This window comes from Streptomyces bugieae, from assembly GCF_036352915.1.
Lineage (GTDB): Bacteria > Actinomycetota > Actinomycetes > Streptomycetales > Streptomycetaceae > Streptomyces > Streptomyces endophytica.
Window position 1 is genome coordinate 1 of sequence record NZ_JAZBJP010000023.1, and the last position, 56,440, is coordinate 56,440.

Sequence of the window (56,440 nt, forward strand, 5' to 3'; positions counted from 1 at the left end):
CGCCGCACGTACAGCCGGGTTCGAATGCCTGCTCCCCCACCGGCCGAGTCGCCGTCCCTGACCCGGCCGGGTGCCCGCTCCCCCGCCCGGCCCAGCCCCCGTCCCCCGACCGGCCCAGTCCCCCACCCCCCACCCGGCCGAGTTGCCACCCACTCCCCCGCCCGAAACCATGGGGGCGTGAGCGATGTACCCGGGGCCGTCGGGCCTCGTATGGGGACGGACGTCGTCGAGGCGGAGGGGCGGCTGCGGCGGATGCCGGCCGGGCCGGGGGCGCCGCCCGGGGCGTACCTGCGGTTTCCGCATCTGCACGGGGATCTGCTCTGCTTCGCCGCCGAGGACGATTTGTGGGTGGCCCCGATCGCGGCGGAGGGGGAGGAACCGGGGCGGGCCTGGCGGCTGACCGTGGACCGGACGCGGGTCGGGCATCCGCGGTTCTCGCCGGACGGGCGGGAGATCGCGTTCACGTCGTGGCGGAGCCTCGACCCGGAGGTGCATCTCGCGCCGGTGGAGGGCGGTCCGGCGCGGCGGCTGACGTACTGGGGCAGTACCGATGCGCGGGTGTGCGGGTGGACGCCGCCGGATCATGAGGGACAGGCGCACGTCCTCGCGGTGTCCTCGCACGGGCAGCCGTTCTCGTACTACTCGTGGGCCTACAGCGTGCCCACCGACGGCAGTCCGGGCGGGAAGCTGCCCTGGGGGCCGGTGTCCGACATCGCGGTCGCCGACGTCGAGGGGGAGCGCCGCACGCTGCTGCTCACCGGCAAGCCGCCGCACGAGCCCGCCTCCTGGAAGCGCTACCGGGGCGGGGCGATGGGCCGGATGTGGCTGCACGGCACCCGGCTGCTGCCGGATCTGTACGGGCATCTGGACTCGGTGATGTTCGTGGGCGGGCGGATCGCGTTCCTGTCGGATCACGAGGGCGTCAGCAATGTGTACTCGTGCCTGGGGGACGGGACGGATCTGCGGCGGCACAGTGATCACGCCGATTTCTACGCCCGGCACGCCTCGACCGACGGCGAGCGGATCGTCTACCAGTGCGCCGGCGACCTCTGGCTGATCGACGACCTGGGCCCGGACGCCGTACCGCGGAAGCTGGCGGTGCGGCTGGGCGGGCCGCGGGCCGGCCGGCGCGGCTACCAGGTCCCGGCCGCCTCGCACGTCACCTCGCTCGCGGTGGACGCCACCGGGCGGGCCAGCGCGGTCGGGGTCCGCGGCAGCCTGTACTGGCTCACCCACCGCGACGGCCCGGCCCGGACGATCCACGACACCCCGGGCGTCCGGGTCCGGCTGCCCGAGATGCTCGGCTCCAGCGGCCGGATCGCCTACGTCACCGACGCCGAGGGCCCGGACGCCATCGAGATCACCAATCTGCCGCGGGCCAGTGCCCCGGGGCGGCCGCGCCGGCTGGCCGCCGGTGAGCTGGGCCGGGTCCACGAGATGGCCTCGTCGCCGGACGGTGAGCGGCTGGCGGTGGCCTCCCACGACGGCCGGCTGCTGCTGGTGGACGTGACCCGGCCGGACGAGGAGAGCACCGAGGAGGACCGCTCGGCGGAGGAGGTGGCCGCCGGTCCGGGCGGGGTCACCGAGCTGATCCGGTCCACCAACGGCCCGGTCCGCGACCTGGCCTTCTCCCCCGACTCGCGCTGGCTGACCTGGTCGCACCCCGGCATCGGCCGCTCACTGCGGATGATCAAGATGGCGCGGCTCTCCGACCGGCTCGTCGTGGACGTCACCAACGGCCGTTTCGAGGACGAGCAGCCGGTGTTCACCCGCGACGGCCGCTATCTGGCGTTCCTGTCCTGGCGCGGCTTCGACCCGGTCTACGACGTGCACACCGGCGACCTGTCGTTCCCGCTGGGCTGCCGCCCGCACCTGGTGCCGCTGTCGTCGGCGACGCCGTCGCCGTTCGCGCTGTCGCCGGAGGGGCGGCCCGCGGCGGGCGGACTGGACCCGGACGAGAACCCTCCGCCGGCCGGCGAGGGGCCGGTACTGGTGGAGGTCGAGGGGCTGGAGAACCGCGTCACGCCGTTCCCGGTCGCGGCGTCCAAGTACTCCTCCCTGGAGCCGGTCAGCGGCGGCGGGCTGGTCTGGCTGCGCTGGCCGATCTCCGGCGCGCTGGGCGAGACCTTCGCCAGCCCCGACAACACCTCCGGCAAGCCCACCCTGGAGCACTTCGACCTGACCAAGGCCCGGCGCACCGAACTGACCAGCGCGATCGACGAGTTCGCGCTCAGCGGCGACGGCTCCCGGCTGGTCGTCAACGACGACGGCGAGCTGCGCGCGGTCCCGGCGACCGAGCCGGCGGACAGCGATTCGATGGTCTATCTGGACCTGCGGCGCATCCTGCACGACGTCGATCCGGGTGCGGAGTGGCGGCAGGCGTACGAGGAGGCGGGCCGGATCATCCGGGCGTACTTCTGGGAGCCGCGGATGTGCGGCATCGACTGGGACGCGGTGCTCGCGCAGTACCGGCCGCTGGTCGAACGGGTCGCCTCCCCCGACGAGTTCGCCGATCTGCTGCGCGAGGTGCTGGGCGAGCTGGGCACCTCGCACGCGTACGTCACCGGCGCCCGGCGCAACGAGGGACCGCCGCACTACCAGCGCGCGATCGGCCTGCTCGGCGCCAACTTCGTGTGCCGGGACGGCCGGTGGGTGGTGCAGCGGATCCTGCCCGGTGAGTCCTCCGACCCCAAGGCGCGCTCGCCGCTGGCCGGTACGGGCATCCGGGAGGGCTCCGCGCTCACCCACGTCGACGGGCGGCCGGTGGACCCGGTCACCGGCCCGTACCCGCTGCTGGCCGCGGCCGGCGGCACCACCGTCGAGCTGACCTTCGCCCCCGCGGAGGGCAACGGGCACGCCCGCCGGGTCGCCGTGGTGCCGCTGGTCGACGAACGGCCGCTGCGCTACCAGGACTGGGTCGCCAAGCGCCGTGCGGTGGTGCGGGAGCTGAGCGGCGGCCGGTGCGGCTACCTCCACATCCCCGACATGGGCGGCTCCGGCTGGGCGCAGTTCAACCGGGACGTGCGGATGGAGATGTCGATGCCCGCGCTGATCGTGGACGTACGGGGCAACGCCGGCGGCAACATCTCGGAGCTGGTGATCGAGAAGCTGACCCGCACCATCATGGGCTGGGACCTGACCCGGGACGCCGAGCCGGTGTCGTACACCAGCAACGCCCCGCGCGGCCCGGTCGTGGCGGTCGCCGACGAGATGACCTCGTCCGACGGCGACATGATCACCGCGGCCTTCAAGCTGCAGGGCATCGGCCCGGTGGTGGGCATGCGCACCTGGGGCGGGGTGGTCGGGATGACCGGCCGGCACCGGCTCGGTGACGGCACCACGATCACCGTCCCGATGAACGCGGCGTGGTTCCGGCTCTACGGCTGGGGCGTGGAGAACCACGGCGTCGAGGTGGACATCGAGGCGCTGCGCTCGCCGCTGCACTGGGCCGAGGGACGGCATCCGACGCTGGGCGTGGCGGTGCGCACCGCGCTGGAGCTGCTGGAACGGCATCCGGCAGCGACGCCCCCGGACCTCTCGGACGTGCCGGACCGGCGGCGGCCGGCCCTGCCGCCGCGCGGCGCGGGCGACGACGCCGAGGAGGCGGCGGGGGCCTGAACCGGCAGCGCGGGGCCGGCGCCGTGCTGTGCGCCGTCAGCCCGGACCGATCACGAAGGTCTGGTCGTCCGCGCCGGTGCGGCACGGGGCGCTGACGGCCGTGGCGCCCGCCGCCCGGCCGCTGAGGCCGACGCACCGGTCGCCGTCGGTCAACCGCAGCCGGTACGCCCGCCGTCCGCCGTCGGTCCGCGCGTCGACCGGCTCGATCCGGAACCGCTGCGCGGGCCCGCCCGCCGTGCAGTCGTTCTGCGGCTCCAGCAGCCCGGCCAGGCCCGGTGCCCGCAGCAGGACCAGGCAGCCGGTGCCCTCGTCCGGGTGTGACCACTGGACGAGGTGGCGGCCGTCCCCGGCCGCCGTCAGCCGGGTGTGCGGGGGCACCGCCTGCGCGCAGGGCCGCACCACCGCGACCGTGTGGTACGCGTGCGCCCGCAGCACCCGCCCGTCCGTCAGGCACAGCCCGGGCGCCCGCAGCGGACGGATCCGCACCTCGCCGGCCGGCGGGGTGGCGGCCGACGCCCCGGGCTCCGCGCCGCCGTCCCCGGCCAGCAGCGGGACGCCGACGGCGAGCACTACGGTGCCCAGCAGCGCGGCACCGGTCAGCAGCCGTCGCCGGGGGGCGGGCCGGCGGGCGGCATCGGACGGTGGGCCCGGGGCGGGAGCGGCGCCGGAAGCGGGGGCGGGCTCCGGAGCCGGCGCGGGCGGGGCCGCCGTGCCCTCCTCGATGCGCCGCCGGGCCGCGAGCCATTCCCCGACCTCGTCCTCGGGGCGGCCGCACGCCCGCAGGAACGCGGCGAGCACCTCGGCCCGCGGCAGGGACTTCCGGTTGAGCACGTCCGCCAGGGTGCTGCGGGCGAGCACCCCGCCGCGTTCCGCCGCCCGCCGCTCCAGCTGACGGTAGGTCAGCCCGCTGTCTTCCTTGAGGTGTTGCATCAGTGCGACGAGTGCGGCGGGGTCGTGGGCCGCCGCGGGCCCCGCGCCGCCGGTTCCCCCCGTGCGTGTCATGCCGGTCATTGAACCGCCGCCCCGGCCACGGCCACAACACTGCCTCCGGCCGGTCCCGGACAGCGCCCGTCGCCCGTCCGGACAAGCCCGGCACCACCCGTCCGACCTGCCCGGACAGCGAGCGGCCTGTCCGGGACGGCCGTGGGGCCTTGCCGGACACCGGCCGGACCAGCAAGGTCGTGTCCTGCCCCGGCCGGGCACACCGCACCAGCCACCAACCACCGCACACCCAACGGGAGATGTCCGATGCGCATCCGTCACCGGATCGTTCCGCTCGCCGCCGCACTGGCCCTCACCGGGGGCCTCGCGGCCACCGGGGCCGCCCCCGCGCTGGCCGCCCACCCGGCGCCCGGGAAGGCCGCCGCGGCGGCCGCGGCCGGCGGTACGTACCTGTACTTCAACAAGAACTGGAGCAACCCCGCCGACTCCAGGCTCTACCTGATGAAGAGCGTCCCGAACGCCAAGGACAAGGTGCTCGCCAAGTACCGTGCGGGCTCCGGCAACGGCGGCCGCAACGGGACGAACGAGTGCGCCAGCATGCAGGGCTGGCTGCCCACCGGCAACTACCGGGTGCTGAACCACACCAAGCGCCACAACGGCGGCCGCAGCGGCATCAACGGCTACGCGATCCAGGTGCAGGACAAGGTGTGCAAGAACCACCGGACCAAGCGCACCGAGCTGTTCGTGCACAGCGAGATGAACGTCAACGGCACCCAGGGCGCCCGGCAGCCCGGCCGGGACAACCCCTACCGCTGGGACGGGGTCCGCGACTACTACTCGCTGGGCTGCATCAAGCTGACCCCGGCACACATCAAGAACCTCTTCGCCAAGGCAGCGCACTACGGCTGGCCGACGAAGCTCAAGGTCGTCAACTGACCCTGTAGGGAACCACGGGGGCCACGGGGGCAACGGGGGCACGGGGGCCACGGGGGAACAACGGGGGAAGGCAGTTGGGGCGCACCCGGTCGACCGGGTGCGCCCCGCACGCATGGCGCGTACGCCGCCACGCGTGACCTTCAGGACTGCGGATCAGCTCTGGAAGCGGTCCCGCTCGTCGTGCAGCTCGTCCATCGGGTCGGGGGCGGGGCGACGGCCCTGCTGGCCGCGCTCCTGCTGACCGCGTTCACGACCCTGCTGGCCACGCTGCCGGGCCCGGTCCTGGGCCTGCCGGCCACGCTCGTCCGCCTCGTCGCGAGCGCTGCCCATGGCCTTCTGGGCCTGGTCCTTGAGCTCGTTGGCCTTGTCCTGGAACTGGTCCTTGATGCCCATGCTGTTCACTCCTAGTGGGGCGTAGGGGGAGGGCCCCGGACCAGAGTGACACGCCCGGACATTGCTCGCATTTCGATCACGTTCGACTACCCAGTGTCACAAACACCAGGAAGTGAGCGGGTCCGTCAGCGGTCCGCGCGGGCCTTCTCGTCCGCCTCGCCGCCGGCACCGACCAGGCCGACCCGCATGCCGTCCAGCCGGTCCCCGAACCGCCGCATCTCCCGCTGGCCCACCGACCCGATGACCGACGGCAGGTACCCGCGCAGCGACTGCATCCCGCGCAGCCACCACTGCCCGTAGACGTGCGCGGAGCGGCGTTCGACGCCCGCCACGATCCGGTCCACCGCGGGTCCCAGCGGATAGGTCTTGTTCGACGGCCAGGGCAGCCGGGAGCGCAGTTCGCGCATGATGTCGTCCTGGTCCGCACCGCGCACCATGTCGGTGTCGGTCCAGCTCAGATAGCCGACGCCGACCCGTACGCCCCGATGGCCGACCTCGGCGCGCAGGCTGTGCGCGAACGCCTCGACGCCGGACTTCGAGGCGCAGTACGCGGTCATCATCGGCGCCGGGGTGATCGCGGCGAGCGAGGCGATCTGCAGGAAGTAGCCGCGGGACTCCATCAGCACGGGCAGGAAGGCCCGGCCGGTGACCGCACCGCCTATGAGGTTGACCTCGATGACCCGCCGCCAGGAGACCGGGTCGGAGTCGACGAACGGGCCGCCGGTCGCCACCCCGGCGTTGGCGACGACCACGTCGACCTTCCCGAAGCGTTCCTTGACCCCGTCCGCGACCCGGGCCATCGCCTCGTGGTCGGTGACGTCGGCGTGCCAGTGGTGCGCCGGGCCGTGCAGCCCGGCGGCCACCTTCGCCAGCTCGTCCGGTTCCAGGCCGACCAGCGCCAGCGTCGCACCGCGCGCCGACAGCTTGCGGGCCAGCAGCGCACCGACCCCGCGGGCCGCGCCGGTCACCACGACGACCTGCCCGTCCAGGCTCCTGCTCCCGCTCATGCGGACCTCTCCTTCTTCTGCGCGGCCTCCGGGGTGGCCTGCTGCGCGCTCTTCGGCGCGGTCTTGGGGGCGGTGTCCTGGGCGGTGTCCTGGGCGGTCTTCTGGGCGGTCTTCTGGGCGGGGACGGCGGCACCGGCGGTCGCCGCCGCGGACCGGTCGCCGTCGGGCCGGAGGTGGTCCCGGACGAGTTCCCGCAGCAGGCCGGCGACCGCGCCGGGGTCCTCGATGGGCGTCATGTGGCCCTTCCCCGGCAGCTCGGTCAGCCCCCGGAAGTCCGGGAGCACGGAGGCCAGCCGGCGGGACTGCACCGGCGGGGTCAGACGGTCGGCGGCCCCCGCCAGCACCACCGTCGGCACCTCCAACCGGCTGACGCCGCCGGTCAGTTCGAGGACGGAGAGCACCTTGCCCCAGCGGGCCCGTACGGCCGGCGGGCAGGCGTGCACGATGCGGGCGCACGCCTCGATCTGCTCGGGGGTGGCCTCGGGGCTCATGGTCGCGTACTTCAGCGCGCGCCGGGTGAGCGGCGAGACCGGGCCGAGCGGGGCCCGGGAGCCCAGCAGCAGCCGGTGCGCGAGACGCCGGGCACCCTCGCTGCGGAACGGGAACACCTGGGAGGCGGCGGGCAGTCGGGCGCAGCCCGTACTGCACAGCATGGCGGCGGCGGCCCGGGCGCGCAGTTCCGGACGCTCGGCGGCGGCCATGATCGTCATGCCGCCCATGGAGTGGCCGCCGACCACGGCGCGTTCGTCCGGGCCGAGGGTCGCCTCCAGTACGGCCACCAGGTCGTCGGCGAGCGCCGTCGTGCCGTAGCCCGCCGGGCCGGTGGCCGGGCTGCGGCCGTGGCCCCGCTGGTCGTAGAGAACGACCTTGTGGTCGGCGGCCAGATCGCGGACGACCGGGGCCCAGAAGGCGGTGGAGCAGGTCCAGCCGTGGGCCAGCACCACGGCTGGGGCGTCCTCGGGGCCGTGGGTCTCGGCGTGGATCCGGGCGCCGTCGGCCGATATGACCTCGGTGGTCGTGCGCGGGACCGGCGGCGCGTAGGGGCCGCTGGTGACGTGTCCGGGCCGGCGGCTCATGCGGCCACCTCCGCCCGGGCGTCGGCGGAGGCGCCCACGGGCGCGGCCGCGGTACCGGTCTTCGGGCGCAGCACCTCGTACTCGGCGAGGTCGACCTGGCGGGTCAGCCGCTTGAACTCGCCGGTGGTCCCGGGCCAGGCGGTGGTGTTCCGCCCGTTCGCGTCGAGGTACCAGCTGTCGCAGCCGCCGGTGTTCCACACGGTGCGCTTCATCCTCTCCTGGATCATGCGGTTCCACTCCTCCACCGCCTCCGGGCGGGCGCTCAGCGCGGTCTTCTCGCCGAGCAGGTCCAGCTGCCGGAGGTAGTCGGCCAGGTAATTCAGCTGGGCCTCGATCATCAGGATCATCGAGCTGTTCCCGAGTCCGGTGTTGGGCCCGATGAGGGTGAGGAAATTCGGGAATCCGGCCGCGCTGGCGCCGCGCAGCGAGGCCATTCCGTCCTTCCATTCCTCGGCGAGCGTGGTGCCCTTGGCGCCGGTCACCCGCTGGGCGATGGGCATGTCCGTCACATGGAATCCGGTCCCGAAGACGATGGCGTCGGCCTCGACTTCGCTTCCGTCGGCGCCGATGAGGGTGTTTCCGCGCACCTCCTTCAGGCCGGAGGTCACCAGGTCCACATTCGGCCGGGCGAGCGCCGGGTAGTACGTGTTGGAGAGCAGGATCCGCTTGCAGCCGATGCGGTAGTCGGGCGTCAGCGCGGCCCGCAGCGCCGGGTCCTTGACCGCCTTCTTCATGTGGTTCCGGGCCAGGAACTCGATCAGGCCCAGCTCGTCGGGGCGCTTGGTGAACGCGCTGACCTGCAACTCCCGGATGCCCCAGAGCAGTTGGCGGCGGGCGGCCCGGGTCGCCGGGACCTTGGTGTGCAGCCATTTCTCGACGGCGCTGATCCGGCGGTCGGCGCGCGGCAGCACCCACGGCGGGGTGCGCTGGAACAGCGTGAGCCGCTCCACCTCCGGCTGGATGGCGGGCACGATCTGGATCGCCGAGGCGCCGGTGCCGATCATGGCGACGCGCTTGCCGCGCAGCTCGTAGTCGTGGTCCCAGCGCGCGGAGTGGAAGACCTTCCCCGGGAAGGAGTCCAGCCCCGGAATGTCCGGGACCTTCGGGTCGGACAGCGGGCCGGTGGCCGACACCACCACATCGGCGGTGAGCTCCCCGTTCGCGGTCTCGATCTCCCAGTGCAGCGCGTCGCCGTTCCACCGCAGGTGCCGTACCTCGGAGTTGAACCTGAGGTGCGGCCGCAATCCGAAGATGTCGGTCACCCGCTCCAGATACGCCCGGATATGGGGCTGTCCGGAGAAATTCCGCGGCCAGTCCGGATTGGGCGCGAAGGAGAACGAGTACAGATGCGAGGGCACGTCGCACGCGCACCCCGGATAGCTGTTGTCCCGCCAGGTCCCGCCCACCGAGTCGGCCCGCTCCAGGACCACGAAGTCGGTGATCCCCTGGCGGCGCAGCCGTACCGCCGCCCCCAGACCACCGAATCCCGATCCGATCACCGCCACCCGCACATGCTGCTCTTCGCGCCCGGCCATCCGCCGCCTCCCGAGTCCGACGCTCTTCCTGCCCGCCCACGGCCCACGAATACCGCGACCACGGGGCGTTCCGCACACCGCCCGTCAATCGCGCCAGCAATCACTGGCACGATCGGACACAAGGGGGAGCGTAGGGCAGCCACGTACCGAGCGGTAGGGGGCGGGCGGCAGGAAGTTACCGGCAGTTGCACCCCGGACCGCTGTCCCACCCCCGGCATAGGCTGACCCCGTGGCAGCGAACGAGAAGCCGAAGGACGAGCGCGCGGAGGCCGGGGACGACCACCGCCCCGCGCGCGAATTCCGCATGACCGAGCTGGCCGAGGAGGCCGGCATCACGGTCCGCACGCTGCGCTTCTACCGCGAACGCAAGCTCATCCCGCCGCCCCGCCGCGAGGGCCGGATCGCCTGGTACAACGAGCACCACCTCGCCCGCCTGCGCACCATCGGCGCCCTCCTGGAGCGCGGCCACACCCTCGGCGGGATCGCCGAGCTCCTCGCCGCCTTCGAGTCCGGCCGCGACGTCGGCGAACTCCTCGGCCTGCAGAGCCCGTTGCTGCCCCCGTGGTCCGAGGAGACCCCGGTCCGCCTCAGCCCGGAGCAGCTCGCCGACCACTTCAGCGAGGACATCACCGCGGAGAACCTCTCCGCCTCCCTCGACATCGGCTATCTGGCCGTCGACGGCGACGAGTTCGTGCACATCAGCCGCCGCCTCCTGGACGCCTCCACCGAGCTCGTCAACAAGGGCATACCGCTGGCCGCCGTCCTGGAGGCCGGCCGCAGGGTGCGCGCCCACGCCGACGCCCTCGCCGACGTCTTCACCACCCTCATCCGCACCCACGTCCTGTCCGACATCCTCGAACGGGCCACGGCGACGAACCCGCCCACCGCGCAGGAGGTCGAGCGGATAGCCCGCACCATCGAGGCCCTCCGCCCGCTCTCCAAGGGCGTCGTGGAGGCCGAACTCTCCATGGCGATGGACCGCCGCGTCCAGGCCGAACTGGAACAGTGGCTGAAGGAGCAGGGGCAGACCCCGGAGTGAGGTGCTGACACACCGTCACCGAGCCGCGCCGGGACGTCCGGTGTCCGGCCCTGTCCCGGAGGACAATTGCCGGTGGATCGCCCGCGTGGTTGGGTGCGGCGTCAGGTATGACACGACCGCACATCAAGGGGGACATTCACGTGCGCATCCGTACGGGGGCCGCTTCCGCTGCCCTGGCCGGCCTGCTGGCCGTCGCCGCCACCGCCCCGGCCCAGGCCGACGACCGCGAACCGACGCAGCCGCCGAGCAGCACCTACAGCAACGGCCACGGGCCGGGCGTGGCGGCCGGGGGCGGCGTCGGGGCCTTCGTGACCGAGGGCGACCGGGTGCACTTCTCGCACACGGTGCGCGGCGCCATCAACGCGCACGGCTGGTGGAAGCGGCTGAACGGCCCGGCGAAGAAGGCCAAGGTCACGGTGTGGCTCCAGGTCAAGAACAACGGCCACTGGTACACCCTCAACAAGGGCGTCAAGACCGTCTACTCCGGCGGCGGCAGCGGCAAGCGGGCGTCGGCCGCCTGGAAGTGCACGAACCTGGTCGCGAAGTACTCGTTCCGCAGCGTCATCGACGTGGACATCATCGGGTACCCCGACGACGCCCACAAGAAGATCACCGACACGCAGACGCTGTTCTGCGGCACCTGAGCAAGGCCTGACGGCGGCGCCGGAAGGTAGCCTTCCGGCGCCGTCCGTCTTTCCGGGAGTGCGGAGTGCCTGTGTTTCCCCCCACCGTGATCATCGGCCTGCACGGCGTCCTCCGGCGCGCACCGTGGTTCGACCGCGTCGTCGAGGACTTCACCGAAGCGGAAGCCGCCGAGGAGAACGCCGGCGAGCACACCGCCGAGGACACCTCCCCCGAGGAGGACTCCCTCGAGGAGGAGGTGCTCTCCCTCGCGCTCGACCGGGCCGGTGCCTACGGCTGGCAGACCGTGAGCCGCTGGCTGACCGAGAACGGACGGGTCACCGCCCGGCACGAGCCCACCGCATGGGCGCACGAGGAGGTGGGCGGCGACTGGACGCCGGACGGCCGGGTGCGCCAACTGGCCTGGCTGCAGGCCGGGGCACTCACCGACCCGCCGCGGCTCGGTCTGCCCGTCCGGCCGATCGCCCTGGTGCTGGCCGAGACGCTGGCCCGGGTGGGCACCATGACGTTCACCGGTCTGCACGCCCTGCTGCCACTGCCGGCGGCCCGGCGCAACACCGCCTTCCACCAGACCGAGTTGGCGCCGTGGTTCGCCCTGGCGGATCCGGACGCCCGGCACGAGGTCGTGCTGACGGTCTCCTGCCACCCCGGGAAGGACGCGGTGACCGGGGACGATGCCGCGGCCGTCCGCGAGGCGGTGCGGGAGATGGCGGACGGTGCGGTGGAGGTCCTGCCGCCCGGGGCGCGCTCCGCGACGTCCGTCACGTCCCCGGTCGGCCCGCCCGGGCTGGACCTCGATCTGGGTCGCGGGGTGCACACCGAGGGCATGCACGAGGCGTTCCGGTTCGGCTGCACCACCCGGGAGTGGTCGCCGGACCTCGCGGTCTGGCTGGTGGAGATGGTCGCCGACGGGCTGCGCGCGGCGGGGCGGGTGGCACCGGTGGTGGTGACGGCCTCGCTGGTCCTCCCGCCGGCCTGAACCGAGAGACGCGGCTGTTTCCGGGGCTCTCGGGGTGCCCCGTCTGGCGTCTTGTGTTCTATTCCGTCCACCAGGAGCCCTTCAGCCTTCCGCCGGCGGGGCGAGTGGCACACAAGGCGCACGGGAAAGGGCAGGGCGGAATCTCTTCTCCATCGGGTACTTTCACGACGGCTGGAGTGTTGCCCCATATCGGGGATAAGCCACCGGCACGCTCTTCCCACTGCTGAACGGGCTCCTCGTTACTCACTCTGACTCCGATCCCGATAAATGCACCCCTGAGGGGCCGACCCCCGCGTTTGCGAAAGTCGGCCCCGGACCAGCTCATCCGGAACCCGCCCCTACCGGCCTGGCGCCGCCGCCATCTCGGGAGGACGGGAGTCTCAGGAGGCCGGCTTACTTGTCTCCGCCGCTGGGCTGCGGGGCCGGATCGCGGGGCGCCTCCGGGGGCATCGGGCCACCGTCGTGCTTTCCGCCGTCTGCCTCCATATCGGCAGGGTGACGGAACGGGACGCCGTGCCAGCCTTCGGCATCAGGGGTGCGCGTCTCGAACGTCTCCACCGCTACAGCGCTCATCTCTCAACCTCCACTTCCGATGCGGCGCATTGCTTGCAGCCGGGAACTCGAAGCCCTTCGAGCAGCCAGCCGTCAAGGGCAGTTCCACGGCCTGTTGGCTGTACCGAATGGGACTTGTCATGGCATCGCCGCGGTTTGCCCTGGCGCGTTGTCTCGCTTCAGTCAACGGCTAAGTGCCGACCGGGCTCAACGAACTTCTATGGACTTGCATGAATTCACCCAAGGGCGGCGATTGCTGACGTGATCAGCTTCCTGGCGGAGGCTCCATAGACGGCGATACCTGCCAGCTCGCTGAAGGTCTTCGCGTACTCGGCGACCTCGCGTGGCTGCGTCACGGTGAGGCCGGCGGACACAAGCTCTGCGGATACCTGTTTGTCGTCGTACATGGAGAAGGCTTCGGCAGGCCACGCGTTGCCTCGCACAACGCCCATGGGGATCACACCAAGGCTCAGAGCGGGGGCGGTGGTCACCCCGATGAGGTGGCCGAGTTGGTCCGCCATCGTGGCGTGCGTGCCGATGATGGAACGAAGTACCCATTCCTCAATCAGGAAGGCGAAGCGACGCCCTCCCCTGTGCAGAATGCGTTGACGGTTCATGCGTGCGGCAACGGCCTCTTCGACGTCGTCAGGCGTCTGCCTCATCGCAACGACCGTGTTGAGGATGGCTCGGGTGTAGTCCTCGGTCTGGAGCAGGCCGGGAACGACTTGGGACTGATAGAAGCGGAACCAGACGGTTCGCTCGAATAGTGGCAGTACAGACTCCTGGACGCGTTTCAGGCCGGCGCTCTCCAGGCGGCGCCACTCGACGTACATGCCATCGATGCCACGAGCTGTGGCAATGAGGTCCGCGGCTTGTTCCTCGGCGTGGCAGATGCGGGTCCAGACTCGGATGTCCTCATCGGAAGGGGGGGTCCTGCCGTTCTCAAGCCGTGAACTCTTCGATTCATGCCACCCCGCCGCCGCTGCCAGGGCACGAGCAGTCAGACCGGAGTCTTTACGGATCTCTCGGAGGCGCTTCCCGAGCGCTTCCCTGGCCTCCTGGACGCTGGAGGGAGGCGACGACGAGGACACAGATGTTCAGCCTTGGGCGAGCGATGGTTCAGACCGGCCTGTACTCCTCATGAGGCACCGCGCGTCGCCAAACCGACTCGAAGGCAGCGGAGCACAGACGCACCACTGACGGCTCGGCCGTTCGCTCCTCATCGCCCTCGGGGGATAGTTCTCCTTCGCCGGTGAAGTGCAGGAACACGACGAGGCTGTCATCGAAGAGCCAGAAGTCGTTGCCGGGGAGAGCCAGATCCGAAGCCCTGCGGCGCGGGAGCCACCGAACCTGTTCTCCGGCCGCAATGTTGGCCGGCGTGAGGCAGTGCTCGAAGCGAAGGTAGTCGCTCATCGGCTCCGAGAAGACCCGGGCGCGACGAACCTCCACCCCGCGGTCGGTGATCTCCTGCATCAGTGCAAGCCAAGGGCGCGACTCCGGGTCCCACTCGGACAGGAGGCTGCCGGGATCGTGCTGCCAGGAGATGAAGCTCGGGTCAGACCGCATGTAGCCGTCCCGCATCTCCAGATGCACGGCGGAGTGCTTGGCCTGTCGGAACAGTTCTTCAAACGTCGGTTCCTCGACCACCGCTCACCTCCGGGAAGAACTGCATCATGCGCTTGGGGATCTCGACAACCGTCTCGTGGGACGGGAGGTCGAGCTGGGACAGCCGCTCGTCGTCCAGGACCTTCCACCCTTGTACTACGTAGTTGTCGGTCTGGTCGTCGTAGTACACGGTCGGCGACTTGCCCTCGGGCGACTCGGGGTCCTTGCCGAGCATGTGCAGAGCCATGGTGACCTCCCTCGTTCGCGGTGGACGTGTACGAGCTTGCACTCAACTCCTCATATAACGCAGCGAACTTGCACGAACTTGCACGGGTTCCCGTGATGGGGCCATCCGCAGTTCCGCACCAGAACCGCGGACGTCCTCCGCGCTCCCCTCTTCGTCCCGCCGCCCTTGGTATGGCGGGACTGGGGCCGGGGGGAATTGTGTGGGCCCTCCGTGAGGAGCACGCCCGGCCACAGGTAGCCGGGGGTTGGTGGAGCAGGAATGCGATCACTGCGCTGATCACCGGGGCCGGCCGGCTCCCCTGGTGTTCTCTGTGACCTCCGCCGACTGGTGCTCGACCCGGTCCAGTCGGCCGGGGAGGTCGAGGCGCTCCGTGTCGTGGACCACGACTGTCACACCGTGATCGTCGCAGCGGAACGTCCCGCCGCATATCCGTGCGATCTCGTGCCACCCGAAGGGGCATCGCATGTGCTGCTCAGGCATGGTGACCACGCCCGTGGTTTCTGATCCGTTGGCCTGCGACGACGGCAGCAGCGAACTTCCGGCGCTTCCGGGCCTCGTAGCGCTCCTCGTCCAGCGCGCTGCACTCGGCACAGCCGGGAACGGGGTCGGGGCTGAGATCGGCGTACGGCTCACCGAGTGACACAGGGCGTTCGTGGTACCGATTGCCGCTCATCGCCGCGCCGTCTTCACGATGTGGGTGAGCCGGGCGGTCTGGCTGACAGTGGTGGTCATGGCACCCTCCTTGACCCTCTGTAGTGGTTCCACTACCGGGGCGACTCAGCGTGGCCTACAGTCGGACTGTCCTCAACTTGCTCCTTTTGAGCGGAGAGTTGGTCGCCTGGATGGTGAACCGCAAGGAATTGGACCCCAACGCATCGCCCGGCGCGCGCTTCGGGCAGCGTTTACGCAGGTTGCGGGACGAACGCGGCTGGACACAGGACGAGCTCGCGGAACGAATGGGATGCTCCGGAACGCATATTTCCGCTGTTGAAACTGGTCGTCGCCCCCCGACTCCTCGTTTCACTGCAAGCGCTGACAGGGTGTTCGGCACTGGCGACCAGTTAGAGCGTCAGGGGCGGGCCGTACGGAACAGCGCGATACTTGAGGGGTTCCCGGAGTTCGTTGCGCAGGAGGTACGCGCGGCGGAGATCAGGCTCTTTGAGTTGGGCATCATTCCTGGGCTGCTCCAGACCCCGGACTACGCTGCCGCCATCACGACCGGCGCCGTCCGCCGAGGGGCCATCACGGAGCAACAGGCAGAGGAGCGGTTGTCTCTGCTCGCGGAGCGGCAGGCATCCCTGGAGCGCACGCCTGCACCGATGGTCTACGCGGTTCTGGACGAGAGCTGCATACGGCGGTCGGTAGGCAGCCCCGGTGTCATGACGGCACAGTTGGACCGACTTGCCGCGTTCGCCGAGCTGCCCTCCACGGTCCTCCAAGTGGCCCCATTCGATCTCGGCGAACGCCGAGCGTTCGATTTGCCGGTAACACTGTTGACCCTCGCCGATCGATCCCACGTCGCCTACGCGGAGTCCGCACAGCAAGGGCGGCTGGAGCGCGAATTGAGGTTCGTGCAGCCTCTGCTGACGGCCTACCATCAGCTACAGGCCGAAGCACTGTCGCAGGCGGCATCCGTGGCCATGATCGAACAGCTTCGAAAGGGTTCCCAGTGACGACCGAATCCCCTCGCTGGTTCAAGTCCTCCTACAGCAGCAACGGCGGCCAGTGTGTCGAGGTCGCCACCAACCTCGTGTCCTCTCAGGGCGTCGTCCCCGTCCGTGACAGCAAGGCGCCGCAGCACCCGGCCCTCTCCCTCCCCATCGCGTCCTTCTCCGCCTTCATCGCGGCCCTCAAGAACGACGCGTTCTGAGGCCGGAGCGGCCGTGAGCGCAGCAGAACGGCCCTCTTCGCACGATGGCGAAGAGGGCCGTTTGCGTTGGCCAGGGAACGGAGAAGGAGACGGGGAACGAGGAAGAGAGACGGCCGCCGGGGGCAGACCGTCCCCCGGCCCTGCCCCGGCTACTGCTCGTAGACCACCGTCACCGGCGCGTGGTCGCTCCACCGCTGGTCGTACGCCGCCGCCCGCTCCACGTACGCCTTCACCGCGCGCTCGGCCAGCCCCGGCGTGGCCAGGTGGTAGTCGATGCGCCAGCCGGCGTCGTTGTCGAAGGCGCGGCCGCGGTAGGACCACCAGGAGTAGGGGCCCTCGGTGTCGGGGTGGAGGGCGCGGACGACGTCGACGTAGCCGCCGGCCCCGGTGAGGACATCGGTGAGCCAGGCCCGTTCCTCGGGGAGGAAGCCGGACTTCTTCTGGTTGGCCTTCCAGTTCTTGAGGTCGGCCTCCTGGTGGGCGATGTTCCAGTCACCGCAGACCACGACCTCACGCCCGTCGGCCGCGGCGCGCTCGCGCAGCTCGACGAGGTAGGGCAGGAACTCCGCCATGAAGCGTTCCTTCTCGTCCTGCCGCTCGGTGCCGACCTCGCCGGAGGGCAGGTAGAGGCTGGCGACGGTCACGCCGGGCAGGTCCGCCTCGACGTACCGGCCGCTGGTGTCGAACTCGGACGAGCCGAAGCCGATCCGGACCCGGTCCGGCTCGCGGCGGGTGTACAGGGAGACGCCGGCGCGGCCCTTGGCGGCGGCCGGGGCGTGCACGGTGAACCAGCCGGCCGGCTCGCGGACCTCGTCCGGCAGCTGGGCGGTCTCGGCCCGTACCTCCTGCAGGCAGAGCACATCGGCCGAGGTCTCCGCCAGCCACGGGACGAAGCCCTTCTTGGCCGCGGCGCGCAGCCCGTTCACATTCACAGAGGTCACGGTAAGCATCCGGGCACGATACCCAGACCCGGGCGTTGATCGTCTTCCGGCCGTACGGCAGGGGCCGGCCGCCCCTCGTCGGGTGCGGTGCCCCGGCCCGTACCCTTCCTGGGTATGGAGACCCGCCCCGTCCGGACCGGCCCCGTCGAGATACGCCCGGTCCGCTACGACCACCCCGACGCCGTGACGCTCGACACCCTGGTGCAGCAGGAGTACGTCCTCCGCTACGGCGACGGGGACATGACGCCGCTGGACCCGGAGATGTTCGTGCCGCCGCGCGGGACGTTCCTGGTCGCGTACGAGGGTGACCGCGCGCTGGCCACCGGCGGCTGGCGGGTGCAGGAGGACGCCGCCGAGGGGTACGCCGTCGGGGACGCCGAGATCAAGCGGATGTTCGTGCTGCCACAGGCGCGCGGGCGGGGCCTGGCGCGGCGGATCCTGGCCGCCCTGGAGGCCGACGCCCGGGCCGCGGGGCGCTCGCGGATGGTGCTGGAGACCGGCATCAAGCAGCCCGAGGCGCTGGCGCTGTACGCCTCCGCCGGCTATCGGGCGGTGGAGAAGTTCGGGCTGTACCGCACGTACGAGGACAGCCGCTGCCTGGCGAAGACGCTGGGGGACGCGGCGGCCGGCTGAGCCGCCGGGGAGGTGCCCGCCCCTTTGGTGCCGCGGCCCCGGCGGCACCGGACGCTGTTTGACAGTGATCGCGGCCGCTCCCCATACTCATTCCACTAATCAACTAGCTAAAGGGGGGATCCGTGAGCGACGACCCGAGCCCCTGGGCCATCGAGGCCGCAGGACTGGGGAAGAAGTACCGCCGCGGCTGGGCGCTGCGGGACTGCTCCTTCCGGCTTCCCGCCGGCCGTATCTGCGCCCTCGTCGGGCCGAACGGCGCCGGCAAGAGCACCTTCCTCGGCACCGCGACCCGCCTGGTGACGCCGACCACCGGAACGCTGCGGCTGTTCGGCGTCCCGGTGACCGACCCTGCCGTCATGGCGCGGACGGCGTTCCTCGCCCAGGACAAGCCGCTCTACCCCCGCTTCACGGTCGCCGAGATGCTGCGGCTGGGCCGTGAGCTGAACCCGCGCTGGGACCAGGCGCTGGCCGAGCGGGTCGTACGGTCCGGCAACGTGCCGCTCACCGCCCGGATCGGCACCCTCTCCGGCGGCCAGCGCACCCGCGTCGCCTTCGCCCTGGCCTTCGGCAAGCGGCCCGACCTGCTGCTGCTCGACGAGCCGATGGCCGACCTCGACCCGCTGGCCCGGCACGAACTGTCCGGCCTGCTGATGGCCGAGGCCGCCGAGCACGGCACGACCGTGCTGATGTCCTCCCACCTGGTCTCCGAGATGGAGGAGATGTGTGACTACCTCCTGCTGCTCGCGGAGGGCCGGCTGCGGATGGCCGGGCCCACCGACGCGCTGGTGCCCGCGCACATGCTGGTGACCGGGGTGGCCTCCGGCGACGACGGGGTCCCCGAAGAGCTGCGGCAGCAGCACACCGTGGTCGAATCGCGGGTGACCGGGCGGCAGTTCAGCGCCCTGATCCGGCCCGGCGGCCCGCTCTCGGACAGCTGGGAGGCACTGGTGCCGAGCATGGAAGAAGTACTGCTGGCCTATCTGCGGTCACCCGGCGCGCCGGACCTGATCGCCGGCGAAGCGCGGCTCGACGCCTCCGGGGAGGTGGCGGCATGACGACCACCACCGCCCCCGCCCCCGCCACGGCCGCCCCGGGCCGCGGCCCGCTGCGCGGACTGCCCTGGGTGGTCTGGCGCCGGCACCGCACCTTCCTGCGCGCCGCCCTGCTGCTCACCCTCGTCGGCTGCGCGGTCTTCCTCTACCAGCGCATGGGCGTCATGGACTTCCTGCACGGGAAGGGCGCCCCGCCGGAGGGCAACGAGAAGCTGCTCACCGAGTTCCGGAGCCGCTTCGGCTCGACCTTCGAGAGCGACATGGAGTACCTGCGGTACGTGCCGTTGGTCGTCGGGGTCTTCCTCGGCGCACCGCTGATCGCGCGCGAGCAGGAACACGGCACCCTCAAGCTGGTCACCACCCAGTCGGTCAGCCGCAGCCGCTGGCTCGCCGCCACGCTCGGCCTGCCGCTGGCCGTCGCGGTGGGCTGCTCCGCCCTGCTGTCGGCGGTCTTCACCTGGGTGTGGACACCGGTCCACGGCATGGACGTCAACGGGGACTGGCTGACCGGCGGCGCCTTCGAGTCCACCGGCCCGGTGCCGGCCGCCCGGGCCCTCTTCCTGGCCGCCTGCGGTATCGCCCTGGGCATGCTGATCAAGCGGGTGGTACCGGCCATGGCCGCCACCGCCTTCGTCGCCCTGGCCACCTCCCTCGTGTGGGAACGGTTCCGCGGCCGGCTCGGCACCGTCCGCAGCATCACCTACCCCTACAACGGCAACGGGCCGGACCTGCCGTTCGACGCCGCCCGGTTCGACGACTGGGTCGCCACCGCCGACGGCAGGCTCTACGGCTTCGGCACCTGCGTCAGCACCGACAGCGGAGCCGACCACGCCTGCCGGGCCAAGCTGGGCATCGTCAACCGCGTGATCCAGTACTTCGACTACGAGCAGATGGCCGGGATGCAGTGGCTCGGCGCGGCCGTCCTGGTGGCGCTGGCCGCCGTGGTGCTGGCGTTCGTCGTCTGGCGCACCCGGAGGCGGCCGCTCTGAACGGCACGGCCCGGCGCGGCGCCACGGGCGGCGCTTTGACACCCCGCACGGGCGGCCCGATGATCAATCGGTCGGGCCGCACGGCCCCGGCGCCGCCCGGGAGGGGCGCGGGGGCGGCCCCGGCGGCACGGGGGAAAGCAGCAGAGAGGTGGTGAGCGCCGTGGAATTCCGCATCGACCGCCGCAGTGGCGTCGCCACCTACCTCCAGATCGTCCAGCAGGTCCAGCAGGCGCTGCGGCTGGGCATCCTCGTCGAGGGCGACCGGCTGCCGACCGCGGCGCAGGTCGCCGCGACGACCAAGGTCAACCCCAACACGACCCTGAAGGCCTACCGCGAGCTGGAGCGCGAGGGCCTGGTCGAACCGCGCCCCGGCCTCGGCACGTTCGTCAGCCGCACGCTCGCCCGCCCCTCCTCCGCCGCGGACGCCCTGCTGCGCGAGGAGCTGCGCGCCTGGATGGAGCGGGCCCGCGCGGAGGGGCTGGCCCGGGAGGACGTCCAGGCGCTGATGAACTCCCTGCTGGAGGAGCGGTATCCGAAGGGCTGAGCCGGGGCGGTCCACCGCGGTGGACCGGCCCGGCCGGGGCGGCCCCCGGCAGCCGGCCGCCCGCTTGACCCTCACGTCACGTCAGGGCGCACCCTGAAGCGGTACGGCCCCACGGGACGAAAGGCGCTGCGATGAGCTACTCGGTCGGTCAGGTCTCCGGCTTCGCCGGGATCACGGTGCGCACCCTGCACCATTACGACAAGACCGGTCTGCTCTGCCCCAGCGACCGCAGCCCCGCCGGCTACCGCCAGTACAGCGACGCCGACCTCGCCCGGCTCCAGCAGATCCTCTTCTACCGGCAGCTCGGCTTCCCGCTGGAGGAGATCGCCGCCATCCTGGCGGACCCCCAGGCCAACGCCCTCGACCACCTCCGCGCCCGGCACCGGCTCCTCAACGAGCAGATCGGCAAGCTGCGGCGGCTGGTCGAGGTCGCCGAGCGGGCCATGGAGGTGCAGCAGACCGGGGTCGAACTGACGCCGCAGCAGCGGTTCGAGGTCTTCGGCGAGGTGGCCTTCGACCTCACCTACGCCACCCAGGCCCATCTGAAGTGGCAGCACAGCGAGGGCCACCAGCGCTCGATGGCGCGGGCCGCCGCGCACTCCAAGGACGACTGGGCCACGCTCATGGCCGAGGCCGCCGACTGGCGCCGCCGGCTGCTGGCCGCCTTCGACGCCGAGGAGCCCGCGGACGGCGAGCGCGCCATGGACCTCGCGGAGGAACAGCGGCAGCACATCAGTCGCTGGTTCACCCCCTGCCCCACCGATATGCACGGCCGGATCGCCGATGACTTCGCCGCCGATCCCCGCGCGTTCGCGCTGATCGTCCCGCCCACGGAACAGCGCCCCGGTCTCGCCCCGTACCTGCGCACCGCCGTCCACGCCAACGCCGTACGCCACCCGGACGGCGACGGCGCCTGAGGCCCGCCGCGCGCTGAGCGCCGCACTCGTACCCGGTACCTCTCGCCCCCCGAACCTCCGAAGGCTGCCCACCCATGCCCAAAATCCTGCTCACCGCCGCCGGATCGTACGGCGACGTCGCCCCCTACACCGGCGTCGGCGCCCGGCTCCGCGCGGCCGGCCACGACGTCACGCTCGCCACCCACGACGCCTACGAGCCCCTCGTCCGCGCCGCCGGCCTGGAGTTCCGCCGGCTGCCCGCCGATCCGCGCGGCCGGCGCCCGGCCGACGGCACCGCAGCGCCGGAGGGCGCCCCGCCCGGCCGCCGTGCGCTGATGCGCCGGGCCGCCGCCTTCGTCGAGGAACTGGGCGGGGGCATGGCCGACGCCGCGGACGACGGCACCGAGCTCCTGCTGCTCTCCGCCACCACCGCACCGCTCGGCCACCACCTCGCCGAGGCGCACGGCATCCCGTCGCTGGGCCTGTTCCTCGTCCCGCAGGCCCCCACCGGTGACTTCGCCCCCGTCGTCAGCGGCGGCCGCTCCCTGGGCCGCCGGGGCAACCGCGCCCTGGGCCGCCTCTCCCTCCGCGTCATCGACCGCCTCTACGCCGGCGCCACCCGCACCCTGCGCGCCCGCCTCGGCCTGCCGCCCGCCACGCCCGCCACCGTCCGGCGCCGCGCCGAAGCGGCCGGCTGGCCGGTCCTGCACGGCTTCAGCGAGACCCTGCTCCCCCGCCCCGCCGACTGGCGCGCCGGCCTCGACGTGGTCGGCAACTGGTGGCCCTGGCACGCCCCGGACGCCCAACTCCCGCCCGCCGTGAGGGACTTCCTGGCGGCCGGCCCGCCCCCGGTCTTCATCGGCTTCGGCAGCATGGCGGGCGGCGAGGGGGAGCGCCTCGGCGAGCTCGCGGTACGGGCGCTGCGGCGCGCCGGGGTCCGCGGCATCCTCCAGTCCGGCTGGGCCGGCCTGTCCGCCGCGCACGCACCCGGCGCGGACGACGTCCTCACCGTCGGCGAGGTGCCGCACGCCCTGCTCTTCCCGCACACGGCCGCGGTCGTCCACCACTGCGGCGCGGGGACCACCGCGGCCGGACTGCGCGCCGGGGTGCCCACCGTCCCCGTCCCGGTCACCGCCGACCAGCCCTTCTGGGCCGCCCGACTGGCCGCCTCCGGCGTCGCCACCGCCCCCCTCCCCTTCGCGCACCTCACCGGCGAAACCGGCGTCGCCCGCCTGGCCCACGCCCTCACCCAGGCCACCACCGGCCCCGAACGCCACACCCGCGCCCGCGCCGCGGCCGCCCGCCTCGCCACGGAGGACGGCACCGGCGCGGTCGCCGAAACGGTCGACCGCCTCATGAGCTCATGAGCCGGGGCCCCGGGCGGTCGCGTCCGGGAGCGGAACGACGGCACGCACACCGCACCACCAAGCACCGCATCGCCGCAGGCCGCCACCCGATCGGCGGCCCATCGCCCCGCCCCGGGATGCGACCGCCCGCCACAGGGCGTGGGCTCGCAACTATGACCACGTTCCGCAAAAGCACCCCGCTGCGCAGAGCGCTCCTCCGTGCCGCCCTGCTGGCGGCCGCGGGCCCCGCCGTCACCATGACGGCGGCCCAGGCCGCCCTCGCCGCCTCCGCCGGCAACTGGGCCCACCCGGTCGCCGCCCACTACCGCATCAGTTCGCCCTACGGCGTGCCCGGCGCCTGGCAGGCCGGTCACCACACCGGCATCGACCTCGCGGTCCGCACCGGGGCCAAGGTCAGGTCCGTCGGGCCCGGCACCGTCGTCCTCGCCCGGCGCTCGGGCGCGTACGGCAAGGCCGTCACGATCCGGATGCGGGACGGCCACTACACGCTCTTCGGGCACCTCTCCCGGATCACCGTCCACCCCGGCCAGCACGTCCGCGCCCGCACCCGCCTCGGCTACGCCGGCGCCACCGGCCGGGCCACCGGCCCCCACCTCCACTTCGAGGTCCGCACCCGCCGCCACTACGGCTCCGACATCAACCCCCTCGCCTACCTGGCCCGCCACGGCATCCGCCTGACATGACGTCCGCCCCCGCCGACCGGCCACGGCGGCGAACTCCCCCTGGCACAGGGCCGGTCCCGCCACGCACAAACGAAAATCCCGCCCGATCGAACCGATCGGGCGGGATTCACGAAGTGCGTGGACCTGAGGGGATTCGAACCCCTGACCCCCTCGTTGCGAACGAGGTGCGCTACCAGCTGCGCCACAGGCCCTTGCGACGAGTGAAACTCTAGCATCTCGGTCGCGGTGCTCGGAAATCGCTTCCGGTGCTGGTCAGCGGAGGGGCGGCCGGTGTGGTGCGGGTCACTCGTTGGCGGCGCGGGGGCGGTCCTCGTCCTCGTACTGGTCGAAGAGGGGCGTGCGGCCGCGGGTGCGGCGACCGGGGGTCGGGCGGTCCTGCTGGGGGGCCTCGGGCTGGGGGCGTTCGGAGGCGGCGCTGGAGCGGGCGGAGCTCCAGGCGTCCTCGGCGTCGAGGTCGACGTGGCTGGTGGCGCGCGGGGCGACCGGAGCGGTGACGTAGGTGGGGAGCGGGACCGGGACGGGGTCCCAGCTGCCGGCCGGGCGCGGGCGCTCGCGTTCGCGCTGCTGGTCGACCCACTCGGCGTGGTCGGTCTCCTCGACGACGGCACGGCGGCCGGCGGTGGGCGAGGGCCGGGAGGCGGGCGCCGGGCGGGGCGCCTCCACCGCGGCATCGGCCGGGTGATCGGCGCGGGCGTCGGCCGGGTGCTCGTCGGCGGGCGGCTGGTCGGCGGCCTGGCGGGGGCGGCGACCCTCACGCAGACGCTGGGCCGCGGCCTCCGCGCGGCGCTGGTCCATGGTGAAGGTGAAGCGGCGGCGCTCCTGGGCGCGCAGGTAAATGATGTACGCGGTCAGGAGGGCGGCGGGGAGGGCGGGCGCCCAGAGGAACGGGGTGCCGCCGACGGCCGCGACGATGGCGCCGGTGGTGAAGGTGAGGAACAGGATGGTGATGGTGCGCCGGCGGCGGGCGAGGACCTTGGCGCGCTTGGTCCGCTCGGCGAGCGAGGGCCGCGGCGGGGCGGCCTGCACGCGGGTGGGCGGGGCCTCGGGCCCCTCGGCGGAGACGGGGTCGGCGAAGGGCCCGGCGGCGGCCTCGTCGGCCAGCTCGTCCGGGTCCACGTCGTCGTCCGCCTCGTCGGCCGGGTACTCCCCGCGCTCCTTGTCGTAGCGGCGCTGCATGGCCGCACGTCCGGACAGCAGCCGGATGGCGGTGCTGAAGCGCTCGGTCGGACGGGCCTCGTTGAGCTCGTCCTGTCTACGGAGCCACATCGGCACCAAGTAGGCGGCCCAGGCCCCGACGATGACTGCGTAGATGAGGCCGCTGCTTCTCACAACTCACACGGTAGAGGGGTTTGCAGGGGGCCATCCGCCAATTGGGCCGGTGTGTCGCACGATCTGGCTGATATCTCGAACTTTTTTGTGATGGTAGAGATCCGCACCCACCCCAATCCGGCCAATTGGGGATTGCATTCGAACGTTTATTTTATTTGTGGGGGCGTGCCGGGGGCGGTGCCTGGCCTGCTGGGTTTCTCCCGCCGCCAGCGGTTGAGCAGGCCCTCGGGCACTTCTTCCGCGGTGAGCGCGTAAACCGCGTGATCCCGCCAGGCGCCGTCGATGTGGAGGTAGCGCGGGCGGATGCCTTCCTCGCGAAAACCGAGCTTTTCCACCACCCGCCGGCTCGGGGAGTTCTCCGGGCGAATGCAGACCTCGATGCGGTGCAGTCCGACGGAGCGGAAGCAGTGGTCGACGGCGAGCGCCACGGCGGTCGGGATGACTCCGCGCCCGGCGACTTCCTGGTCGACCCAGTAGCCGATGTGGCCGGAGCACATCGAGCCCCAGGTGATGCCCGCGACGGTGAGTTGCCCGACGAGGCGGCCCTGGTATTCCACGACGAACGGGAGCATCCGGCCGGCGTGCGCCTCCGCGCGCAGATGGCGGACCATCTGGCGGTAGGTGGGCCGGTGCGGCGGGACGAGACCGGGCGGGGGCGGCGGAATGGTGGCTTCCCAGGGGCGCAGCCAGTCGCGGTTGCGGCGGTTGACCTCGCGCCAGGCCCGCTGGTCGCGCAGCTTTATGGGGCGGAGGGTGATCTCACCGTCCGTCAGGACCACGGGCCAGGACGCGTTCAGCTCGGGCTCCCGGAGGGCCTTTGGTGGTCGCCGCCGCGGATCTGGTCGACGGCGTGCGGCAGCAGGTCGGCCAGTACGGCGAGGCCGTCGCGGACCCCGCCGGAGGAACCGGGGAGGTTGACGATCAGGGTCGCGCCGGCGACGCCGGCGAGGCCGCGGGAGAGCGCCGCGGTGGGGACCTTGCCGCGGCCGGCGGCGCGGATCGCCTCGGGGATGCCGGGGACCTCGTAGTCCAGGACCCGGGCGGTGGCCTCGGGGGTGCGGTCGGTGGGCGAGATGCCGGTGCCGCCGGTGGTGAGGACGACGGCGTAGCGCGACGAGTCGACGGCCCGGCGCAGGGCGGCCTCGACCGGGTCGCCGTCGGGGACGACCTCGGGGCCGTCGACCTCGAAGCCCATGGCGGCCAGGCCCTCGGCGAGCAGCGGGCCGCCCTTGTCCTCGTAGACGCCGGCCGCGGCGCGGTTGGAGGCGGTGACCACCAGGGCGCGGGCGGTGGTCATGACCGGCTCCAGTCGCCGGACTTGCCGCCGGTCTTCTCCTCGACGCGGATGTCGGAGATCACCGCGGCCTTGTCGACCGCCTTGATCATGTCCACGACGGTGAGGGCGGCGACGGAGACGGCGGTGAGCGCCTCCATCTCGACGCCGGTGCGGTCGGTGGTCTTGACGGTGGCGGTGATCTCCACGGCCTCGTCGGTGACCGAGAGGTCCACCTTCACACCGGAGACGGCCAGCGGGTGGCAGAGCGGGATCAGCTCGGGGGTGCGCTTGGCGCCCATGATCCCGGCGATCCGGGCGGTGGCCAGGGCGTCGCCCTTGGGCATGCCCTCGCCCCGCAGCAACTCGACGACCTGCGGTGACACCAGCACCCGGCCGCGGGCGCGGGCGGTGCGGGCGGTGACGTCCTTGGCCGAGACGTCGACCATCCGGGCCGCGCCCGCCGCGTCGAGGTGGGTGAGGTGTTGCTGGCCGCTGCTCATCGTTCTCCCGGTCCAAACTGCCGCCTGTGGGACGACACCGTACCTCCGGTGGCCGCGGAGCACCCGGTACGGGTTTTCGGGGGCCGGTTATCCGAGCGGGACGACGTCCACGTCGGCGCCCTCGGGGACCTCGGTGGTGTCCTCGGGGACGACGATCAGGGCGTTGGCGTGCGCCATGGCCTTGATCAGGTGGGAGCCGGCGCCGCCGACCGGGGTGACGGTGCCGGCCTCGGCGTCGTAGGAGCCGCGCAGGAACTGTCGCTTGCCCTTGGGCGAGGAGGCGAGGGCGGCGGTGCAGCGGGCCGTGGCCGTCGGACGGTGCACGTCCGGCAGGCCCATCAGGGCCCGGATGACCGGGCGGACGAACAGCTCGAAGGAGACGTAGCTGCTGACGGGGTTGCCGGGCAGGGCCAGCAGCGGGATGCGGTCGGGGCCGATGAGGCCGAAGCCCTGGGGCTTGCCGGGCTGCATCGCGAGCTTGCGGAACTCGACCTTCCCCTCCTCGGCGGAGAGGCCGGCCAGGGTCTCCTTGACCACGTCGTACGCGCCGACGCTGACGCCGCCGCTGGTGACGAGGACATCGGCCCGGATGAGCTGGTCCTCCAGGGTGGCGCGCAGGGTCTCGGCGTCGTCGGCGACCGCGCCGACGCGGTAGGCGAGGGCGCCGGCGGCGCGGGCCGCGGCGGTGAGCTGGAAGCTGTTGGAGTCATGGATCTGGCCGGGGCCCAACGCCTCGCCGGGCTGGACCAGTTCGCTGCCGGTGGACAGCACCACGACGCGGGGGCGCGGGCGGACCCGGACCGTGCCGCGGCCGAGGGCGGCGAGCAGGCCGATCTGGGAGGGGCCGAGGAGGGTGCCGGTGCGCAGTGCGAGCTCGCCTTGGGTGACGTCGCTGCCGCGGGCGCGGACGTGGGCGCCGGCCGGGGCCGGGCGGTGGATGCGGACCTCGCCGCCGGCGCCCTCGGGGGCGGCGCTGGCCGCCCGCATCGTGGCGGCCGGGCCCGCTCCGGCGCCGCCGTCGGTCCATTCGACGGGGACGACGGCCTCGGCGCCGGGCGGGAGGGGGGCACCGGTCATGATGCGGGCGGCCTGGCCGGGGCCGACCTCGGGGAGCTCGCCGCTGCCGGCCGCGACGTCGCCGATGACGGTCAGGGTGACCGGGGCGGCCTCGGTGGCCTGCGCGACGTCGGCGGCGCGGACCGCGTAGCCGTCCATGGAGCTGTTGTCGAAGGGCGGCAGGGGGACGGTGACGGTGACGTCCTCGACCAGGACGCAGCCCTGGGCGTCGAGGAGCTGCAGCTCGATCGGGTCCAGCGGGGCGATCTTCGACAGGACGTCGTCGAGGTGCTCGGCCACCGACCAGACGCGGTCCGGGTGGCTGGTCTGGCCGGTGGCGTGGTTCAACGTCCTACATCTCCTCGGTGACGTAACTGCGAAGCCAGGCCCGGAAGTCGGGGCCCAGGTCTTCACGTTCGCATGCCAGTCTGACAATGGCACGCAGGTAGTCGCCACGGTCACCGGTGTCATAGCGCCGGCCCTTGAAGACGACGCCGTGCACCGGGCCGCCGAGCGACGGGTCGGCGGCGAGCGCCTGGAGGGCGTCGGTGAGCTGGATCTCGCCGCCGCGGCCGGGGTCGGTCTTGCGCAGCACCTCGAAGACGGCCGGGTCGAGAACGTAGCGGCCGATGATCGCGAGGTTGCTGGGCGCCTCGGACGGGTCGGGCTTCTCGACCAGGTCGGAGACGGTGACCACGTCGTCGTCGCCGGTGGGCGCGGCGGCCGCGCAGCCGTAGAGGTGGATCTGGGCCGGGTCGACCTCCATGAGGGCGATGACCGAGCCGCCGTACTGCTCCTGCACCTCGACCATGCGGGCCAGCAGGGGGTCGCGGGGGTCGATCAGGTCGTCCCCGAGAAGCACCGCGAAGGGCTGGTCGCCCACGTGGGGCGCGGCGCACAGCACCGCGTGGCCGAGGCCCTTCGGGTCGCCCTGGCGGACGTAGTGCATGGTCGCGAGGTCGCTGGATTCCTGGACCTTGGCGAGGCGGGACTCGTCGCCCTTGCGGTGCAGGGCCTCTTCGAGTTCGTAGTTGCGGTCGAAGTGGTCCTCGAGGGGGCGCTTGTTGCGGCCGGTGACCATCAGGACGTCGGAGAGCCCGGCGGCGGCCGCCTCCTCCACCACGTACTGGATGGCGGGCTTGTCGACGACCGGGAGCATCTCCTTGGGTGTGGCCTTCGTGGCGGGGAGAAACCGGGTGCCGAGGCCGGCTGCCGGAATGACAGCCTTGCTGATCCGTGTGTGCGATGGAGTCATGCGCGACACCATAACCGGCCCATTCGGAACGATGATGAGGGTCCGGTGAATAGAGCATGAGAGCGGGAGCAAGGGCACACAGTGAGCAAGCAGCACGATAGGAAACGAAGGTTGCGGCGGGATCTCCAGGAGGTAAGGAGATCGTTGCCACCCGATGTCCTCGCGGCGGCGGGCGAGGCACTGGCCCGACGGACCCTGGAACTGGAGGAGTTGGCGCCGTTCCTCGCCCCGTCGGCGGGGCCCGAGGAGGCCGCCCGCCGGCCGACGGTGGCTGCGTACGTGTCGATGGGCTCGGAGCCGCCCACCGGGGCCCTGCTGGACCGGCTGCGGGACGCGGGGGTGCGGGTGCTGCTGCCGGTGCTGATGCCGGACAACGACCTCGACTGGGCGCCGTACGAGGGCGCCGACCGGCTGGTGCCGGCGGGCTGGGGGCTGCACGAGCCGGCCGGTGAGCGGCTGGGCCCGCAGGCGGTCACGCGGGCGGACGTGGTGCTGCTGCCGGGGCTGGCGGTGGACCGCGACGGGGTGCGGCTGGGCCGCGGCGGCGGCTCGTACGACCGGGTGCTGGAGCGGCTGGAGCGGGCCGGGGCACCGTCGCACCTGGTGGTGCTGCTGTTCGACGCGGAGGTGCGGGACGAGGTGCCGGCCGAGCCGCACGACCGGCGGGTGCACGCCGCGGTGACCCCGTCGGGGGTGCACCGGTTCCGGCACTGAGCCCGCCGCACCGCTGCGTACGCCGGAACCGCCGGTCGCCCCCCCCGGGCGCCGCGGCCCTCCGGACCGGGCCCGCCCGGCGGCTCGTTGCGGCTGCGGCCTTACGGCGACAGCGTCAGGGTGTCCTTGCCGGCCTTCTTGACGGCGTCCTCGCTGTACGGCCAGGACAGCAGCTCGCCCTTGGCCCACTTGTCGGTCTGGTCGTAGTAGTGGGCCTCGTAGGCGTGCCCGGAGGCGCCGGTGAGGTTGATCCAGCGGGACTTGTCGAGGTCGGCGAGGTTGACGACCATCCGCATGGACGGGACCCAGGTGACCTTGTAGCCGCCGGCCGCGTTCCAGCCGGTGGCGTCGACCGCGGCCTCACCGCCGCCGACGTTCCACGGGCCGCGGTTGAACAGGCCCTGCAGCATCCCGGGACCGTCGGTGCCCAGGGTCTGGTTCTTCAGGAACATCTGGTGCAGCCGGCCCCAGGTCCAGTTGTCGATGTTCTTGCCCAGCTTGGAGGTCAGCTCGTAGCGCGCGTCCTTCATGGCGTGCGCGAGGAGCTGGTCGCGGTTCTTGTCGCCGGGGTGGCCGGGCCGGTCCTCGGTCTTCCACCAGGCGTTGCCGGGGTCGTCGAGGAGGTTGCGGACGACCTCGTACCAGCGGTCGCCGCCGTCGGGCTGGGCGGTGTCGCCGGCCCGCTCACCGCATTCGCGGACGTACTTGTCGTTCTCGTCGGCGGGGCCGGTCTCGTCGGCCGGGCGGACGGTGAGGCACTGGCCCTCGGGGCGCAGTTCCTTGGGCATCTTGTTGCCGAAGGCGAGCTTGAGGGTGTTGCGCCAGACGGCGTTGAAGTAGGCGGCCGCGGCGGAGTCGGGCTCCTGGGTGAAGTCCCAGCCCTCCAGCAGCTGCTGGGCGTCGCGGACGTACTTGTCCTTGATGTCGATCTTCGTCAGGTAGGGCGTCAGCAGCCGGGCGATCTCGCTGCTGTTGTCCTTCTGGAAGGCCTGCATGTCGTCGGTGGAGACCTTGCCGCCGTCCTTGATCTTCGACTGGATCAGGTCGTTGATCCGCTGGCTGCGGGAGCCGTAGCCCCAGTCCTTGGTGATCAGGTACGGGTACTTCTCGTCGGTGACGGCCTGGTTGGCGGTGACGATGTAGCCGCGCTCGGGGTTGTACTCGTACGGCAGGGCGGACTGCGGGATGTAGCTCTTCCACTGGTAGCGGGGGTCCCAGCCGGGCGCCGGGTAGGTGCCGTCGAAGTGGCCGTCGCCCTTGCCGCGGACCGGGATCCGGCCGGGTGCCTGGTAGCCGATGTTGCCCTTGGTGTCGGCGTAGATCAGGTTCTGCGAGGGCACCTCGAAGTGCGCGGCGGCCTTGCGGAAGGCCGTCCAGTCGTGGGCGCGGTTGAGCTCGAAGACGGCGTCCATGGAGCGGCCGGGGTCGAGCGCGGTCCAGCGGAGCGAGACGGCGTAGCCGTCGCCGCGGTCCGGGGCGGCGTTGCCCACGGGGGCGTCCTTGCCGACGTTGCCGAGCTCGTCGTCGCGGTCGGAGACGATCGGTCCGTTGTTGGTGGAGCGGACGGTGATCTGGTGGCTCCCGCCGCCGGCGACCTTGATGGTCTCCTTGCGCATGCGGAACGGCTGCTGCTTGTCGTCGTAGAGGTAGCCGTCGGCGTTGACCTTCTCCAGGTACAGGTCGGTGACGTCGGCGCCGAGGTTGGTCATGCCCCAGGAGATGTCCTGGTTGTGGCCGATGACGACGCCGGGCATCCCGGAGAAGGTGAAGCCGGAGACGTCGTAGCCGCACTTGGGGCCGGTGTTACGGCAGTGCAGGCCCATCTGGTACCAGAGCGAGGGCATCTGCGGTGCCAGGTGCGGGTCGTTGGCGAGCAGCGGCTTGCCGGTGGGGGTGTGCGCGCCGGAGACGACCCAGGAGTTGGAGCCGATGCCGTTGCCGTTGGGGCCGAGCAGCGCCGGGACCTCGTTCACCGTCTTGGACAGCGAGCTCAGCTGGGACCGGAGTCCGGTGACGGCGCCGCCGGCCGGGGTGGCGTTGGCCGAGCCCTTGGGCGTGAACTTCTTGGTGGCCGGGTCGACCGCGCCGCCGTCCACGATCGGCTTGTTCCGGCGGTACGGGTACGCCGGGTAGAGCTCGTTGATCTGCTGCTGGGTGAAGCGGCTGGTCATCAGGGACCGGTCGATCTCCTCCTGCATGTTGCCGCGCAGGTCCCAGGCCATCGCCTTGAGCCAGGCCACCGAGTCGGCCGGCGTCCACTTCTCGGGCTTGTAGTCGTTCTCGAAGTCCAGCGCCGCGTACTCCAGGGAGAGCGCCGAGCCCTCGTGGTCCTTGAGGTAGGCGTTGACACCGGCGGAGTACGCCTGGAGGTACTTCTTGGTGCTCGGCGAGAGCTTGGTGTCGTACTCCTGCTGCGCCACCCGGTGCCAGCCCAGGGTGCGCAGGAACTCATCGGTCTTGACCTGGCTCTTGCCGAACATCTCGGACAGCCGGCCGGCGGTCATGTGGCGCCGGACGTCCATCTCCCAGAAGCGGTCCTGGGCCTGGACGTAGCCCTGGGCGCGGAAGAGGTCCTCGTCGGTGTCGGCGTAGATCTGCGGGATGCCGTTGGCGTCGCGGACGACGTCCACCGGGTCGGTCAGGCCCGGGAGTTTGAGCGAGCCGGTGGTCTGCGGGAACGAGGCTCGGACGGTGCTGACTCCCCAGAACGCGCCGAAGCCGATGCCCGCCACGAGCAGCAGCACGACCGTGATGGCGACGAGGCGGCCGCGCCGCCCCTTCTTCTTCCTGGGGACTGGGCCGGACTTGTTGGCGGGCATCTCTGTCCTTCGAGGGGCAGGGTGGGAGTGCTGGAGCAACCATAGGCGCACGGGTTCGGCGACCCCTACGCGGAGTCACCACCAGCACCCCCAACCTTCAAGTAATGGTAAATTGTTAGTCTCAGTAACTAGATACGGTAAGGAAAGAGCCCCCGAAGACCACCCCCGGACCGTCGTTTCGGAACCCGTGCGAGGAAGGACCAGCTCCTGACTGTCGACCACCTCAACCAACTCCTGCTGCTCTGCTCGCTCGTACTGCTCATCGCGGTCGCCGCAGTACGACTCTCCTCGCGCAGCGGGCTCCCCAGCCTGCTCATCTACCTGGGGATAGGCATCGCCATGGGACAGGACGGCCTCGGCGGGGTCGTCTTCGACGACGCCGAGCTGACCCAACTCCTCGGCTATGCCGCGCTGGTCGTGATCCTCGCCGAGGGCGGTCTGGGCACCAAATGGAAAGAGATCAAGCCGGCCCTGCCCCAGGCGGCGATGCTCTCGACGGTCGGCGTCGCGGTGAGCGTGGGGGTCACCGCGGCCGGAGCGCACTACCTGGCCGGACTCGGCTGGCGGCAGGCGCTGCTGATCGGCGCCGTGGTCTCGTCCACGGACGCCGCGGCGGTCTTCTCCGTCCTGCGCAGCGTGCCGCTGCCGGCCCGGCTGACGGGTGTCCTCGAAGCGGAGTCCGGCTTCAACGACGCCCCGGTGGTCATCCTGGTCGTCGCCTTCTCCACCCAGCGAGAGGTCGACCACTGGTACGTCCTGCTCGGCGAGATCGCCCTGGAGCTGGCGATCGGTGCCGCGGTCGGCCTGGCGATCGGCTGGCTCGGCGCCTACTGCATGCGGCATGTGGCGCTGCCGGCCTCCGGTCTCTACCCCATCGCCGTCATGGCCATCGCGGTCTCCGCCTACGCCGCCGGCGCACTGGCGCACGGCTCGGGCTTCCTCGCCGTCTATCTGGCCGCGATGATCCTCGGCAACGCCAAACTGCCGCACGCCCCGGCCACCCGCGGCTTCGCCGAGGGGCTCGGCTGGATCGGCCAGATCGGCATGTTCGTCCTGCTGGGCCTGCTGGTCACCCCGCACAACCTCCTCGACGACGTGGTGCCGGCCCTGGTCATCGGCATGATCCTCACCCTCGTCGCCCGCCCGACGTCGGTCTTCGTCTCGCTGCTGCCGTTCCGGGTGCCCTGGCGGGAGAAGACCCTGCTGTCCTGGGCCGGCCTGCGCGGCGCGGTCCCCATCGTGCTGGCCACCATCCCGATGGTGGGCTCCGTCCCCGGCAGCGAGGGCGTCTTCAACGTCGTCTTCGTCCTGGTCGTGGTCTACACCCTGATCCAGGGGCCGACCCTGCCCTGGCTCGCCCGGCACCTCCGGCTGGGCGACGGCGAGGAGCCCGCCGACCTGGGCATCGAGTCCGCGCCGCTGGAGCGGCTGCGCGGCCATCTGCTGTCGACGTCCATCGGGCCGGCCTCCCGGATGCACGGCGTCGAGGTCGGCGAGCTGCGGATGCCGGCGGGCGCCGCGGTCACCCTCGTCGTCCGGGACGGCTCCAGCTTCGTGCCCTCGCCGACGACCGTGCTGCGGCGCGGCGACGAGCTGCTGGTGGTCGCCACGGACCCGGTGCGCGACGCGGCCGAGCGCCGGCTGCAGGCGGTCTCCCGGGGCGGCAAGCTGGCCGGCTGGCTGGGCACCGGCGCCGCCCCGCGGCGGCACGGTCACGGCCGCCGCTGAGCCGCCGTGGGCCGGCCGGGGCGCAATGTGGCGGACATCTCCACGAAAGCCAAGGAAAAGCAGGTGAAGCACTGGCTAATCCCAGGGCTTCACCCGCTCGGGCCTGTACAATGAAGAAGGAACAACGACGAACCACCTCTGCCTGATGCAGAGCTGGCGCGACCGCTCGGCGGCCGCGGTCCCCTGCCACCTGCAGCCACCTCTCGGGGTGCGGACCACGCGGTATCACTCGGTCCAGCGCGAGAGGACAGCTCTCGGCGCGTACCTGTGACGACCTCGCGGGCGACGCGCTACCAGGCGGCAGAAAGGCCCGGCCGTGGCATCCGCGGTCAAGCAATCCCGTCCCGGTTACGGACAACTGCTGCGCACCCCCGGTGCGTGGACCTTCCTCCTTCCCGGCTTCCTGGCCCGGCAGCCGTTCGCGATGCTGACGATCGGCATCGTGCTGCTCGTCCAGTCCACCACCGGCTCCTACGGCACCGCCGGCGCGGTCTCGGCCGCCACCGGCGTCTCGATGGCGCTGTTCGCCCCGCAGAGCGGCAAGCTCGCCGACCGTTTCGGCCAGCGCGCGGTGCTGATCCCCGGCATCCTCGTGCACACCGCGGGCGTCGCGACGCTGATCGTCCTGGCCCTGGCGCACGCCCCCCTGTGGGCGCTGCTCGCCGTGGCCGTCCCCACGGGTGCCTCGACGCCGCAGGTCGGCCCGATGGTGCGGGCCCGCTGGGCGTCCCGGCTCGGCGGCAGCCCGCTGATGCCGACGGCGGCCGCCTTCGAGTCGGTGACCGACGAGTTCACCTTCGTGGTCGGCCCGGTCCTGGCGACCGCGCTGTGCACCGGCATCCACCCGGCCGCCGGCCTGATCGCCGAGGCCGCGCTGACGCTGGCCGGCGGCCTGCTCTTCGCCTCCCAGCGCCGCACCCAGCCCCCCGTCCACCGGGCGCAGGCCGACGACCGGCCGCGCGTCTCGGCCCTGTCGGTACCCGGCGTCCGTGTCCTGATCGTGGCGTTCCTCGGCATCGGTGCCGTCTTCGGCGGCATGCAGGTCTCGCTGACCGCGTTCACCCAGGCCATCGGCCAGCCCGGCATCAACGGCCTGCTCTACGGGATCTTCGCCGGCGGCAACATGCTCGCCGGGATCGTCTGCGGCGCCCTGGCCTGGAAGGTCGGCCCGCGCCGCCGGCTGCTGGTCGCCTACGGGCTGCTGGCACTGGCCACCACCCCGCTGTGGGCGGTGACCGCGGTACCGCTGCTGGGCGCCGTCGGCCTGGTCGTCGGCCTGTGCATCGCCCCCGCCCTGATCACCGGCTACACCCTGGTCGAGTCCCTGGTCCCGGCCGCCGCCCGCACCGAGGCCTTCACCTGGCTGACCGGCGCGGTCGCCCTGGGCCAGGCCGTCGCCGCCACCTCCGCCGGCCAGCTCACCGACCGCTTCGGCCCCAGCAGCGGCTTCCTGGTCCCCCTGGCCGGCACCGCCCTGGCCCTGGTGGTGCTGCTGGCCCTCCGCGGCCACCTGCTGCCGCGCACCTCGTCCGTGGTGGCCGGCCCGGACCTGCCGGACCCGGCCGCCGAGACGGGCCCGGCGGCCGAGGACCGCGAACGGGAGCTGGCGAACGCCTGACGGACGGGGCTCGGACGGTTGCCGGCGCACGCCCGCAGCCGCCCGTTCCGGACCGGCTCCACGTCCCGGATCGAGCCTCCGCCGGACGTGGGGTCGGTCACCGTCTGCCCGGTCGCAGTGGACTGACGCGCCGGAATACTGCAATATGGAGCGTCGTTAGCACTCATCGAGTGAGAGTGCCAGGAGGAAGTCAAGTGCCGACCTACCAGTACCAGTGCACCGCGTGCGGCGAGGGCCTTGAGGCGGTGCAGAAGTTCACCGACGACGCGCTCACGGAGTGCCCCAGCTGCCAGGGACGCCTCAAGAAGGTGTTCTCCGCGGTCGGCATCGTCTTCAAGGGCTCCGGCTTCTACCGCAACGACAGCCGCGGCTCGTCGTCCAGCAGCAGCCCCGCGAAGAGCTCCTCCTCGTCGAGCACGACGTCCTCGGACTCCGCCGGCTCCTCGTCGAGCAGCTCCGACAGCAAGCCGTCCACCGCCACCACGTCGTCCTCCGGCAGCGCGTCGAGCACCAGCTCCGCGGCCTGAGCCCGGCCGGCGGCACCGGCCGCACAGACGCCTTCGGGCCCCGCCGTCCTCGGACGGCGGGGCCCGCTGCATGCCGGTCCGTATGCCGGCTGCTCCTTGCCCGCTTCCGGGGCGGCGGGCCCCGTGCCGGCCGGCCCCGCTAAGGTGACCGCCATGGCTGACGCGGAAATAGGCGTAATCGGTGGATCGGGCTTCTACTCCTTCCTCGACGACGTGACCGAGATCACGGTCGACACCCCCTACGGCCGCCCCAGCGACTCGGTGTTCCTCGGCGAGATCGCCGGCCGCCAGGTCGCCTTCCTCCCCCGGCACGGCCGCGACCACCGACTCCCGCCGCACCGCATCAACTACCGCGCCAACCTGTGGGCGCTGCGCTCGCTCGGTGTACGGCAGGTCCTCGGCCCGTGCGCGGTGGGCGGGCTGCGCCCCGAATACGGCCCCGGCACGCTGCTGGTCCCCGACCAGCTCGTGGACCGCACGAAGGCCCGCGTCCAGACCTACTTCGACGGCGAGCCGCTGCCCGGAGGGAGCGTCCCCAACGTCGTCCACCTGACGTTCGCCGACCCCTACTGCCCCGTCGGCCGCCAGGCCGCCCTCGCGGCCGCCCGCGGCCGCGCGTGGGAGCCGGTCGACGGCGGCACGCTCGTCGTCATCGAGGGCCCGCGCTTCTCGACCCGCGCCGAATCCCGCTGGCACGCCGCCCAGGGCTGGTCGGTGGTCGGCATGACCGGCCACCCCGAAGCCGTCCTGGCCCGCGAACTGAGCCTCTGCTACACCTCGTTGACCCTGGTCACCGACCTGGACGCGGGCACCGAGACCGGCGACGGCGTCTCCCACGAGGAAGTCCTCCAGGTCTTCGCCCAGAACGTCGGCCGGCTCCGCGAGGTCCTCTTCGACGCGGTCGCCGCCCTGCCCGAGTCCACCGACCGCGCCTGCCCCTGCGCCGACGCCCACGCGGGCTGGGACCTGGGCATCGAACTGCCGTAAGGCCCCTGGCGGGCCGGGGACCGGACCCGGGCCCGCCGCTTCTCCCCCACTTCTCCCCCGCTCCGGGCCGCCCTCTCCTGCCCGCCCGTCCCTCACCCGAGTGGCGAAGTTGTCCACATCCCGGAGCTTCTCCACAGGCCACAGCGGGCGCAGGCGGGATACGGCACGGTGGTGCTCGCCGATTCCACCGAGGCCCGTCCGACCGCCTGGTCGCCGACGAGCCCCTCACCCAGGCGGTGCCACCATGCCCACGACGCCGTACACCCCGCTGACCACCACGTCGTACACCCCACCCACGCCCCTCGCCTCGCCCTCCCCCGCTCCCTCCCCTGGTCCCTCGTCCGATCTCCCGTCTGCTCTCGCACCCGATCTCGCGCCCGATCTCGCGCCCGATCTCGCGCCCGATCTCTCGTCGCCGCCCCTCCCCACTCCCCCACGGTGTGAAGTGCCCCACTTTCCACCGGTACGAGCCGGCGGCGGCAGACGCGGGTGGGGGCGGGCCGGGCCGCGCCGGATGCTGATCTCCGGGCTCGCGATGGCCGCCGCAGCACTGGCCGGAGCGGCCTCGTACGGGGCCGTACGAGCCTTACCCCCGACGGACTGCCCGTCGGCGGCGGCCCTGGGAGGGCGGTAGCCGTGCCGCAAGATCGAGTGGCTTCTCCGCACACCGCCCGGGAGACTGCTGCGAGTGGCGGGGCACCTGCCGCGGGGGACCGGGGCCGGTCGCGCCGACGGTGGCGCGCCGCTCTCACCGGGGCCGTCGGACCGGTCCGCCGCACGAAACCCATCCGCCGGACCCGCACCGACGCACCGGCCGATCGCTGGTGTGATCGCTGGTCTGATCGCCGGTTCGATCGCTGGTCGGTGTTGCCCGACTGGACATCTCCGCCGTGCCCTGCCGTAAGTTGCGGTGCTGATTGTTCGTGCACCGTCCGTGGTGAACGTCGTGAGCGTGGAAAGAGGCTGTCAGGTGAGCGAGAGCAAGGGCGTCCTGCAGGGATTCAAGGATTTCCTGATGCGGGGCAACGTCATCGAACTCGCGGTCGCGGTCGTTGTCGGTGCTGCGTTCACCAACATCGTCAACGCCGTGGTCAAGGGCGTGATCAACCCGATCGTCGGCGCCCTGGGTTCGCAGAACCTCGACAACTACAAGGCGTGCCTCACCACCTGCCACACGGACAAGAAGACGGGCGCGTTCACCGACGGGATCTACATCCTCTGGGGCTCGGTGCTCAGTTCCGCGCTGACCTTCCTGATCACCGCCGGGGTCGTCTACTTCCTCATGATCCTTCCGATGAACAAGTGGAAGGAGCGCCAGGCGGCCAGGAAGCCGGTCGACGAGACCCCGCTGGCCCCGACCGAGGTCGAGCTGCTCACCGAGATCCGCGACGCCCTCGTCGCCCAGCGGGCCGACTCTCCCGCCGTGCCCTTCTCCACCTCCGGCACGATCGGCACGCAGAAGACGCAGGGCTGGCAGGACTAGCAGGACGGAGGCGGCCGCGCCCGGCGGCCGCCCCAGAAATCTCCGCGATCTCCGAGATCTCCGAGATCGACGGGATCTTCGGCATCTACGGGATCTACGGGATCTACGGGATTTCCGAAATCTCCGGGCCCGCGAGACGCCGAGGCCCCCGGGATTCCGGGGACCTCAGAGGTGGTGCGGTGGCTTCTCGTCGAGGAAACGGGCGAGGTCGGTGGCGCTGTCTCCACCGGCCGGCCGTTCGCCCCAGCCCCTGTCGGTGTCGTCCGAGGACTGCTGGTTCAGCGGGTCGTCGAAGATCAGCGCCGCGGCGGACTTGGGGGCAGGATCGGCCTGGGGCTCGGCGTCCGGCTCGAAATCAGGGGTGGTGCTCACCCCTCCAGAGTACGGGCGGCCCGACCGAGGCCACGCCTTCGGCTGCCGGTCATGACCGCTCGTCCTGCCCTCGCCTCCTGGTTCCTCGTGCGGTGCGGGTCATGATCAGCGGTGCTGTGACGCACGCGGCGACGAGGAGGATGCCGAAGCCGACGGTCAGGGCGGTGGTGTAGCCGTGCACGGAGGCCGCGGTCGACGTGGCGTTGCGGGCTGACGCCGGATAGGTGGCGGCGGCGCCGGCCGCAATGGTGTTGAGCAGTGCGGTCCCGAGTGCTGCTCCGAGTTGCTGAGAGGCGTTGTAGGCGGCCGATGCGGCTCCGATGTCGTGCCCGGTCACGCCCGCGGTGGCCAGGCCGGCGGTCGGGGGGATGACGCAGCCGAGGCCGACGCCGGTGAGTACCAGGGCGGGCACCAGGTGCAGCGGCAGGACGTCCGTGCTCTGCGGCGTCAGACGGGTCAGGATGAACATGCCGACGGCCGCGGCGATCAGGCCCGGCAGGATCAACGCCGCAGGCGCGACGCGTCCGTGCAGCTTCCCGGCGATGAAGGTGGAACCGAGCAGCGCGGCCAGGGCGTTGATGATCAGCGTCAGGCCGGCCTGGACCGGTGAGTAGCCGAGGACGGTCTGCGTGTAGTAGCTCATGAAGAGGTAGAAGCCGAACATCGCGACGAACATCAGGGTGATCGAGAGGAGCGCACCCGCACGCGCACGGTGCAGGAGCAGACGTATCGGCAGCAGCGGGCGGGAGGCGCGGACCTCGACGACCGCGAACCCGGCCAGCAAGAGGACACCAGCAGCCATCAGGGACAGCACCCGCGGGGAACCCCAGCCGAGCGGTTCGGCTTCGTTGAAGGCATAGGCCACGGCGGCGAAGCCCGCGGCGCTGAGCAGTGCGCCCGGAATGTCGAGCCGGCCGTCGCCGCGGAGGGGGCGGTCCGGCGGCACGAACGTCGTGCCCAGCACGGCGATCAGGGCGACGGGGACGTTGATGTACAGGCACCAGCGCCAGCTGGCGTACTCGGTGAGCAGTCCCCCGGTGACCAGACCGAGGGCCGATCCGGCCGCGCCGACCGCGGCGAACACACCGAACGCCCGGCCGCGTTCGCGCGGCTCGGTGAACGTCGTGGTCAGCAAGGACAGTCCCGCGGGTGCGAGCGCGGCGGCGAAGGCGCCCTGAAGGGCCCGCGCGCCGAAGAGCATTTCGGGATTCACGGCGGCCCCGCCGAGCGCGGACGAGGCGGCGAAGCCGGACAGGCCGATGACGAACGTGCGCCGGTGGCCGAGCGACCCGCTGATTCTGCCGCCGATCAACAGCAGCCCGCCGAAGGCCAGGGCGTACGCGGTGATCGCCCATTGCCGGCTCGCGTCGGACATGCCCAGCGCGCTCTGGGCGGAGGGCAGCGCGATGTTCACGATCGTCCCGTCCAGCACCACGAGGAGCTGGGCCGCGCTCACCGCCCACAGCGTCCACCACCGCCGCTTCGCGGACGCTGGTCTTGCCGTGTCGTCCCGGGTCCCGACGTCCGGCTCCGCCAGGGGCGGTTCGATGTCTCGAGCAGTCATATCTGCAAGTGTTTCGTTGAAGTGATCCCGGAGACTTTTCCTCCCTTCCGGCCGTCAACTGAGGGCCGATACGCGGAAACCTTCAACCGCCGCTCGAACCTGGCGGGTGCCTCCCGGGCCGGCGGGTGCCTCCCGGGCCGGCGGGTGTCTCCCGGACCGGCGGGTGCCTCCCGGACTCGCGAACATCCCCCGCCAGGGGCGCCCCGGTGCCTCCCGGGCGACGCCGTTTTCTAGTGGCCCTTGTCGTGGGTGGGTATGGGGCGCGGGCGCCGGCCGCCGTCGGGTCGGGTCGGCGGGCTCTGCGAGGCGTGGCTGCGTTTGTGCGGGCGGGTGCGATCGGTGCTGCCGGGAAGGGGGTGACGGGCGGATGCGGAGGACATGGGGATCGGTCACCTTTCCGAGGTAGCGGGATGGGTCAGCGGTCGGTCTTGTCGACGGACCAGAGGGTGAGGACGGCGAGGAGGGAGGAGGAAGGGGGAGGAGGGGGAGGAAGGAGACCGTCAGGAAGGCTGCGCACCACCAGGCTGTGCACCACCAGGCTGTGCACCGCCAGGCGGTCTCGGTATCACCGCGTTCCGGTGCCGGAGACGACGGTCAGCGCCAGCAGCGGGACGAGGTCATGGGCGAATCGCCGGCCGATGCCGGCCGTTCGGTCCCGTAGGCGGCGCCACAGGAAGTAGCCGGCGCCCGAGATGACGAGAACGGCGGCGAGGTCGAGGCCGTGGAACATGGCCCGGCCGACGGCGTCGGAGGAAGGGAGGCCGAGGAATTTCAGGCCCCGGAGCCGCATTTCGTAGCCCGGCCCGGCGCCGGTCGATGCGGTGAAGGCGAACCATCCCCAGGTGAGCGGGAAGGTGATCAGCGCGGCGAGCAGGCAGCCCCAGAGGGCAGCCCCAGAAGGCGAGTTGGTGCGCGGGCCGGCGGACGGTGCTCCGGGCGCCGAGGAAGTTCTGGAAGCCGAGGTGGACGGCGGCCAGTCGGGGCAGGGCGGTGGGCGCGGTGCGGAAACTCTCGCGGGAGAAGAGGGCGTGCGGGCCCTGCCGGAGAAGTCGGCGGGCGGGCGGTTCGCTGACCGAGACGGTGTGGCGGTAGGCGACGCCGAAGGCCAGGAAGACGGTGGCGACGGCGTACGGGAGCAGCGCCGAGTCGACGTCCCGGGAGCATGCGGCTGCCCAGGACGGTGGCGAGGACGAGGAGCAGCGCGACGGCGGAGGCCACGAGCGGGCCGCGGACGGTCGCCGTTGCCCTGGTCCGCCCGGTTGCCGCCGGCGCCCCGGTTGCGTCGTCCGCCCCGGTTGCGTCGTCCGCCTCAGTTGCGTCGTCCGCCTCGGTCCCGGCCGGGGTGGCGGCAGGGTCGGGTGGGGCGGCGTCCGGGGGCTGGGGCACGAGGCCCACGCTAAGCAGGCGTGGGGCGGTTCGCCCGTTCTATAGCCTCAGTGGGTGAATATGCCGCAGCGGGTGGCGTAGGCGGGAGAGCGCGGGGCGCTCCCCTACCGGCAGGCGGGTGTCCGTCCCTCCAGGGCCTCGTGCCACCACAGGTCGCGGTTCGGCTTCCAGGACACCGGCCGGGAGCAGCGGTTCACCACCAGGACCTTCTGTACGGGCGTACCCCCCGCCGCGGCGGCGCGCGCCAGTGCGTGGTCGAGCAGCGGTTTCACCGGCCGTACCGCCCCGTCCCAGAACGCCGCGTCCGCCGTGATCACCACGCGCGCCGACGACTCCCGTGTACGCGCGACGAGTTCGGGCACCGTCAGGGAGACCGGCAGGGTCGTCCGGATCGCCTCCAGCCGACCGCAGGCGAGGGTGGCGATGACGGATTCCGGCACCAGCGGCAGGTGCACCGCGACCCGGTCACCGGCCCGGACCCCGAGGCGGGTGAGCGCGCCGGCGGCGCGTTCGGCCTGGTCCAGGAGCATGCCGTGGGTGAGCTCTTCCAGGCGGCCCGGTTCCCCGCTCCAGGTGAGGGCGATCTGCGAGGAATCGGGCTCTTGTATTTCCTCGGCGGGCTCTGCATGCTTGGTGATCACACGGCGCAACATGCGGATCAGCATGGAGTTCACCGATCAACGATCGCTGAACGTCCGCTGTACGGGGCCCCGCGCCCGCCCCTTCTCGCACTCCGGCAGCGCGCTCGCGCTCCGACGTCATGCGTCCTGCCCATTTCCGGTGCACTCCATCCCTCCTCTCGGCTTCCGTTTTCCGTTGCCTGCCGCACGTCGCAACGCAGCACGTCGCCTGCCGCACGTCGCAACGCGGCACGTCGCCTGCCGCACGTCGCAACGCGGCACGTCGCCTGCGCACGTCGTACGCAGCACGTGGTGAGAGGTGGTCCGTCCCTTCCCATGTCCACGCCGACACCCACGCCCACACCCACGCCCACGCCCCTGCTCTCTTCCCCGGCGTCGCGCCGCCGGGCCCGCTGGGCGCTGGTGGCCGTCGCCACCGGTGCCTTCTGCGTCCAGCTGGATTCCTTCGCGTTGTCTCCCGCGCTGCCGGTCATCCGCGCCGACCTGCACGGCTCCGCGGCCGCCACCGCATGGACCGTCAGTGGCTACCTCCTCGCCGCCGGTTCGCTGATGCCGGTCGCCGGCCGGCTCGGGGACCTCTGCGGCCGGCGTCGCATGCTGCTCCTCGGGCTGGCGCTGTTCGCGGCCGCCGCCTGCCTCTGTGCGCTCGCGCCCTCCCTGCCGCTCCTGGTGGCGGCGCGGGTGCTCCAGGGGGCGGGTGGCGCGCTGATCATGCCCACCGGGTTGGCGCTGCTGACGAACGTCTGCCCACCGGGCCGCGAGCGACGAGGACCCGGCGGTCACCGGGCCATCGGCCGGGCGCTGGGCCTGGCCGGACTGGCCACGGTCTGCGGGCCGTTCCTGGGCGGTGTACTGGCCACATCGGTCTCCTGGCGGGCCGTCTTCTGGCTCACCGTGCCGCTCGCCGCGGCCGCCGCGCTCTGCGCCCTGCGCGCGCCCGCCTCGCGCGCCCCCGATGCGCGCCCCCTCGACGTCACCGGTGCGGTCGCCGCCACGGGGGCGCTCGCCTGCCTGGCCCGCTGGTTGCAGCAGCCCGCCGACGGGCTCTGGGCGGCCGCCGCGGCACTGCTCGGTGCGCTGCTCGGTGCGCTGTTCCTACGGGCCGAGCGCCGGGCGGCACGGCAGTCCCCGGGGCGCCGCTCCCCCGTACCGCTCCTGGGCCCCGCGCTGTTCCGCAACCGCCGGTACGTGACGCTGACCGTGGCCGGGGCGGTGGCCAACGCCGCGACGGTGGCACTGCTGTACGTCCTCCCGCTGCTGCTGTCGCGGGGGCGGGGGTGGCCGGTGCCGGGCGCGGAACCGGCACTGCTCGCACCGGCCGCCGCGCTGGCCGTCGGCGGTCCGCTGGCCGGCCGGGTGCGCCCCGCGGCGGCCGTACGGGTGATGACGCTCTGCCTGTTCACCGCGGCGGCGGCGCTCTGGGCACTCGCGTGGGCGGGGACAGGGACAGGGACAGGGCCAGGGACAGGGACAGCGACAGGAACGGCTGGAAGTAGTGGTTTCGCCGCGAGTACCGCGGTCACCACGGCGACGAGCGCCGCCACGGTGGCCGCCGCGGCGCTGGGTGTGGCCGGCGGGCTGGCCCTCGCCGGGACCCAGGCGGTGGTACGCCCCGAGCGCGCCGGTGAGGCGTCCGGCGTGACCAAGGCGGTGATGACGGCCACCGCGGGCCTCGGACTCACGGCCGGCGGCGGCGCGGGCCCGTCCCTGGCACTCCCGGCCGCGGCCTGCCTGCTCGCGGCCGGAGCGCCGGCACTCGCGCCCGTCCTCGCGCCGATCCGCGCGTCGGTCCTCGCACCCATCCGCGCTTTCGTCCGCGCGTCCGTACGGCGCCCGGGGCGGCGGCCCTGACCGTTCGACGGGCCAGGGGGAAAGGGGCGGTTCCGCGGTGCCTGCCCGCTCGTCTCAGGTCCCGGCCAGCGCCTCGTAACCCCCTGCCACATCGCACACGTCGCCGAACCCGCGGGCCTCCAGGAGGGCCGCCGCGATCACCGAGCGGTTTCCGCTGCGGCAGTAGAGGACGACCGGGCGGGCCGGGTCCAGTTCGGTGATGCGGTCCGGGAGGGTGGCCAACGGGATGCTGCGGGCGCCCGGAACGGCTCCCGCCGCGTACTCGGCGGGATTCCGGACGTCGACCAGCTGGGCCCGGGGAATGCGGTCCGCACTCACACCGCCGCCGATACCCATGCCGTTCAACTCCCCGTCCACCTCCAGAAGTTCCTCAGGCCCGACGCGCCGGCTACGGCGGACCAGGGCGGGTTCCCGGTCCAATACGGCGGCCGGGTCGGGGAGATGGCCGAGGACGTGGTCGTAGCCGATGCGGGCGAGGCGCAGACGGGCCTCGCGCTCCTTCCCCGGGTCGGCGAGCAGCACGATCGGGGTGCCCGGGGCGACCACACTGCCCGCGTACTCCGCGAACCGCGTGTCCAGGCTCGTGTGCAGCGAGCCCTTCAGGTGCGCCCGGGTGTAGGAGGCCAGCGGGCGGCAGTCCAGCAGCGCGGCGCCCTGTTCGTCGCGGGCCGCGAGGGCCTCCTCCAGGGTGAGGGCGGGCGGTTCGTCGGCGGCCAGGAGCGGGTGCCCGTCCCGGTTGAGGGCGGCGTCGTGGGCGAAGTAGCCGGGCGTGGCGGGCTGTCCGGCCGTGACGAGCCGTACGAATTCGGCCACCGGCATGGGCTGCAGGGCGTAGTTGAGGCGGCGCTGGTCGCCGATGGTGGAGCTGGTCTCGGTGGACAGGCTCCGGCCGCAGGCCGATCCGGCGCCGTGGGCGGGAAAGACCCGGGTCGCGTCCGGGAGCGTCAGGAGTTTGGTGTGCAGGGAGTGGTGCAGGCGTACGGCCATGTCGTGCGGGGAGTGGCCGGCGGCGGAGAGCAAATCGGGGCGGCCGACGTCGCCGACGAACAGGGTGTCGCCGGTGAGCACGCCGAACGGTACGGGGTCGTCGGGGTGTTCGTGGACGACCAGGCAGAGGGACTCCAGGGTGTGGCCCGGGGTGGCCAGCACGGTGAGGGTGACGCCGCCGCCCGTGCCCCCGCCCTGAGGGTCGCTCCCCTCCTCCCCCAGGAAGATCCGCTCGCCGTCCCGTAACCGCCGTATGGGGAAGCCGGTTCGGGCGGCCTCTCCGAAGGCGATGGTGGCGCCGGTGGCGCGGGCGAGTTCGAGGTGGCCGGAGAGGAAGTCGGCGTGCACATGCGTCTCGATGACGAGCTCGATGCGCAGGCCGGCGGCGGCCGCGTCCTGGAGGTAGTCGTCGATGTCACGGCGTGGGTCGACGAGGACGGCGCGTCCGGTGGTCTCGTCACCGATCAGGTACGACGCCTGGGACAGGCAGTCGAGGTAGTACTGCGCGAAGTGCACGGTCGGCCTCCAGGGGGTGGGCGCCCCGGGCGGCGGCTGAGGTCCGCTCGGGCGGGCGGGACGATGCGTTGTGCGGATGCACGGATGTACGTACATTAGGGAGCCGGGTTGGCGGGCGACAAGCCGGGTTCCGGTGCGGGCGCCCCGACCTGACCCAGCATCAACCGATCCGTCCCCCAGGCCGCGGAGGGGTATCCCGCACATGTCGACCGAGCCGACAGACCCTCCGCACCGGGGCCACGGTGCGTACGGCGCTCACGACGCACACACCGCCCCCGGCGCGCACGCCCCGCGCCCCCTGGACCGGCGTTCGCCGCTCCCCCTCTGGGCGCAGCTCCTCACCGATCTGCGCCGCCGGATGGACGCCGGCGCGTTCACCGAGGAGTTCCCCGCCGAGCACCGGCTCACCGCCGAGTACGAGGTCAGCCGGCACACCGTCCGCGAGGCGCTGCGCAAGCTGCGCGCCGACGGGCTGGTGATCGCCGAGCGGGGGCGCGCCAGCCGCCTGGACACCCGCCGCATACAGCAGCCGCTGGGCTCGCTCTACAGCCTCTTCCGGGAGCTGGAGGGGCAGGGCCTGGAGCAGCGCAGTGAGGTGCTGCGCCTGGAGCGGACCGCGGACGGCACGATCGCCGGGCATCTGGGGCTGGTGCCGGACGCGCCGCTGGTCGTGCTGGAGCGGCTGCGGCTCGCGGACGGCGAACCGCTCGCCCACGACACCGCGTATCTGCCCGCCGAGATCGCCGAGCCCCTGCTGGAGGCGGACTTCGGGCACACCTCCCTCTACGGCGAGCTGTCGCGGCGCTGTTCGGTGAAGGTCACCGGAGGCCGGGAGCGGATCCAACCGTTCCTGCCGGACATCCGGCAGGCGTGGCTGCTGGGGCTGGCCGACCGGGAGCCGGCGTTCGCGATCGAGCGGCTGGGGCGGTCCGGGGAACGGCCGGTGGAATGGCGCGAAACGGTGGTCCGCGGCGACCGGTTCACGTTCGTGGCGGAGTGGTCGGACGACAGCCCGGCCGTGGCGCTGGCCCCGCGCGCGGCGCACCCGTCCGCCGCCCCGCAGGCCGCGGGCCCCTCGGCTCCGTCCCCGCATCCGTCCTCGTGTCCGTCCGCCTAGCGTGTCCGTCCTCATAGCCGCCGCGGCACTGCCGTGCGGGTTGCTGATCGGTCTGCTGCTGGGGGCGCTCGGCGGCGGCGGTTCGGTGCTCGCCGTGCCGGTGCTGGTGTACGTGCTGGGTCAGTCGCCGCACGAGGCGACCGCGGGCGCGCTGGTCGTCGTCACGGTCGGCGCGGTGACCGGGCTGCTGTGCCACGCCCGCGCGGGCCGGGTCCGGTGGGCGGCCGGCGTCACCTTCGGTGCCCTGGGGACGGCCGGCAGCTACCTCGGCTCCCGTTGGAGCGCGGCGGTGCCTCCCGCCGTCCTGATGGCGGCGTTCGCCGGGCTGATGCTCGTCGTCGCGGCGCTGCTGCTGTTACGGGGCCGGAGCGAGCGGCGCGCGGCACGGTCCCCCCGGCCTTCCCGGTCGGCCCGATTACGCACGCCCCGCCCGGACCACCCGGACCGCGCCCACCCTCCGCACCCCGCCCTCCGCTCCGGCCGGGTCGCCGTGACCGCCTCCGCCGTCGGCCTGCTCACCGGGTTCTTCGGGGTCGGCGGCGGCTTCGTCGTCGTCCCGGCCCTCACCCTCGTCCTGGGCCTGGAGATGCCGGTCGCGATCGGCACGTCGCTGCTGGTCATCCTCCTCAACTCGCTTACGGCGCTGGCGACCCGGGCCGGCACCGGCCACCTGGACTGGCCGCTGCTGGCCGGCTTCGCGGCCTGCGCGGCGCTCGGCAGTCACCTCGGCAACCGGCTGACCACCCGGCTGCCCGCGCAGGTCCTGACCACCGCCTTCGCCACCCTCGTCACGCTGCTCGCCCTCGCCACGGCGGCGGCCGCCGTCCCCCGCCTGTGGCCCCCGTGACCACGAGCCACACGAACAACAACACCCTCAACACCCCCGTAGGAGGAACCCGTATGTCCCCCGCCCCCTCCCGCCACCAAGTCCTCATCGTCGGCGGCGGAACCGCAGGCATCACCGTCGCCGCCCGGTTACGCCGGGCCGGGGTCACGGACATCGCCCTGCTGGAGCCGTCCGAGACGCACTGGTACCAGCCGCTGTGGACCCTCGTCGGCGGCGGGCAGGCGCCGTTGCGTTCCTCGCTGCGCACCGAGGCGGAGCTGATACCGCCGGGCGTGCGCTGGCTGCGGGAGCGGGCCACCGGCGTGGACCCGGTGGCGCGTACCGTCACCACCGCCTCCGGCCGGGTGCTCTCCTACGGGCGGCTGGTCCTCGCCCCCGGTCTGCACCTCGACTGGGACGGCGTGCCGGGGCTGGCCGCCGCCCTCGGCCACGGCGGGGTGAGCAGCAACTACCGCCCCGACCTCGCCCCGCTCACCTGGGACCTGATCCGCCGGACGCGGCGGGGTACCGCGCTGTTCACCATGCCGTCGGGGCCGGTGAAGTGCGGCGGCGCACCGCAGAAGATCGCGTACCTGGCGGCGGACTACTGGCGCAAGCGCGGCGTCCTGGGCGACATCCGCACGATCCTGGTGCTGCCGGAACCGGCGATGTTCAAGGTCCCGGTCTTCTCGCGGGCGCTGACGGAGACGGCCCGGCGCTACGGCATCGAGGTGCGGCTGAGTTCCGAGATGACCCGCCTGGACGGTGCGGCGCGCGAGGCGGTGATCACCGATCACACCACCGGCGCCACGGAGACGGTCCGCTACGACCTGCTGCACGCGGTGCCGCCGCAGCGGGCCCCCGAGTGGCTGGCCAACGGCCCGCTGGCCGACCCCGATTCCCCCCAGGGATACGTCAAGGCCGACCGCGAAACCCTCCAACACCCGGACTTCCCCACGGTCTTCGCGCTGGGGGACGTGGCGGCGCTGCCCACCTCCAAGACGGGCGCGGCCGTCCGCAAGCAGGCCCCGGTCGTGGTCGCCAACCTCCTCGCGAGCCTGCGCGGCCGCCCGGCCACCGCCCGCTACGACGGCTACACCTCCTGCCCGCTGGTCACCGCCCGGCACAAGATGCTGCTCGCCGAATTCGACTACGACCTGCGGCCCGCCCCCTCGTTCCCCTTCCTCGACACGACCCGGGAGCGGACCGACATGTGGTTCCTCAAGCGCTACGGCCTGCCGCAGCTCTACTTCAAGGGCATGCTCAAGGGCCTGGCGTAGCCGCTGCCTCGGCGTTCCTACGCCGCCGCGGCCGTTGCCGGGCCCGCCGCCCGCGCGTCCGCCACCACGCACCCCACGTTGTCGGGTGCGCCCGCCTCGCGGGCCAGGGCGATCAGCTCCGTCACGGCCTCGGCGGGGCCGGGGGCCGTGGCGAGTACCCGCTGGAGCGTCTACGGCGGGACCACGCCGGTCAGGCCGTCGGTGCAGAGCAGGTACCGCTCGCCGGGGCGGACCTCCAGGAGCGTCACGTCGGGGGCGCATTCGGTGGTCGGGTCGAGGGAGCGCAGGAGCAGGGCGCGCTGGGGGTGGGCGGGGGCCTCTTCGGGGGTGAGGCGGCCCTCGTCGATGAGGGACTGGACGAAGCTGTGGTCGTGGGTGAGGCGGATGAGGCCGGTGTCCCGGAGGACGTAGGCGCGGGAGTCACCGATGTGCAGCAGTCCGAGCTGCCCGCCGTGGTGGAGGAGCGCGGTGAGCGTGGTACCGGTGGTCTCGGGGCCGCCGGTGGCTTCCCGGGTGCCGGTGGACGTGGCCAACGGGGCGTCCCGGAGGGCCTGGTGGGCGCGCCCGGCGGCCTCCTCCAGCGCGGCCGTCAGGTCCTGCGGGCCCGGGCCGGACCGGTCGTCGGCGTCGAGGTACCGGAGGGCGTCCAGGGCCGCGGTGGCGGCCGCGGCGCCGTCGGGGCCGTAGCCGTCGGCGACGGCCAGCAGCCGGTGGCCCGCGTAGGCGGCGTCCTGGTTGGCCGGGCGGACCAGGCCGCGGTCGGTACGGGCGGCGGAGCGCAGGGTCAGCGGTATGCGGGAAGCGGTCATGGTGGTGGGGTCCTTCCTGGAGAGCTGGTCCACGAGGAAGGCGGCCAGGTCGCGCCGGGCTGCCGTATCGGCCTCGACCTGCGCCCAGTACGCGGCGACCGCCTCGGCCGCCGCGGCCGGTGCCAGCCCGCACACCTCACGGATGCGGGCCAGCGGCATGCCGAGCCGGCGCAGCCAGGCGACCAGCCGGGCCCGTTCCAGCTGGGCCGGGGCGTAGTGCCGGTAGCCGCTGTGCGGGTCGACCCGGGCCGGGGTCAGCAGACCGAGCTCGTCGTAGAGGCGCAGGGCCTTCGGCGAGAGCCGGGAGGCGCGGGCGAACGCGCCGATGGTCAGCAGCTCGCCGCCGTCCTTCTGCCACGGCTCCACGCCGCTCACCTCCCACGGCTGCACGCCGCTCACCTCCACGGCTCCCGGCCGTCCTCCTCGTGCCGGGCCCGTCGCCCGGCACGACCGACTCTGGGGCTTCCCCCAGGGACAAGGTCAACGTCCCCGAAGTCCCCCTCGTGCGGCCGCCTCAGCCGGCCGCCGGTTCCCCCAGCTGATTGAGGGCCGCCGTCGTCAGCGCCTGGACGCCCATGGTGAGGGTGGGTTGGGGGACCGGGGCGAAGTGCGGCGAGTGGTTGGAGGGGATGTCCTGGGCCAGCCGGCCGGCGGCCAGCGCGGTCCGGAAGGCGTCGGGGTCCCAGCCGCCCAGCCACCAGTAGTAGAGGGGCGCACCGGCCGCGGTCGCCAGCAGTCCGGCGTCCTCGCTGCCGGTCGCCGGTTCGTAGGCGAACAGCCGCTGTTCGCCGAAGAGTTGGGTGAAGTCCCGGTTGACCTGCGCCAGGACGCCGGTGTCGTTGACGGTGACCGGGAAGGTGTCGAGGGTTGTGACCTCCGGGTCCCGGTCGGCACCGGAGGCGGCGGCCTCGGCGCGGGCGATCCGTTCGACGGCGGCCAGGACGGCGGTGCGTACCGCCTCGTCGAAGGTGCGGACGCTCAGCCGTACGACGGCGCGGTCGGGGATGACGTTGGCGGAGTCGCCGGCGTGGAAGGAGCCGACGGTGACCACGGCCCGGTCCTTGGGCGCGACCTCGCGGGCCACCACGGCCTGGACGCGCTGGACGAAGGAGGCCGCCATCAGGACGGGGTCGATGGTGGTCTCGGGCCGGGAACCGTGGCCGCCGGTGCCGTGGAAGATGATCTCCAGGCTGTCGGCGGCGGCCATGCAGGCGCCGGGGCAGTACGCGATGAGCCCGGCGCCGAACGGGGCGACGTGCTGCGCCAGCACCACGTCGGGGGTGGGGACCAGGCCCTCGCTGTAGAGGCCGGCCTCGATCATCGCGCGGGCCCCGCTGCCGACCTCCTCGGCGGGCTGGAAGAGGACGACGAGGGTGCCGGACCAGTGCGCGCGGCCCGCGGCGAGCAGGTCGGCGGCGCCCAGCAGGCAGGTGACGTGCACGTCGTGGCCGCAGGCGTGCATCCGGCCGGGGACGGTGGAGGCGTAGTCGAGGCCGGTGGCCTCGGTGACCGGCAGCGCGTCCATGTCGGCGCGCAGCAGCACGACCGGGCCGGGCCCGTTGCGCAGCACGCCGGCGACGCCGGTCTTGGCGATGCCGGTGGTGACGTCGTAGCCGTGGCCGGTCAGCCGGCGGGCGACCTCGGCGGCGGTGCGGGTCTCCTGGAAGCCGAGTTCGGGGTGGCGGTGCAGGTCTTCGTAGAGCGCTTCGAGGTCCGGGAGGCGGTCGTCGAGGTCGGCGAGGACGGCGGCGGGGGCGGCCGCTTCCGCCCCGTCGGTCCGTACTGCGGTGTCGGTCTTTCCGGTCGTGTCGCTGTCGCTGTCGCTCATACACGCATTCGACCATGAACCGCCGCCCGCCATCGAGCGCCGGCCGGCCACCCCGGACACCCGCCGCCCTGGCCGGACTTGGCGGTTGGTCATCCCGGTCTTCGTGACACCACCGCCCGCTGCTGCAACCGTGGATCACCCGCCTGCGACCGTCGATCCGCAGGCCGAGCCGACGACCGGAGGCTGACGTTGGCCACCTCATCCCAGCGACCGACCGGCGCGCCCCAGGATCTCGCGGCCCAGCTGATGGACCACGCCATGGGCCACCTCTTCTCCGCGGCGCTGCGCACCGCGGCCCAGCACCGCCTCGCCGACCACCTCGCCGGCGGCCCACGCACCGTCGAGCAGCTCGCCGCCGCCACCGGCACCCACGCCCCGCACCTGCGCCGGGTGCTGCGCTACCTCGCCGCCCGGGGCATCTTCCACGAGGACGCCACCGGCGCCTACCAGCTCACCCCGGCCGCCCGGCCGCTCCGTACCGACGTTCCCGATTCCCTGCACACCGCCGTGCTGATGGCCACCGACGAGCTGTTCCTGCGGACCTCGGCCGGGATGCCGGAGGCGGTACGGCACGGCGGCGCGTCCTTCGAGCGGCTCTTCGGCGCGCCGTTCTTCGAGCACCTGGGGGCCCACCCGGCCACCCGGCAGCTGTTCGACGACGGGATGGCGTCGCTGTCCACGCCGGTGGACGAGGCGGTGGCCGGTGCCTACCCGTTCCCCGAGACCGGCACGGTCGTGGACGTCGGCGGCGGCCGCGGCGGGCTGCTGCGTGCCGTGCTGCGCCGCCGTCCGCAGCTGACCGGAGTGCTCTTCGACCAGGCGCCGCCGCTGGCCCACCACCTGCTGGACGGCGACGAGTTGAAGGGCCGCTGGCGCACCCAGGAGGGCGATTTCTTCGCGACCGTGCCCGAGGGCGGGGACGTGTACGTCCTCAAGCACGTGCTGCACGACTGGCCGGACGACCACTGCCGGCGGATCCTGCGGGCCTGCCGGGCGGCGACGGCGCCCGGCACCCGGCTGCTGGTCGTCGACTGCGTACTTCCGCCGGGCAACGCCCCGCACTTCGGCAAGACCCTCGACGTGGCGATGATGGCGGTCCTCGACGGGCAGGAGCGGACCGCGGAGGAGTTCGCGACGCTGCTGTCGGCGGGCGGGTTCCGGCTGACGCGGGTGCTGCCGACCGCGGCGTTCCCCTCGATCGTGGAGGCCGTCGCCGAGTGACCGCCGCGCCGCGCCCCCGGGTGCCGGGCGACACGCCGTGCGCCCCTCATGGGCGGCATCCGCCGCCCGCGCTCTACTGATCACGTCCGCCCCGGCCGACGTGCCTTCCCGGCCGGCGGGCCCCGGCCGACGAGAGGAGCCGATGTGCCGGTCCGCATGCGCGCCCGCCACCGCGACGAGGCGCACCGCGCCGCCACCCCGCTGGAGCTCTTCTTCGACCTGTGTTTCGTCGTGGCGGTCGCACAGGCCGGCCGCCAGTTGGCGCATGCGCTGGCCGAGGGCCACTGGGGGCACGGCGTGTCGGGCTATCTGATGCTCTTCTTCGCCGTCTGGTGGGCGTGGATGAACTTCAGCTGGTTCTCGTCGGCGTACGACACCGACGACCCGCTCTACCGCGTGGTGACGCTGGTCCAGATGGCGGGCGTGCTGATCCTGGCGGCCGGCGTGCCGCGGGCGTTCGCCAGCAGCGACTTCACCGTCATCTGGTTCGGCTTCCTGGTGATGCGGCTGGCCATGGTCACCCAGTGGCTGCGGGCGGCCCTGGGCAGCGTGGGCGCCGAGCGGCGGACCGCGCTGCGCTACGCCCTGGGGGTGACGGTGTGCCAGGTCGGCTGGCTGGGGCTGATCGTCCTGCCCCGTCAGGACGTGCCGTGGGTGTTCATCGTCGTGGGCCTGCTGGAACTGGCCGTTCCGGCGCTGGCGGAGCGGGCCCGGCAGACGACCTGGCATCCGCACCACATCGCCGAGCGCTACGGCCTGTTCACCATCATCGTGCTGGGCGAGACGGTCGCCGCGGCCACCCTCGCGGTGCAGGCGGCGCTGGACGAGCACGAGGAGCTGGGCAGTCTGCTGCCGATCGCGGCCGGCGGGCTGCTGGTGGTCTTCTGCGCGTACTGGATCTACTTCGCGGTGCCCATCCACCTCCATCTGCGCTCGAACCACCAGGCGTTCGTGTGGGGCTACGGGCACTACCTGGTGTTCGGGTCGGCGGCCGCGGTCGGGGCGGGCATCGAGATCGCGGTTGCGCAGGCGTTCGGCAAGGCGCACCTGTCGACGGCGGCGGCCGCCGCCTGCGTGACGGTGCCGGCCGCGCTGTTCATGTTCACCGTCTGGCTGATCCATTCCCGGCACCAGAAGCGCGGCCTGGCGCAGCAGCTGGTGCTGCCGGTGTCGTCCGTGCTGGTGCTCGCGTGCACCTTCGCGGGGCGCTGGGCGGTGTTCGCGGCGGGGCTGGTGGCGTCCGCCACGGTCGCGGTGGGCGTCACCCTTACGGCCCGTCAGGGCACCGCTCTGGCCGAATAGGCCCGGACCGGCCCGCCGGGACACCCCGGCCGGGCGTCCGCCATAAGCGTGCCGAACGGCCGTACCTGTCCGGGCATCACCCTGATTCCGCATCAGATCCGGCCATCTTCGGCCCGCCCGGGTCTCCTGGCAGGCAGCGCGGACCGCGCCGTCGCGAGTCCATTCCCCGTCAATTACCCACTAATGGATCCCACTTCCCGGCGGCTCGGGCTCTTGTTCCCCCGGCTTCGCCCCGGCCAGCGGAGGCGCCCCGACACAGACGCGGTAGGGTGCAGATTGCCCTTTTTATGACAGGGGGGTCCCTTACGGGAGGCCCCGGAGGGCACGCCCGCCGTCCGTACCTGAGGAGACGCCAGACATGGCCCGCCACGCCCAGACCCGCGCGCGGACGAGACTGTCCCGGCGCAGCAAGGCCGTGAGCGGTCTCGCCCTCTCCACGCTCGTCGGCACCGCCCTGTGGGCGTGGCCGGCATCGGGTGACGACCACGAAAGCCGGACCGACGCCAAGAGCACCACGTCCACGGCGGCTTCCGGCCCGGACACGCCACGCACGCCCGCCGCCGCGGCGAAATCCGCCCCGAACGCCGCACCCGGCATCGCGGCCGGTCAGCCGATCCCCGGCCTCAGCGACGCGGCCCGCAAGGCGATACCGGCGAACTCCCGGCAGGTGCTCGTCGTCACCGGCAAGGGCATGGACTCCTACGAGTCCCAGGTCGTCCTCTACACCCGCGCGGGGGACTCCGACACCTGGGAGCCGGGCCCCACCTGGTCCGCGCACAACGCCGCCCACGGCTGGACCGACGACCACCGCTACGGCGATCTGCGCTCCCCCATCGGCGTCTACACCCTCACCGACGCCGGCGGCCGGCTGCCCGCTCCGGACGGCACCAAGCTCCCCTACGACCGCAACGACAGCTTCGTCGCCGACGGCACCGGTGTGGAGGGCGAGCCGCTGGCCGGCGCCTTCGACTACGTCATCGCCATCAACTACAACCGCGACCCCGGCACCTCCCCGCTGGACCCGCACCGCCCCTGGGGCGACTTCAAGGGCGGCGGTGTCTGGCTGCACGTCGACCACGACGGCCCCACCCAGGGCTGTGTGAGCCTCAAGCCCAAGGTGATGCGGGAGCTGCTGCGCACCCTCGACCCCGATCTGCACCCGGTCATCGTGATGGGGCCGGCCCATTACTGAGCGGGCCGCGGCCGCCGGGCTCCCCGCCGGGCCGCGGGACGCGCTGACCGACGTCCCCGGCCTGCGGGTCGGCCACGCCCGGCGGGCCGGCGGCGGCGCGCTGACCGGCACCACCGTCGTCCTCGCCCCGGACGGCGGCATGGTCGCGGCCGTCGACGTGCGCGGCGGCGGGCCGGGCACCCGGGAGACCGACGCGCTGGACCCGCGCAATCTCGTGCCGCGCATCGAGGCGGTCGTGCTGACCGGCGGCAGTGCCTACGGTCTTGACGCCGCGTCCGGTGTGGCCGGCTGGCTGGAGGACCACGGCCGCGGCTTCCGCGTCGGCCCCGACCCCGCCCAGGTCGTACCGGTCGTGCCGGCCGCCGCACTGTTCGACCTGGGCCGCGGCGGCGACTGGCGGGCCCGCCCGGACGCGGCCCTGGGGCGCGCGGCCGCCGAGGCCGCCGCGGCCACCGGGCCCGGCGCACCGGTCGCCGAGGGCAACACGGGCGCCGGCACCGGAGCCGTGGCCGGCGGCGTCAAGGGCGGCACCGGCACCGCGAGCGCGGTCCTCCCCTCGGGCGTGACGGTCGCCGCGCTGGCCGCCGTCAACGCCGCGGGCTCGTTCGCCGATCCCCGCACCGGCGCCCTGTACGGCCTGCCGGACGCGGCCCCGCCCGACCCCGAGGTGCACACCGCGGCGCTCCGCCGCCTGGCCGAGGCCCGGGAGA

The 56,440-nt window shown here is 72.8% G+C and carries 51 protein-coding genes, 1 tRNA gene and 2 pseudogenes (1 of these 54 cut by a window edge); 28 read left to right on the forward strand and 26 right to left on the reverse strand.

Going from position 1 to position 56,440, the window contains the following annotated elements; genetic code table 11:
* The first annotated feature begins 252 nt into the window (after positions 1 to 252).
* Positions 253 to 3,618: a S41 family peptidase gene (locus V2J85_RS27615; RefSeq protein ID WP_330823118.1), complete on the forward strand. Its 3,366-nt coding sequence runs from the start codon at positions 253 to 255 to the stop codon at positions 3,616 to 3,618.
* A gap of 36 nt (positions 3,619 to 3,654) precedes the next feature.
* On the opposite strand, the gene V2J85_RS27620 is transcribed toward V2J85_RS27615, so the two are convergent.
* The gene (locus V2J85_RS27620; protein WP_261950963.1) at positions 3,655 to 4,620 is read right to left on the reverse strand and encodes a helix-turn-helix domain-containing protein; all 966 of its coding nucleotides are present in this window, start codon (positions 4,618 to 4,620) and stop codon (positions 3,655 to 3,657) included.
* 246 nt (positions 4,621 to 4,866) lie between these two features.
* Between V2J85_RS27620 and V2J85_RS27625 the strand changes: the two genes are divergently transcribed.
* Positions 4,867 to 5,496: a hypothetical protein gene (locus V2J85_RS27625; protein WP_330823070.1), complete on the forward strand. Its 630-nt coding sequence runs from the start codon at positions 4,867 to 4,869 to the stop codon at positions 5,494 to 5,496.
* A gap of 153 nt (positions 5,497 to 5,649) precedes the next feature.
* Here the strand turns inward: V2J85_RS27625 and V2J85_RS27630 are convergent, their stop codons facing one another.
* The 4 genes from V2J85_RS27630 to V2J85_RS27645 form a co-directional block, all read right to left on the reverse strand.
* Positions 5,650 to 5,889 carry a hypothetical protein gene (locus tag V2J85_RS27630; RefSeq protein WP_261950961.1) on the reverse strand — a complete coding sequence of 80 codons (240 nt, stop codon included), beginning with the start codon at positions 5,887 to 5,889 and terminating at the stop codon, positions 5,650 to 5,652.
* A gap of 125 nt (positions 5,890 to 6,014) precedes the next feature.
* A complete protein-coding gene (locus V2J85_RS27635; protein WP_330823071.1) occupies positions 6,015 to 6,896 on the reverse strand; it encodes an SDR family oxidoreductase in 882 nt (293 codons plus the stop codon).
* Positions 6,893 to 7,972 (reverse strand): alpha/beta fold hydrolase, encoded by a 1,080-nt coding sequence (locus V2J85_RS27640; RefSeq protein ID WP_330823072.1) that lies wholly within the window; start codon positions 7,970 to 7,972, stop codon positions 6,893 to 6,895. The genes V2J85_RS27635 and V2J85_RS27640 overlap by 4 nt, the downstream gene beginning before the upstream one ends.
* On the reverse strand, positions 7,969 to 9,507 hold the full coding sequence (locus V2J85_RS27645; protein ID WP_261950958.1) for a flavin-containing monooxygenase: 1,539 nt from the start codon (positions 9,505 to 9,507) through the stop codon (positions 7,969 to 7,971). Before V2J85_RS27645 ends, V2J85_RS27640 begins: the two co-directional genes overlap by 4 nt.
* A 304-nt stretch (positions 9,508 to 9,811) precedes the next feature.
* On the opposite strand from V2J85_RS27645, the gene V2J85_RS27650 reads away from it, so the two are divergent.
* The 3 genes from V2J85_RS27650 (at position 9,812) to V2J85_RS27660 (ending at position 12,167) form a co-directional block, all read left to right on the forward strand.
* A complete protein-coding gene (locus V2J85_RS27650; RefSeq protein WP_330823119.1) occupies positions 9,812 to 10,546 on the forward strand; it encodes a MerR family transcriptional regulator in 735 nt (244 codons plus the stop codon).
* Positions 10,547 to 10,686: 140 nt separating this feature from the next.
* Entirely contained in the window at positions 10,687 to 11,190 is a 504-nt protein-coding gene (locus V2J85_RS27655) for a hypothetical protein (RefSeq protein WP_261950957.1), read from the forward strand.
* Between the two features lie 65 nt (positions 11,191 to 11,255).
* Positions 11,256 to 12,167 carry a hypothetical protein gene (locus tag V2J85_RS27660; RefSeq protein ID WP_330823073.1) on the forward strand — a complete coding sequence of 304 codons (912 nt, stop codon included), beginning with the start codon at positions 11,256 to 11,258 and terminating at the stop codon, positions 12,165 to 12,167.
* Positions 12,168 to 12,955: 788 nt separating this feature from the next.
* Here V2J85_RS27660 and V2J85_RS27665 read toward each other — a convergent pair.
* Genes V2J85_RS27665 through V2J85_RS27675 form a run of 3 tightly spaced genes read right to left on the reverse strand, consistent with a single transcriptional unit; the run spans position 12,956 to position 14,571 of the window.
* Positions 12,956 to 13,810, reverse strand: coding sequence for a helix-turn-helix domain-containing protein (locus V2J85_RS27665; RefSeq protein WP_261950955.1), 855 nt, complete (start codon positions 13,808 to 13,810; stop codon positions 12,956 to 12,958).
* A 28-nt stretch (positions 13,811 to 13,838) separates the two neighbouring features.
* On the reverse strand, positions 13,839 to 14,366 hold the full coding sequence (locus V2J85_RS27670; RefSeq protein WP_261950954.1) for a DUF6879 family protein: 528 nt from the start codon (positions 14,364 to 14,366) through the stop codon (positions 13,839 to 13,841).
* Positions 14,344 to 14,571, reverse strand: a complete 228-nt coding sequence (locus tag V2J85_RS27675) for a hypothetical protein (protein ID WP_261950953.1) — start codon at positions 14,569 to 14,571, stop codon at positions 14,344 to 14,346. The genes V2J85_RS27670 and V2J85_RS27675 overlap by 23 nt, the downstream gene beginning before the upstream one ends.
* Positions 14,572 to 15,413: 842 nt before the next feature.
* On the opposite strand from V2J85_RS27675, the gene V2J85_RS27680 reads away from it, so the two are divergent.
* Positions 15,414 to 16,244, forward strand: a complete 831-nt coding sequence (locus tag V2J85_RS27680; RefSeq protein ID WP_261957092.1) for a helix-turn-helix domain-containing protein — start codon at positions 15,414 to 15,416, stop codon at positions 16,242 to 16,244.
* Positions 16,241 to 16,441: a DUF397 domain-containing protein gene (locus V2J85_RS27685; protein WP_261950952.1), complete on the forward strand. Its 201-nt coding sequence runs from the start codon at positions 16,241 to 16,243 to the stop codon at positions 16,439 to 16,441. Before V2J85_RS27680 ends, V2J85_RS27685 begins: the two co-directional genes overlap by 4 nt.
* A gap of 149 nt (positions 16,442 to 16,590) precedes the next feature.
* On the opposite strand, the gene V2J85_RS27690 is transcribed toward V2J85_RS27685, so the two are convergent.
* Entirely contained in the window at positions 16,591 to 17,391 is an 801-nt protein-coding gene (locus V2J85_RS27690; RefSeq protein WP_330823074.1) for an exodeoxyribonuclease III, read from the reverse strand.
* Positions 17,392 to 17,496: 105 nt separating this feature from the next.
* On the opposite strand from V2J85_RS27690, the gene V2J85_RS27695 reads away from it, so the two are divergent.
* The 7 genes from V2J85_RS27695 (at position 17,497) to V2J85_RS27725 (ending at position 23,546) form a co-directional block, all read left to right on the forward strand.
* Positions 17,497 to 18,015 (forward strand): GNAT family N-acetyltransferase, encoded by a 519-nt coding sequence (locus V2J85_RS27695; protein WP_261950950.1) that lies wholly within the window; start codon positions 17,497 to 17,499, stop codon positions 18,013 to 18,015.
* 122 nt (positions 18,016 to 18,137) lie between these two features.
* A complete protein-coding gene (locus V2J85_RS27700) occupies positions 18,138 to 19,070 on the forward strand; it encodes an ABC transporter ATP-binding protein (RefSeq protein WP_261950949.1) in 933 nt (310 codons plus the stop codon).
* A complete protein-coding gene (locus V2J85_RS27705; protein ID WP_261950948.1) occupies positions 19,067 to 20,056 on the forward strand; it encodes an ABC transporter permease in 990 nt (329 codons plus the stop codon). The genes V2J85_RS27700 and V2J85_RS27705 overlap by 4 nt, the downstream gene beginning before the upstream one ends.
* Positions 20,057 to 20,204: 148 nt before the next feature.
* Positions 20,205 to 20,600, forward strand: a complete 396-nt coding sequence (locus V2J85_RS27710) for a GntR family transcriptional regulator (protein ID WP_261950947.1) — start codon at positions 20,205 to 20,207, stop codon at positions 20,598 to 20,600.
* 131 nt (positions 20,601 to 20,731) lie between these two features.
* Positions 20,732 to 21,517 carry a MerR family transcriptional regulator gene (locus tag V2J85_RS27715; RefSeq protein WP_261950946.1) on the forward strand — a complete coding sequence of 262 codons (786 nt, stop codon included), beginning with the start codon at positions 20,732 to 20,734 and terminating at the stop codon, positions 21,515 to 21,517.
* Between the two features lie 74 nt (positions 21,518 to 21,591).
* Positions 21,592 to 22,863, forward strand: coding sequence for a glycosyltransferase (locus V2J85_RS27720; protein ID WP_261950945.1), 1,272 nt, complete (start codon positions 21,592 to 21,594; stop codon positions 22,861 to 22,863).
* A gap of 152 nt (positions 22,864 to 23,015) precedes the next feature.
* Positions 23,016 to 23,546 (forward strand): M23 family metallopeptidase, encoded by a 531-nt coding sequence (locus V2J85_RS27725; protein ID WP_261950944.1) that lies wholly within the window; start codon positions 23,016 to 23,018, stop codon positions 23,544 to 23,546.
* Positions 23,547 to 23,664: 118 nt separating this feature from the next.
* On the opposite strand, the gene V2J85_RS27730 is transcribed toward V2J85_RS27725, so the two are convergent.
* The 7 genes from V2J85_RS27730 to galU form a co-directional block, all read right to left on the reverse strand.
* A tRNA-Ala gene (locus V2J85_RS27730) sits at positions 23,665 to 23,737 on the reverse strand.
* Between the two features lie 91 nt (positions 23,738 to 23,828).
* On the reverse strand, positions 23,829 to 24,875 hold the full coding sequence (sepX, locus tag V2J85_RS27735; protein ID WP_330823075.1) for a divisome protein SepX/GlpR: 1,047 nt from the start codon (positions 24,873 to 24,875) through the stop codon (positions 23,829 to 23,831).
* 146 nt (positions 24,876 to 25,021) lie between these two features.
* Positions 25,022 to 25,654, reverse strand: coding sequence for a GNAT family N-acetyltransferase (locus V2J85_RS27740; RefSeq protein WP_261950942.1), 633 nt, complete (start codon positions 25,652 to 25,654; stop codon positions 25,022 to 25,024).
* Between the two features lie 14 nt (positions 25,655 to 25,668).
* Entirely contained in the window at positions 25,669 to 26,172 is a 504-nt protein-coding gene (locus V2J85_RS27745; RefSeq protein ID WP_330823076.1) for a MogA/MoaB family molybdenum cofactor biosynthesis protein, read from the reverse strand.
* The gene (gene moaC, locus V2J85_RS27750; protein ID WP_261950940.1) at positions 26,169 to 26,651 is read right to left on the reverse strand and encodes a cyclic pyranopterin monophosphate synthase MoaC; all 483 of its coding nucleotides are present in this window, start codon (positions 26,649 to 26,651) and stop codon (positions 26,169 to 26,171) included. Before moaC ends, V2J85_RS27745 begins: the two co-directional genes overlap by 4 nt.
* Positions 26,652 to 26,738: 87 nt before the next feature.
* Complete coding sequence (gene glp / locus V2J85_RS27755; protein ID WP_261950939.1) at positions 26,739 to 28,055, reverse strand: molybdotransferase-like divisome protein Glp; 1,317 nt, start codon at positions 28,053 to 28,055, stop codon at positions 26,739 to 26,741.
* Between the two features lie 4 nt (positions 28,056 to 28,059).
* Positions 28,060 to 28,962 carry a UTP--glucose-1-phosphate uridylyltransferase GalU gene (galU, locus tag V2J85_RS27760; protein ID WP_261950938.1) on the reverse strand — a complete coding sequence of 301 codons (903 nt, stop codon included), beginning with the start codon at positions 28,960 to 28,962 and terminating at the stop codon, positions 28,060 to 28,062.
* A gap of 111 nt (positions 28,963 to 29,073) precedes the next feature.
* On the opposite strand from galU, the gene V2J85_RS27765 reads away from it, so the two are divergent.
* The gene (locus V2J85_RS27765) at positions 29,074 to 29,676 is read left to right on the forward strand and encodes a 5-formyltetrahydrofolate cyclo-ligase (RefSeq protein ID WP_261950937.1); all 603 of its coding nucleotides are present in this window, start codon (positions 29,074 to 29,076) and stop codon (positions 29,674 to 29,676) included.
* Positions 29,677 to 29,777: 101 nt separating this feature from the next.
* Here V2J85_RS27765 and V2J85_RS27770 read toward each other — a convergent pair whose 3' ends face one another.
* Positions 29,778 to 32,495: a penicillin acylase family protein gene (locus V2J85_RS27770; RefSeq protein WP_261950936.1), complete on the reverse strand. Its 2,718-nt coding sequence runs from the start codon at positions 32,493 to 32,495 to the stop codon at positions 29,778 to 29,780.
* A 207-nt stretch (positions 32,496 to 32,702) separates the two neighbouring features.
* Here V2J85_RS27770 and V2J85_RS27775 point away from each other — a divergent pair, with 207 nt between their 5' ends.
* The 5 genes from V2J85_RS27775 (at position 32,703) to mscL (ending at position 38,838) form a co-directional block, all read left to right on the forward strand.
* Entirely contained in the window at positions 32,703 to 34,223 is a 1,521-nt protein-coding gene (locus tag V2J85_RS27775) for a potassium/proton antiporter (protein WP_261957091.1), read from the forward strand.
* A 316-nt stretch (positions 34,224 to 34,539) separates the two neighbouring features.
* Positions 34,540 to 35,841, forward strand: coding sequence for an MFS transporter (locus V2J85_RS27780; protein ID WP_261950935.1), 1,302 nt, complete (start codon positions 34,540 to 34,542; stop codon positions 35,839 to 35,841).
* Positions 35,842 to 36,035: 194 nt separating this feature from the next.
* On the forward strand, positions 36,036 to 36,368 hold the full coding sequence (locus tag V2J85_RS27785) for an FmdB family zinc ribbon protein (RefSeq protein ID WP_330823077.1): 333 nt from the start codon (positions 36,036 to 36,038) through the stop codon (positions 36,366 to 36,368).
* 153 nt (positions 36,369 to 36,521) lie between these two features.
* Positions 36,522 to 37,355 (forward strand): S-methyl-5'-thioadenosine phosphorylase, encoded by an 834-nt coding sequence (locus V2J85_RS27790; protein WP_330823078.1) that lies wholly within the window; start codon positions 36,522 to 36,524, stop codon positions 37,353 to 37,355.
* A gap of 970 nt (positions 37,356 to 38,325) precedes the next feature.
* Positions 38,326 to 38,838 carry a large conductance mechanosensitive channel protein MscL gene (mscL, locus tag V2J85_RS27795; RefSeq protein WP_330823079.1) on the forward strand — a complete coding sequence of 171 codons (513 nt, stop codon included), beginning with the start codon at positions 38,326 to 38,328 and terminating at the stop codon, positions 38,836 to 38,838.
* A 165-nt stretch (positions 38,839 to 39,003) separates the two neighbouring features.
* Here the strand turns inward: mscL and V2J85_RS27800 are convergent, their stop codons facing one another.
* The 6 genes and pseudogenes from V2J85_RS27800 to V2J85_RS27825 form a co-directional block, all read right to left on the reverse strand.
* The gene (locus tag V2J85_RS27800; protein WP_330823080.1) at positions 39,004 to 39,210 is read right to left on the reverse strand and encodes a hypothetical protein; all 207 of its coding nucleotides are present in this window, start codon (positions 39,208 to 39,210) and stop codon (positions 39,004 to 39,006) included.
* Positions 39,211 to 39,259: 49 nt separating this feature from the next.
* Positions 39,260 to 40,774, reverse strand: a complete 1,515-nt coding sequence (locus V2J85_RS27805) for an MFS transporter (protein WP_330823081.1) — start codon at positions 40,772 to 40,774, stop codon at positions 39,260 to 39,262.
* Between the two features lie 230 nt (positions 40,775 to 41,004).
* Complete coding sequence (locus tag V2J85_RS27810) at positions 41,005 to 41,154, reverse strand: hypothetical protein (protein WP_330823082.1); 150 nt, start codon at positions 41,152 to 41,154, stop codon at positions 41,005 to 41,007.
* 35 nt (positions 41,155 to 41,189) lie between these two features.
* Positions 41,190 to 41,321, reverse strand: a complete 132-nt coding sequence (locus V2J85_RS27815; protein WP_330823083.1) for a hypothetical protein — start codon at positions 41,319 to 41,321, stop codon at positions 41,190 to 41,192.
* Between the two features lie 27 nt (positions 41,322 to 41,348).
* Positions 41,349 to 42,160 (reverse strand): annotated as a pseudogene (locus V2J85_RS27820) (MFS transporter); the annotation flags it as partial.
* Between the two features lie 104 nt (positions 42,161 to 42,264).
* A complete protein-coding gene (locus V2J85_RS27825; RefSeq protein ID WP_330823084.1) occupies positions 42,265 to 42,813 on the reverse strand; it encodes an AMP-binding protein in 549 nt (182 codons plus the stop codon).
* A 303-nt stretch (positions 42,814 to 43,116) separates the two neighbouring features.
* Here V2J85_RS27825 and V2J85_RS27830 point away from each other — a divergent pair, with 303 nt between their 5' ends.
* Positions 43,117 to 44,652, forward strand: a complete 1,536-nt coding sequence (locus V2J85_RS27830; protein ID WP_330823085.1) for an MFS transporter — start codon at positions 43,117 to 43,119, stop codon at positions 44,650 to 44,652.
* A 54-nt stretch (positions 44,653 to 44,706) separates the two neighbouring features.
* On the opposite strand, the gene V2J85_RS27835 is transcribed toward V2J85_RS27830, so the two are convergent.
* Entirely contained in the window at positions 44,707 to 46,155 is a 1,449-nt protein-coding gene (locus V2J85_RS27835; protein WP_330823086.1) for an MBL fold metallo-hydrolase, read from the reverse strand.
* Between the two features lie 202 nt (positions 46,156 to 46,357).
* Here V2J85_RS27835 and V2J85_RS27840 point away from each other — a divergent pair, with 202 nt between their 5' ends.
* The 3 genes from V2J85_RS27840 to V2J85_RS27850 are packed head-to-tail and all read left to right on the forward strand — an operon-like array spanning position 46,358 to position 49,378.
* Complete coding sequence (locus V2J85_RS27840; protein ID WP_261950926.1) at positions 46,358 to 47,272, forward strand: GntR family transcriptional regulator; 915 nt, start codon at positions 46,358 to 46,360, stop codon at positions 47,270 to 47,272.
* Between the two features lies 1 nt (position 47,273).
* On the forward strand, positions 47,274 to 48,119 hold the full coding sequence (locus tag V2J85_RS27845; RefSeq protein ID WP_261950925.1) for a sulfite exporter TauE/SafE family protein: 846 nt from the start codon (positions 47,274 to 47,276) through the stop codon (positions 48,117 to 48,119).
* A gap of 53 nt (positions 48,120 to 48,172) precedes the next feature.
* Positions 48,173 to 49,378 (forward strand): NAD(P)/FAD-dependent oxidoreductase, encoded by a 1,206-nt coding sequence (locus V2J85_RS27850; RefSeq protein WP_261957090.1) that lies wholly within the window; start codon positions 48,173 to 48,175, stop codon positions 49,376 to 49,378.
* 17 nt (positions 49,379 to 49,395) lie between these two features.
* Here V2J85_RS27850 and V2J85_RS27855 read toward each other — a convergent pair.
* Together V2J85_RS27855 and V2J85_RS27860 are read right to left on the reverse strand one after the other, a co-directional pair.
* Positions 49,396 to 50,523, reverse strand: a pseudogene (locus V2J85_RS27855) (MerR family transcriptional regulator).
* 178 nt (positions 50,524 to 50,701) lie between these two features.
* Complete coding sequence (locus tag V2J85_RS27860; RefSeq protein WP_330823087.1) at positions 50,702 to 52,015, reverse strand: amidohydrolase; 1,314 nt, start codon at positions 52,013 to 52,015, stop codon at positions 50,702 to 50,704.
* A 189-nt stretch (positions 52,016 to 52,204) separates the two neighbouring features.
* Here V2J85_RS27860 and V2J85_RS27865 point away from each other — a divergent pair, with 189 nt between their 5' ends.
* The 4 genes from V2J85_RS27865 to V2J85_RS27880 all read left to right on the forward strand — a co-directional run.
* Positions 52,205 to 53,236 (forward strand): methyltransferase, encoded by a 1,032-nt coding sequence (locus tag V2J85_RS27865; protein WP_330823088.1) that lies wholly within the window; start codon positions 52,205 to 52,207, stop codon positions 53,234 to 53,236.
* A gap of 144 nt (positions 53,237 to 53,380) precedes the next feature.
* Positions 53,381 to 54,538, forward strand: a complete 1,158-nt coding sequence (locus V2J85_RS27870) for a low temperature requirement protein A (protein WP_330823089.1) — start codon at positions 53,381 to 53,383, stop codon at positions 54,536 to 54,538.
* A 358-nt stretch (positions 54,539 to 54,896) separates the two neighbouring features.
* Positions 54,897 to 55,730 (forward strand): L,D-transpeptidase family protein, encoded by an 834-nt coding sequence (locus tag V2J85_RS27875; protein WP_330823090.1) that lies wholly within the window; start codon positions 54,897 to 54,899, stop codon positions 55,728 to 55,730.
* Positions 55,723 to 56,440, forward strand: the 5' portion of a protein-coding gene (locus V2J85_RS27880) for a P1 family peptidase (RefSeq protein WP_330823120.1). The gene runs 395 nt beyond the window's last position; only the first 718 of its 1,113 coding nucleotides appear in the window; it begins with the start codon at positions 55,723 to 55,725; its stop codon lies off the right edge, out of view. The genes V2J85_RS27875 and V2J85_RS27880 overlap by 8 nt, the downstream gene beginning before the upstream one ends.

Bases quoted from the DNA above. Each gene is read 5' to 3' on its own strand.
- V2J85_RS27840 (WP_261950926.1), top strand. From the start codon at position 46,358: ATGTCGACCGAGCCGACAGACCCTCCGCACCGGGGCCACGGTGCGTAC.
- V2J85_RS27705 (WP_261950948.1), top strand. From the start codon at position 19,067: ATGACGACCACCACCGCCCCCGCCCCCGCCACGGCCGCCCCGGGCCGC.
- V2J85_RS27810 (WP_330823082.1), bottom strand. From the start codon at position 41,154: ATGTCCTCCGCATCCGCCCGTCACCCCCTTCCCGGCAGCACCGATCGC.
- V2J85_RS27790 (WP_330823078.1), top strand. From the start codon at position 36,522: ATGGCTGACGCGGAAATAGGCGTAATCGGTGGATCGGGCTTCTACTCC.
- V2J85_RS27690 (WP_330823074.1), bottom strand. From the start codon at position 17,391: ATGCTTACCGTGACCTCTGTGAATGTGAACGGGCTGCGCGCCGCGGCC.
- V2J85_RS27715 (WP_261950946.1), top strand. From the start codon at position 20,732: ATGAGCTACTCGGTCGGTCAGGTCTCCGGCTTCGCCGGGATCACGGTG.
- V2J85_RS27635 (WP_330823071.1), bottom strand. From the start codon at position 6,896: ATGAGCGGGAGCAGGAGCCTGGACGGGCAGGTCGTCGTGGTGACCGGC.
- V2J85_RS27860 (WP_330823087.1), bottom strand. From the start codon at position 52,015: ATGAGCGACAGCGACAGCGACACGACCGGAAAGACCGACACCGCAGTA.
- V2J85_RS27725 (WP_261950944.1), top strand. From the start codon at position 23,016: ATGACCACGTTCCGCAAAAGCACCCCGCTGCGCAGAGCGCTCCTCCGT.
- V2J85_RS27620 (WP_261950963.1), bottom strand. From the start codon at position 4,620: ATGACACGCACGGGGGGAACCGGCGGCGCGGGGCCCGCGGCGGCCCAC.
- V2J85_RS27830 (WP_330823085.1), top strand. From the start codon at position 43,117: ATGTCCACGCCGACACCCACGCCCACACCCACGCCCACGCCCCTGCTC.
- V2J85_RS27675 (WP_261950953.1), bottom strand. From the start codon at position 14,571: ATGGCTCTGCACATGCTCGGCAAGGACCCCGAGTCGCCCGAGGGCAAG.
- V2J85_RS27625 (WP_330823070.1), top strand. From the start codon at position 4,867: ATGCGCATCCGTCACCGGATCGTTCCGCTCGCCGCCGCACTGGCCCTC.
- V2J85_RS27745 (WP_330823076.1), bottom strand. From the start codon at position 26,172: ATGACCACCGCCCGCGCCCTGGTGGTCACCGCCTCCAACCGCGCCGCG.
- V2J85_RS27770 (WP_261950936.1), bottom strand. From the start codon at position 32,495: ATGCCCGCCAACAAGTCCGGCCCAGTCCCCAGGAAGAAGAAGGGGCGG.
- galU (WP_261950938.1), bottom strand. From the start codon at position 28,962: ATGACTCCATCGCACACACGGATCAGCAAGGCTGTCATTCCGGCAGCC.
- V2J85_RS27850 (WP_261957090.1), top strand. From the start codon at position 48,173: ATGTCCCCCGCCCCCTCCCGCCACCAAGTCCTCATCGTCGGCGGCGGA.
- V2J85_RS27805 (WP_330823081.1), bottom strand. From the start codon at position 40,774: ATGACTGCTCGAGACATCGAACCGCCCCTGGCGGAGCCGGACGTCGGG.
- V2J85_RS27720 (WP_261950945.1), top strand. From the start codon at position 21,592: ATGCCCAAAATCCTGCTCACCGCCGCCGGATCGTACGGCGACGTCGCC.
- V2J85_RS27650 (WP_330823119.1), top strand. From the start codon at position 9,812: ATGACCGAGCTGGCCGAGGAGGCCGGCATCACGGTCCGCACGCTGCGC.
- V2J85_RS27875 (WP_330823090.1), top strand. From the start codon at position 54,897: ATGGCCCGCCACGCCCAGACCCGCGCGCGGACGAGACTGTCCCGGCGC.
- V2J85_RS27645 (WP_261950958.1), bottom strand. From the start codon at position 9,507: ATGGCCGGGCGCGAAGAGCAGCATGTGCGGGTGGCGGTGATCGGATCG.
- V2J85_RS27630 (WP_261950961.1), bottom strand. From the start codon at position 5,889: ATGGGCATCAAGGACCAGTTCCAGGACAAGGCCAACGAGCTCAAGGAC.
- V2J85_RS27680 (WP_261957092.1), top strand. From the start codon at position 15,414: ATGGTGAACCGCAAGGAATTGGACCCCAACGCATCGCCCGGCGCGCGC.
- V2J85_RS27825 (WP_330823084.1), bottom strand. From the start codon at position 42,813: ATGTTGCGCCGTGTGATCACCAAGCATGCAGAGCCCGCCGAGGAAATA.
- moaC (WP_261950940.1), bottom strand. From the start codon at position 26,651: ATGAGCAGCGGCCAGCAACACCTCACCCACCTCGACGCGGCGGGCGCG.
- V2J85_RS27640 (WP_330823072.1), bottom strand. From the start codon at position 7,972: ATGAGCCGCCGGCCCGGACACGTCACCAGCGGCCCCTACGCGCCGCCG.
- V2J85_RS27615 (WP_330823118.1), top strand. From the start codon at position 253: ATGCCGGCCGGGCCGGGGGCGCCGCCCGGGGCGTACCTGCGGTTTCCG.
- V2J85_RS27695 (WP_261950950.1), top strand. From the start codon at position 17,497: ATGGAGACCCGCCCCGTCCGGACCGGCCCCGTCGAGATACGCCCGGTC.